This is a genomic window from Flavobacterium ovatum (assembly GCF_040703125.1).
Lineage (GTDB): Bacteria > Bacteroidota > Bacteroidia > Flavobacteriales > Flavobacteriaceae > Flavobacterium > Flavobacterium ovatum.
On record NZ_CP160035.1, the window covers coordinates 2,942,400 to 3,000,070 of the forward strand.

The window sequence follows — 57,671 nt, forward strand, 5'->3', positions numbered from 1 at the left end:
AATCGAACCGCCATTATGGCTCTTTCATATTGAACATAGTCTCTTATTTTTTCTAAGGAAAGTATTTTGGCACCTTTCTTTTTAAAAATAGTTAGCTTGGGTTGTACTACTTGATAATCTCTGGAGTCAATCGCATAAAAAGGGTCGTCTAGGCCTTCAAATAAAGGATCTATTTTACCTTCGGGAGTTTTATGGATAGTCATTACGCCAAAAGAAGTGCCTTTTCTTTTGGTGATTTCAGCCAAACCAAAATGTTTACAAGCCATCTGAAACGAATGGCATATAAATAGCATATGTTTTTTTACTGAACTCTCTTGATTCCATTTCGTGAGTTCATCAATAAATTTATAATATTTAATTTCCCAATTTCCATCTCCTTCTAATGGGTTTCCAGGGCCCCCAGTAGAGATGTAAATGTCATATTTTTCAATTTCGGGCAATTCACATTTAGAACGTACATCAAAAATGTCAAACCTAACCAAAGGTGAAAATCGATTAACTATTTCAATAATGCATCGCATTCCTTGATTGGGTTGGCCATCATACATATCTAAAATGGCCATCCTGATTGATTTCTTATTATTCATTTTGTGGTATTTAAAATAAAACACAAATATAAGGTATTATTTTTAGAGACCTTTTGTGAACTGATTGGTGATAAAATCAACAACTTTCTTTAAGTCTTTAGTTTCTTCGTAAACAGCTAATTGCTGCGCTGCACCTGTACCGTTTTTTAAAATTTCATGGACATAATTGATATGTTCTCGACTACCTAATTCGTCAACTACATCATCAATAAAGTCAAGTAATTCATGTATTAAAATTCTAGTTTCAACTTCTTTTTGAAGTCCAAAATCAATCATATGCCCTTCGATTCCGTAGCGTGCTGCTCTAAATTTATTTTCTTTTATAAGTGCCAGTCTATAAATATTGAAACTCATATTACCTTGATTCATTCGGTATAATTTGGCTACAACAGCTTGAATTACAGATACAATACACATGGTTTCTTCTACTGTTAAACTCATGTCACAAATACGAAACTCAATGGTGTCATAAAATGGGTGTAAACGTAAGTCCCACCAGATTTTTTTAGGATTGTCGATACATTTGGTTTTAACTAAAGTATCCAGAAAATTATCATAAGCAGCTAAACATTCAAAATATTCAGGCAATCCCGTTCTTGGGAATTTATCAAATACTTTGGTTCTGTATGATTTATAACCTGTTTGTCTTCCTTCCCAAAAAGGGGAATTAGTGGAGAGCGCAAAGATATGAGGTAAAAAATAACAAGCTTGATTCATTAATTGTAGCCCTATTTCTCTATTTTCAATACCCACATGACAGTGCATTCCAAATATCAAATTGGATCGTGCTGCATCTTGTAATTCATTGACAATATTGTGATATCTAGGGTCGTCTGTAATGAGTTGGTCTTGCCATTTGGCAAAAGGATGTGTGCCAGCTCCACCTACAATTAATTCTTGATTGGCAGCCAATTCCACTATTTTAGAGCGTAAAAATTTAATTTCACTTTCAGCTTCTTGTACGTTATTGCAAATATTAGTTCCTACTTCGACAACAGATTGGTGCATTTCCGCCTTTACTTGTTCTTTTAGTAAGGTTTTTGCTCCATCCACAATTTTGGACAAATGCGAACGTAGATCTCTAGTTTCAGGATCAATAATTTGATATTCCTCTTCAACACCAAGTGTGAAAACTGGTAATTTTTTCATTTTTGGAAAAATAAATATAAATTTATAATTGGTTCGCTTTTTGGGTTGATAGTTATTATTTCTGTAGGATAGCTTCTTTAATAAAGTTACCCCAAGTTAGGTTAATTTTTCCGAATTTCTGTTTTTTTGCGGCTGTAATTGCCATTTTCGCAGCTTCTTCAACTACCCATTCAAAATTTCCAGCACCAACAGAGGTTATTTCTGCATCTGGTGCTGGATTTCCAAAATCAATTGCATAAGGAATTCCGTCACGTACAGCAAATTCTACGGTATTAAAATCATATCCTAAGCCTTTGCATAAACGTATGGTGTAGTCTTTTATAGTCGCTAATAATTTTTTATCGGTAGGAGGCCCGTCGTGAACGTACCTTAAATGGTGTGGGTTTCTAGGTTCGTATTGCATAATTCTAACTGCTTTACACCCCAAACAATACACTCTAAAATATTCTGTGAATACAATTTCTTCTTGAAGCATCATAACTAGTTGTCCTGTTTCTTGATGCTTTTCCCAAAATTCTTCTTTGTTTTCAAGTCGATATACGTTTTTCCATCCACCTCCAGAGTATGGTTTCATATAGGCTGGAAATTGTATATAGTCAAATATTCCTTCCCAATCCATAGGATATTTTAAGTTTCTAAAGGAAGTAGTACTCGTGTCATCGGGATGTTGTGCAGATGGTAAAATGACAGTTTTAGGTAAAGGAACACCTAGAGTATCAGCTAGTGCATTGTTGAAAAATTTATCATCAGCACTCCACCAAAAGGGGTTGTTAATTACATTAGTACCTGTCAAAGCAGCATTTTTCAAAGCAGCTCTATAAAAAGGGACATCATGTGAAATACGATCTATAATAACGACATATTCTCCTCCTTTGTTTTGAATAACTTTGTCAATTGAGACCGCTTCTGCTATAATCCCTTTTTCATTTTTCGAATTTACTCTGTCGATAAATGCTTGTGGGAAACTGTTTTCCATTCCAAATAAAATACCTATTTTTTTCATAGTTATGTTGTTGTTATTTACTTGGGTTAATATTGAAATCGGATTCGGGATAAATAATGAGGAAACATCTCCTTCCAGACAGGCCAGTCATGTTCACGGTCTTGTCGAATGTCTAACCAATGTGATATATTTTTATTATTTAAAATTTTACTTAGTTTGAGATTAGCGTCGTAACAAATATCCCAGTTAGATGTTCCTAAGGCTACGTCCATATTCCATAATTCATTGTCTTCAATTCCGTGTAAATAATCTTCAGGATTGTTGTAATATACATCATCATTATAAAAGCCATCCATAAAGCTTTTGATATTAAAAGCTCCGCTCATAGAAAAAAGATGGCTAACATATCCTGGATGTTTGAAGGCAAAATTGGCTGCGTGATAACCACCAAAACTACATCCAGCAACTACAACTTTACCAGAAACAGTGTTGTTTTTTACTTTTTCAACAATTTCATGACAAATCATTTTATGATACAAAATATGATTAGTGATGCGATGAATCGGATAAATACTGGTATTATAAAAACTGTCTTTGTCAATACTATCAGGGCAATATATTTGAATCAGTCCTTGCTCAATATACCATCGGGCAGATTCAATCAATCCCATATCTTTATTTTCATGAAAACTACCCATTGAGGTTGGAAACAATATAACGGGTTGTCCAGAATGGCCAAAAACCAACATTTCAATCTCTCGACTTAAGTTAGGTGAATACCATTTGAAATATGCTTCTTTCATGCTTTTTGTTTCAACAAGTATAGTGAAAAAAGTATAGCAAAAAACCTTTTTATGTTTAACTTATAATCACCTTTTCGATAAAAATAAATAAGTTTATAAAAGTTTATAAAAGTGCGATTTGGGTTAAAACAGATCTGTAAAATTAAAGGCTGTCAAACGGAAGAATTTTCAAATAGTTGTACTTGACTTTTCAATCGTTCAATGAGTAAATTCATCATTCGCTTGTTTAGGCTTGATGAATTTTTAATATAGGTAACGTATTCCTCAACAGTAAACAATGCAATCACCATTCCTTTTAGTGCATTCCTGAATTTAATGTCTTTTTGAATCGCATTTTCAATAGTAAATAATTTTTTTTCTATTGATTGCGAATAAAAATCAATTTTATTCTTAGAAATGTAATTATGAAAAGATGCCACAAATAAATCATTTTGTAATTTTAAAACGGGGCGTAGCACTTGATTTTGAAAAATTTCATCTGAGGAAGATTCTGTGCTGATTGTTCCAATTGATTCCCCTCTAAACTCTTTTAAAAATAGATCTCTTTGGTTCATTTTTTATTTAAAATTAACGAAAAAAACTTAAGCAAGTTGTATTTTAGCATTATAAAATAAATTTAATGAGATTTCATACAAGAAAGTGGGTAAAGCCCCAAGACTTAAATCCAAACGGAACATTATTTGGAGGACAATTATTAGCATGGATAGATGAAGAGTTGGCATTATATTCTATTATTCAATTAGAAAATTCGAGAGTAGTTACCAAATCAATGTCAGAAATTAATTTTCGGAGTTCTGCTAAGCAGGGAGATGTTATAGAGATTGGTATTGCAGTGGTGAAATTTGGACACACATCACTCACCTTGAAATGCGAGGTACGTAATATGATGACTCGTGAAACCATTATTACCATTGATGCTACAACTATGGTTAATTTAGGGACTGACGGGAAACCAAAAGCACATGGGAAAACAAAAATTGAGTTTGTTAAAGATCGATTGGAATAAAATAAAAAAGTTCTAATTTGTATCTTTGTGAATACAAATTAGAACTTCATTTTTTTGTAAATAAAAATATTAAGCAGTTGCTAAATATTTTTTATCAATATAAAACGTTCCAAAAGGAATTAATGATGCGGCTAGAATGATACCAAATGTTTTCCAATCCCAGTTTTGAGCATTTTTTAATAAAATAGCTAAACCAATATATCCAATAAATAAAATACCATGACTCATTCCAATTGGATATAATAAAGTGTGGTACAATTCTTTATGAGTAGGTTTGATAAAAAGCATATTTGAAAATAAAACCAAATATGAAATTCCTTCTAGTATAGCTGTAATTTTAAAAATTTTGAACATGATGATTTTTTTAATTCGGTGCAAAAATAAGTAATATCGTTGGGTTGAATACCATAAGTTGAACTAATTTAACGTTGTTTTTGTAATTTTTAATTATGAGTAAGAGAGATTTAAAAAAATATTTGTCGGAATTGAATAAAGTACAACTCGAAGAACAAATTTTGGAGTTGTATGAAAAATTCCCTCCAGTTAAGGTGTACTATAATTTTGTATTCAATCCCAAAGAAGATTCCTTATTACAGGAAAGTAAGCTGAAGATTTCAAATGAATACTTTCCTGTAAAATCATCGGGAAGGAAGAGTAAACCAAAAATGCGCCGTTCAGTTGCTCAAAAATATATTAAGCAATTTATACTTTTGGGAGTAGATCCGTTTGTAATAGCAGATTTAATGCTCTATAATATTGAAATAGCACAAACATTTTCAGCAGAAAACACCATCAAGCAGGAGCTTTTTTATAAAAGCATCCTCAATTCATTTGAACAAGTGGTACAATTTGTCATTGCAAATGGCATTTTTACAGAATTTAAAGGAAGAATAATCACTATTTATAATGAAACTTTGATGCAAAAATGGAGAAATCAAGCGCAATTTAGTGCGATTATTGAGTCATTTGATTACTAAATCAATTATAATTCCTATTTATTAGAAGATTCTGCATCTTTTTGTTTAAATATGACGGTTTACCTGTTTTTTAGCCGTATTTTTGCAAAAAATCAATATTAGATAATGGTTGAAAACATTTTAGAAGTAGAAAAAGAAGATAGAAAAGAACTTTATGCATATCAGAAGGGCGATATCGATGCCATTTTTGATCGTATAGATAATGGACCTAAGCAACATCACTTACTTTATCAACTTCCAACAGGTGGTGGAAAGACGGTGATTTTTTCTGAAATTGTTCGTAGATACATTTCAAAACATGATAAGAAAGTTGTCGTGTTAACGCACAGAATCGAGTTGTGTAAGCAAACATCCAAAATGCTAAAGGGGTTTGGTGTGAAAAACAAAATAATCAATAGTAAGGTAAAAGATCTTCCTGACCAAAATGAATTTTCTTGTTTTGTTGCTATGGTTGAAACTTTGAAAAACCGTATTAACGATGAAAAACTACATTTAGATAATATAGGTTTAGTAATCATTGATGAAGCGCATTACAATTCCTTTAGAAAACTATTAAGTTCTTTTAAAAACGCCTTCATATTAGGAGTTACAGCAACACCGCTGAGTTCTAATATTAAGTTACCAATGCATCAAAGTTATGATGAATTGATTGTAGGGGATACTATTGCGTCCTTAATCGATCAAGGCTTTTTGGCAAAAGCAGTAACGTATAGTTATGATGTAGGATTAACCTCTTTGAAAGTTGGTATAAACGGAGATTATACCGTTAAATCATCGGATGATTTATATACCAATACTCTCATGCAAGAGAAATTACTGCATGCTTATACTGAAAGGTCTATGGGGAAAAAGACTTTGATTTTTAATAACGGAATTAACACGTCACTATATGTTTACGAAACATTTAGAGAAGCAGGATATCCCATTCGTCATTTAGATAATACGAGTAGCACCGAAGAAAGAAAAGAAATTTTACATTGGTTCAAACATGCACCCGATGCAATTTTGACCTCTGTTGGAATTCTTACTACGGGTTTTGATGAACCTACAGTTGAAACAATTATCCTTAATAGAGCAACTAAGTCATTGACTTTATACTATCAAATGATTGGTCGTGGTTCTCGTAAATTACCTAAAAAGGATGAGTTTTCAGTAATCGATTTAGGAAATAATGCAGCTCGATTTGGACTTTGGAGTGAACCTGTCAACTGGCAACATATTTTTAAATCACCTGAATTTTACCTTGAAAATTTACGTGAGGATTCGGAAATCGAATTACATTTTAAATACACGATGCCACCAGAATTGCGTGCAAAATTCAGCAAAACGGCAGATGTGGGTTTTGATGTGGATGAAGAACACAAACTAGCTATTGCTCAAAATTCACGTTCTAAGGTAGTTCTTGAAAAATCTTTGGATCAGCATGCGGGAATGTGTGTGGATAATACTGAGGAATTGAGGGATGCTAGAATGTTATCCAAAGAGCTTGCTGCCGATATAGAATGTCGTATCAAACGTTATTCTAAATGTTTGAGTCAGTGTAGTAAAAACTACCGTGAATGGTTAGTTGAAGATTACACCTTGAAATTAACCTTATTAATAGGTAAAAAATACAGAGAGAAAATATTACGTGAAATAGAAGAAGAGGAAGAAGAAGAAAATGAAAATGAAGATTAATCTCCATTCTAAAAAATAATTCACACTAAAACAATAACATTCAAATGCCAAAACAATTCTTAGATTTAGGAATTTCAGCACCAATTCTAAAAGCAATTACCGAATTGAACATTGTTGAACCTACAGAAATTCAACAAAAAACAATTCCGTTACTTTTAAGCAACACTACTGATGTAGTGGGAATTGCTAAAACAGGAACTGGTAAAACTGCCGCGTTTGGATTACCATTGTTGCAACTTATTGATACAAATAATTCAGCCGTTCAAGCTGTAATTTTAGCACCAACTAGAGAATTAGGTCACCAAATTTTCAAGAACTTAGAGTTATTTGTTAAATATTCGCCTGAAATTTCAATTGCAGCTACTTGCGGTGGAATTCCTATCAAACCACAAATGGAACGATTACAATCCACGACTCATATTGTGGTTGCTACTCCGGGACGTTTAATTGATTTGCTAGAACGTAAAGCAATTGATTTATCAGCAACTTCATTTTTAGTCCTTGATGAGGCTGATGAGATGGTAACTATTTTAAAAGAAAGTTTAGATATAATAGTTGCTGCTTTGCCCAAGGTACACAAAACCATTCTATTCTCAGCAACTATGCCTGGAACAATTAAACAATTGATTCAGAATTACTTGAATAAGAATGTGGTGCAAGTAAGTGCTAATATGGAAACAATAGGGAATCAAGGAATTGATCACCAATATATTGTAGTAGATCCCATTGAAAAACTAGATGTTTTGATGCATTTTTTAAATAGCAAAGAAGGAGAAAGAGGAATTATCTTTTGTAAAACCAAAGCTGCGGTTAATAAATTAGCTAAAAATTTAGCAATTAATCGTTTTTCATCAGGTGCTATTCATGGAAGTTTGAGCCAAGGAATTCGTGATAGAATCATGGAACAATTTCGTGAAGGACATATCAATATATTAGTTGCAACAGATTTAGCAGCTAGAGGAATTGATGTCAAAGAAGTATCTTATGTGGTTAATTATCATTTGCCAGATGTGTATGAAGCCTATGTACACCGAAGTGGTCGTACAGCTAGAGCAGGAGCAAAGGGACTTTCGTTAACGGTATTACAACAAGAAGAAGTAAAAGAAATAGCTGATTTTGAAAAAGAATTGGGAATTAAATTCAATCTTTTTCAGAAACCATCAGAAACTAGTATTGAAAATAATAACACCTTATTATGGGCAAAACAAATTTTTAAAACTAAACCGAATCACGATGTTGATTCTGAATTAAAATCGAAAATTAAAACCATTTTTCATCATTTAACCAAAGATGAATTGGTAGAAAAAATTTTAGCTAATTATTTGCTGCAAAATAAAAACACACCCACAGAGAAACCTGTAAAAAAATTAAAAAAGAACTAAAAACCCAAAATTATACTAAAAAAGAACATATGGAAATCGTAATTATCGGAGGTGGTTTTGCAGGAATGAATGTTGCAAAAGAGCTATTAAATCAAGATGGAGTTCATGTAACTTTAGTTGATAAAAATAACTACAATTTTTTTCCACCCCTTATATATCAAGTTGCAACAGCTTATTTAGAGCCTTCAAGTATTAGTTATCCTTTTCGTAAATTTTTTGCAGGTAAGAAGAATTTACAATTTCGTTTAGGTGAATTTCAAGAAGTTATTCCAGCCGAAAATAAAGTTATTTTAAGTAATGGTGAATTGTTTTACGATCAATTGATTTTTGCTACGGGCGCTGAAACCAGTTATTTTGGAATGGAGAACGTTAAAAAGAACGCCATCCCAATGAAAACATTGAATGATGCTATTGTCATGCGTAATACTTTGTTGAAAAATTTAGAAAAAGCTGCAATTACCAAGGATATTCGAAAAAGACGTAAATTATTAACAGTTGTTGTAGCGGGTGGTGGTCCTACTGGAGTTGAAATATCAGGAATGTTTGCTGAAATGCGTAAGAATATTTTTTTGAAAGAGTATCCAGAATTAGGAACAACAGCTAGTAATATTTATTTAGTTGACGGTGCTTCAGCTTTGTTAACCCCGATGAGTAAAAAATCTCAAGAAGATACATATAAAGCGATTACAGAACTTGGAGTTATAGTAAAATTAAATAATAATGTAGTGGATTATGTAGATGACACTGTATATTTTGCTAATGGAGAAACAATTCAAACTAAAAATTTAATTTGGGCTGCAGGTGTTACCGCTAGAGAATTTAAAGGAATATCTACAGATTGTTATGGTCGCGGAAAACGTTTAAAAACAGACCCTTATAATAAAATCGAGGGTACTGAAAACATTTATGCTATTGGAGATACTTGTATTCAGTTTAATGATCCAAGTTTTGCTCAAGGACATCCACAAGTTGCACAAGTAGCAATTCAACAAGGAATTAATTTAGCTAAAAATTTCAAGCTAAAATTAAATAACAAAGTGTTAGTACCTTTTATCTATAATGATAAAGGAGCCATGGCAATTATTGGGAAAAATAAAGCAGTTGTTGATTTACCCAAACCTGAAATGCATTTCAAAGGGTTCTTTGCCTGGATAATTTGGTTATTTATTCACTTAATTTCATTGATAACGTATAGAAATAAAGTGAAAACATTCTATAACTGGATGGTAGCTTATTTTTCAAAAGACAATTCATTACGAATGATTATTAGACCCGATAAAAAAGCACCAAAAACTGTGACGGAAATATAACAATTTGTTTTTGTTAAAATATAAAAAAACCAATTAAGGACTCATAAAAGTATTTAATTGGTTTTTTAGTTATTATACGTAGCCTCAATAATTTTTATAGGACTACTTCTTGATTTTAATAGTTTTTTTTCCAATTTGGAGTATCATTAATGCAGTAATTGTGGTAGTTGACATGATCATAACCATAGGAACTATAGAGTCAGTTACAAATGCACTTACAGCAAAAGAAGCAATTGCTCCTAAACCTAATTGTATGGCTCCCATCAATGCAGATGCACTTCCTGTATTTTTGGTAAAAGGGGCCAAGGTAAGCCCTGTAGTATTTGGGTTTGAAATACCTAAACATCCTAAAAATAAAAATAATAAAGCAATAGTTTCATACAATCCTAATAAGTTATTGAGAGCTGTAATTAAAAAAACAATACTAATAAGGGATTGAGTTGCTAAAGCAGTAAAGACCATTTGTTCACTTGAGAATTTCCTTAATAAAAGTGAATTAAGTTGGCTGGCTCCAATAAAACTGACAGACATAAAAGCAAAAATCCATCCATAAGTTTTAGCATCAACCTCATAGATATCCATAAAAAGAATAGGAGAGGCTGCTACGTATGTAAATAAACCCGAAAAGGAAATTGCACCAGTAAAAGCATAAGTGTAAAACTGAGGTTCTCTAAGGACCTTTAGAAAATTATGGATTATAGGTTTTGGCTTTAACGAAATGGACTCATCTGGAATGTAAGTGTTTGGTAATCCTAATTGTGCCGCAGCCAAGATTATTAAACCAAGAAGCATTAAAATAAAAAATACGGCTTGCCAACCAAATCCTGCCGTTACATAACCTCCTACAGTAGGAGCTAGCATTGGAGATAGTCCTACAACGAGCATTAACATTGAAAATACTTTTGGTATCTCTTTAACAGGAAACAAATCTCTGACCATTGTAATTGATGTTACAGTAGCTGCGCAACTTCCAACTGCTTGAATAAACCGTAATCCTATAAAAGTATCTATATCTGTTACAAAAATACATCCCAAAGAAGCGAATATATAAACTAATAAGCCAACAAATAGTGGGGTTTTTCTACCATAACGATCTAATAGAGGTCCATACAGTAATTGTCCCGCTGAAATTCCAATAAAATAACTAGATAAAGTCATGGCAACGTTAGCTACACTGGTATCCAGGTCTTTTGCAATTCCTGAAAAACCAGGTAAATACATGTCTATAGAGAATGGACCAAGAGCGGTAAGTGACCCTAAAATTAAAATTGTTTTGAATTTATTAGACTTTATCATTAAATAGTTTTTTATTTGCGACAAGAAACACTTTTACAAATCATTAAATTTTTTTTTATTGAAATGGGATTGTAAAAAAGTTTTTTTAATTTTTATATAACTGAAAACAAAATGTTAATGATGTGTTAAAATAAAGGAATGAATTAAACCAAATGATGTTTACGTATTCTAACTTCTAAATGTTTTAAAAATAATTTTAATAGTTTAAAATCCAATATTTAAAAGTTGTAGTCGTATACAGTTTATTTTAATTTTTTAAATAACATTTTAGAAGAGTAATATTCATTGGTTGGTTTGACGGTTCACCTTATTTATTTAGGGTGAATCGTTTTTTTTTATTTTAAATCTTCCATTTTTTAGTAAAAAAAAAGCTGTCTAAAATAAGACAGCTTTTTTACTATAATTTCTCAGATATTTACTTAATCTTGATTGATTGTTTTTCTGTAAGGAAAAGCATTGAAAATATGTCTTTTAGCAAAACGACCTGGAGATTCAGCATTAACCATTTTTACATAGGTTGCTTTTGGTACACTGATATATTCATATACACTACCATTAGAAAAATTAACGATTAATCTACCTTCTACAAATTTATAATCTGTAATGGTTGCAGTAGTAGTAGTTTCAGTATATTCAGGTAAATTAGCTTTGATAGTTTCAGGATTGATACTCACTAAAAAATGGTAAGCTTCAATAATTTTTTTACTATTTTCTTCTGCTTCTTTAAGACCCGCATCATCACCTTGAAACTTATCAGGATGTGCATCTTTCATCGAATTACGATAAATGGTTTTTAGATCTTTTAATTGTACTGTTTTATCTACATTAAGTAGTTTGCGGTATTCAACTATTTTTTTCATAAATTATGGTAACTGCTTGTCTATTAGTATGAAATTATTATTTTTTAAATTTCAAAATCAACAATTTTTTGCAAAGGTACAATTTTTTTTAGGTTTTAGGTGGTGTTCTAAAAAATAATAAAAAAGAGTTTTTTTATCGTAGTAATTTTATATCTGTTTAAGATTGTTCAGGTTTGTTATTCGCTTTGTCAAATCTTTTTGATTTTTTAGGATATTTTTTAAAGCTAATGTCGCTAGGATTTTCAATGATTGATTTTATAGTAATCATGTCACCTACAACATGTTTAGCCATAACCATTTTGTAATCTAAAAGATATTCTCCACAAAAGAAATTGTTGTTTTCATCTTTTTCAATTACACCTGTATAAATTCCTTTTTGTAACATTTGTTTCTTTTTTTAAGTTTTGTCTATTTCTATTATTGTCGCAAAGTTAATCATTTGAAAGGACTAATTTTCTGTTTCGTTCCTTCTTGTTATATTTGCCTATGGAAAAAAAATTCAGACCTAGTCCAAATTCGTTTAAGAATACTTTTTGTGTCTTTAAAGAGGTTTTAATTGATGAAATTAAAGGACTCCAGTCACAATTTCAAAGTAAAGCAGGAAGTTCGTATTATTATACTTCCAAAGGGATGTATAGATTGTCAAACCATTGGGGGAGATTAGCCAATAGTAAATGGAGATTAACTGCATTAGAAACTGCTTCGGAATCTAAAAATAAATTAGGTTTTGCTTTATGGGAAGAATTTTATCCTGACAATGCAGAGGAGGAATTATATTTTATTGAGGTAGATTATTTAAAAAACACAGTGAATTACCAACATAAGAATAGTATTAGTTATGACGATAAGGCTATTTTACGCACAAGTTTTGAAACTACTAAAAAAATAAAACAAATTAGAAATTTACAACAACTTTCTTCATGGGCAAAATATTTTGAATATGAAGATATTGATGTACTGCGTAAAAGAATAATTGAAGTTTTAGTCTATACTAATCGAAATTTAGATGAAATCAAAGGGGAGATATTAAAAGAGCAGACCTAATTATTATTAGCTATTAAAACTAAATCTTCAAGTTTTATTGGTTTTGACATATAGCCCAGGATTAATTTATTATTTTTTGCTTTTTCTTTGTCATCCGCTGCAATAGAAGAACTGGAAATGTAAATGGGTATATTACGCATTAATTGAGGGTTGATTTTTGCAATTTCATCCATGAAGCCCCAGCCGTCCATTATTGGCATTTCAATGTCTAATAATATAATGTCAGGTATATTACAGTTGTTTTCTAACGATTTATTAAGAGCAGTAAAAGCTTCTTTACCATCAGAAAAAGTAGATATTGAAGAAAATAATTCTGATTTATTAATTATTTTTTTCATAATAATTTTGTAAATGGGATCATCATCAACTACCCAAATTGTTTTCTTTATCATGAGATGTAAATTTTAAATGTAGTTCCAATATTGACTTGACTCTCGATCATTATTTTTCCGCCCATTGCATCTATTTGATTTTTAGTAATAAATAACCCAATCCCTCTTGATTCAGGATTATTACTAAACGTTTTAAACATACCAAATATTTTAGATCCATTTTTTTCTAAATCAATTCCTATTCCATTGTCTGAAATTTGAAGTGTTTTTTTGTTATTTTCAGTTGACATCGAAATTGAAACCTCAGGTTTTCGGTTTGGATGCCTGTAACGAATAGCATTTGAAATTAAATTATACAAAATACTTTCTAAGTAAGCCGGATTATATATTACTTCTACATCTTCGTTTATAGTAGAAACGACACTAACTTCTTGAGATTTTATTTTATTGGAAAGAATTCTTAAAGTATTGTCAATATATTGCTTTAAGTTTATGTTTTCAGTAACTAACCCGATGTTAGATTGTATATTAACTACTTCGTTCAGGTTTTCTAATGTTTCATTTAAAGCATTAGATACCCTTTTTAATAATTGAACATATTCTTTGGTTTCTTCTTCAGATTCTGAAGTTTCCAATAAGTCCATTAAAGACGAAATATTACTTGTATGGGATCTTAAATTATGCGAAATAATATAGGAGAAATTTAATAAACGCTTATTTTGTTCTGTTACTAATTTGAATGAATTATTTAAGTCGTTCTGAATTTCCTTAGTTTTAGTAATATCAATCATAATTCCACGTAGTAATACTGTTTTACCATTTTCAGTGATTACATTCACAATATCTCTAAGCCATATTGTATTACCGTTTTTGGCTATAATTCGATATTCAAAATCATGATCTGAATTTTTAGCCGTTTTTTCACAACAATAATTTAAAACGGAGTATTTGTCATCAGGATGAATATGATTTTCCCAAAAATTAGGAGTAGATAACCATTCTTCAGAAGTGTATCCCAAAATATCTTTTACTTTTTTACTGACAAAAGTAAAATTGAAGGTATCAGCACTACATTCCCAAACGATTCCGTCAATAGTATTTATTAAAGATTCGATTCTTTTTTGGTATTCATTAGATTTTTGCTCAGCAATCTTACGTTTGGATATATTCTCAATGATAGAGATATAGCTGGATTCTTCATCGTTGGTTTTTAATAAATGTGATACAGTAAGTTTAACCCAAATAATAGCTCCATTTTTCTTAAAATATCTTTTTTCTAAAGAATATTTATTAATCAAACCATTTTTGAGTTTTTCTAAATACTCTAAATCTTTTTCTAAATCCTCTGGATGTGTAATGTCTTTGAAACTTTTGCTTTTTAATTCCTCTTGAGTGTATCCAAGCAGTTCACAAAATTTAGTATTCATTTCGATAAATATTCCAGAATCTTTCTTAACATTTGCCATACCAACAGCAGCTTGTTCAAAAAAAGCTTTAAATTTTAGTTCACTATTAAGGAGGTTGTCAGCCTGTTCAGCAACTAATAATCGTAATTTTGCAGGTTTTTCTAATACTGAAGCAGTAAAAAAACCAAAAAGAATAGATGTTATGAAACCAAATATAGAAATAACTATTAATTGAGAATCAAAATAGGAGTAAGAGTGCTTGTCTATTAAATATAATTTCCAATCTCCATCTGTTACAGTACTAGATACATAGTTTGATTTTAAAAAGTTTTTAGAGCCTTTTAAGTAAAATATTTCCTTTAGTGTGTTTGGGTCTTTTTTTGAAAGTTGAAGGTAGTATTTTGAGCTATCTGTGGGGTTAAGCTCAAAAAAATTCAATAATTTTTCTAAACGAATAACTACTGCAGAAAACCCCCAAAATTTATTGTTCTTATAAACAGGTAATCGGCCTACTATTCCTTTACCTCCTTGCAATAAATCAAATGGCCCAGCAAAGTACATTTTTTGATTTGCGATTGATTTTATAGCTTCTTTTTGGTGTTTTTTGGAATTTAATATATCTAATCCAATTGCGGCTTTATTCTCTTCGTAAGGATAAACATACTTAATAACTCCATGTGGAACCAGTTGAACAGAATTAATATTTTGATTTGACGCTAAAAGTTTTTTAGAAATTGTATCAAAATTAACAGGGACTCCATTATCATTGATAGTCAAAGCAAGTGTTAATGTAGTAGTGTAACTATTTTTTAAAGATTTCTCAACATCTAGTTGAATAACTTTAAGGTAGTTATTCATCTCGTTTTGTTTTTCCTCTTTAACAATAGAATATTGCTGAAAAACAATGTAAGTTATTACTAAACTAAGACATAAGAAAATTATGAACCCAATTGTTTTTGGCTTGTTTAAAATATTTTTAGAAAGTACTGCTGTCAAAATTGAATTCATGCTTTGATTAAAGTCTGTTTAATCTGCCATATCATTCGGCTGACTTTTAATTTGAAGTATTTATGATAACAAATATACATATTAATGTATACACTAAGAAAGGAAGTCAAGATTTACTTTACTTTTTTAACATTCACTTATCAATAAAAGAAGTGCATCGTATTGTTGTTTATTATTTAGGATTTCAATTTTTAGTATTATTTAAAACGATGTGTGATTTGATTTGTGTATGTCTTAATTTACATTGAAATAAAATAAGAATTAATATATTTGCTACCGAACCACTTATCAAAAAACTAAAACCTTTGCATCTTAGTGCCTTTGAGGTAAAAATAAATATATGAAAATAATAGCAGTTATTCCCGCACGTTACGCTTCCACACGTTTTCACGCCAAACTCATGCAAGATTTGGGAGGAAAAACAGTGATTTTAAGAACTTATGAAGCTGCTTTAAACACGCAATTGTTTGACGATGTTTTTGTGGTAACGGATTCTAATTTAATTTTTGATGAAATTATAACTCATGGTGGAAAAGCCATAATGAGTATTAAAGAACACGAATCAGGGAGTGATCGTATTGCAGAAGCTATTGAAAGCATTGATGTAGATGTTGTTATCAATGTACAAGGAGATGAGCCTTTTATAAACTCCGAACCATTAAAGGAATTGATTGAGGTTTTTAAAAATGATACAGCTAAAAAAGTAGACTTGGCTTCACTGATGTTTGAGATTAAAGAGGAAGAAGAAATCAATAATCCTAATAATGTAAAAGTTGTTGTGAATCAAAATAACTTCGCCTTATACTTTTCTCGTTCGGTAATTCCGTATCCGAGAGATCAAAATGTTGGAGTACGTTATATGAAACATATTGGGGTGTATGCCTTTAGAAGGCAGGCCTTGATAGATTTTTATCATTTACCCATGAAATCATTAGAAGCATCTGAAAAATTAGAGCAATTACGTTATTTGGAATTTGGAAAGCAAATCAAGATGATTGAAACTTCTCACGCAGGTATTGGTATTGATACCAAAGAAGATTTAGAAAAAGCTCGGAAAATGATTTAAATACACTTTTAAAACATTTTTTCAATTACAATTAACTCATTATGCTTTTCCACTCTGGGAAGCGATTTAATACTAAAATTCTCCTTGTTGAAGCTAGAGATATAGGCCTCATTAAGGAGATTTTGTTTTTCGTCCAAAATCATAGTATTAAACAAGATGATTCCTTTGCTTTTAAGGATCAAGCAAATACGGTCTCTGAAATAAGATTCGTAAACAAAATTCGGCATTCTAATATCTTGAAAGATATCTACTATGACTAAATCATATTTTTCTTTGGTTTTTAAAACAAATTCAAAAGCATCTTCAATAACAATATCTAATTGAGGTATTCTGTTAATGTTAAAGTATTTATTGGCTAATTCAATGATTTTAGGATCTATCTCTACGCCAGTTATTTTTCCATCATATTTTATTTCGTCTGTCAAAGTTTTAACAACACTTGCACCGGCGACACCAAGTACTAAAACATGGTCCATTGTTCTTATTTTTTCAAAACCAATATCTTTTAATCCTAGTTTTAGGAAATGTTGTAAGTGACCATAAGAATAATTAGTGTTTTCAGAATCAATTACCAATTCACCATTGTCCCAGTTAATATCAATTGATTTACTTACTTCTGATTTTTCAGAGTGAATGGTTACAGGGATAAAATAGCTTAGTAATTTTTTAAACATCAGTGATAGATTTTCTCAAAAATAAGTTTTAATTCTATATTTCTTGCAAAAAATTAACATAAAATACGAGTATTCGTGTTGTTATTGTTCAGGCAAGTAGGTTTTAAATGTTCCGTTTTTATAAAAAACAACCATTTTCTCTATTGCAGGTTCCGTTGTGTTTTGTGAATCAGGAATATGTATAGTCTTGTTTTTCTCCTGTGTTGGAGCAGTAGTTTTTATTTTTTCAGAACTAAATAAATCATTTATTTTTTCAGTTTCTGGAACTTGAAGATTACTCTTGTTATCCGTAATTAAAGGTTCTTCATTTCTTTTTGGAAACTGTCCCTTTCCGTTTAAGATCCAATACAAATCTACTTCAGGGAACTCTTCTAGAATCTTTAGAATAAAGTCTAAACTGGGTTTATTTCTACCTGAAAGAAGGTGAGATAAACTAGAGCGTTGCACACCTATTTTATCTGCAAATGCAGAAGCGTTTAAACTGTAGTAATCCAGTATAACCTCTAATCTTTTTATAAAATCATCTGTGTTTACCATTGTGAAATACTTTTGTTAATTCGGTTGTTACAAATGTAATCAATTCAGTTGTAACAAGCAAAATTACAATTGCAAAACGATTTAAAACACATTTTACATATAAAGTTAAGCTTATTGTCGCGAACACTATAACATTGATTTACAATTATTTAGTTACGATTAAATGAATTAGTAACATTTGTTAATTAGTGCATGGGAATAAGAAGGGGTTTCAGCTAATAATATGTTTACAAAATTAATTTTGACGCTCAAATCATTGTTTACAATTGTAAAAATAAAGATGTTTACTTTTGTAAATTAAATATTTGTATTATGAATTTAGAACAATTGTTCACTGAAAATAAAGAACAATCTATAAATGGAAGGTATTTGACTTTAGATGAAGTTGAGCCACTTTTGAAGCAATTAAGTGAGATTGGTGAGTTGTCAATAATAGGTAAATCTGTTTTAGAAGAGTCTATTTATAAGTTTCAAATTGGGACTGGAAAAATCAAAATTTTTCTTTGGTCACAGATGCATGGTAATGAAAGTACAACGACTAAAGGTCTTTTTGATTTTTTTAATTTGTTGAAAAGCGATTCGGATTTAGCAAAGCAATTATTAGCTAATTTCACTTTTTGTGTACTACCAATGCTTAATCCTGATGGCGCAAGATTGTACACTCGTGAGAATGCCAATAAAGTTGATTTGAATAGAGATTCTCAGGATTTGACTCAGCCTGAAAGTCAATTATTGCGTGAAACGTTTGAATTGTTTAAACCAGATTATTGTTATAATTTACATGATCAACGTACTATTTTTGGTGTAGATATGACCGGAGTCCCTGCAACTATGTCATTTTTAGCTCCTTCCTATAATGAAGAGCGGGAAGTAAATTATTCTAGGCTAAAAGCTATTGAGCTTATAGCTGGGATTAATGCCGTCTTACAGGAGTTTATCCCTGGTCAAGTAGGGCGTTTTGATGACTCCTTTAATATTAACTGCATTGGGGATACATTTCAACATCTAGGAGTGTCTACATTATTATTTGAAGCAGGACATTTTCAAGGTGATTATCAGCGTGAAATTACACGAAAATTTGTTTTCATGTCTTTATTGGCGAGTTTTAAGATACTTAGCGAAAACGATGTAGATCTTAAAGGAATTGAAGATTATTTAATTATTCCTCAAAATAAGCAGTCTTTTTATGATTTTATATACAAAAACATAAAAATAAATTATGATGGTATTGAAAAAATAACGAATTTTGCTGCACAATACAAAGAGGAATTAGTTAATGGTGTAATTGTTTTCAATGCCTATATTGTTGAGATTGGAGAATTAGAAAACCGCTTTGGTCATTTTGTTTATGATGCTAAAGGAGCAAAATATAGTGACGAAGAGGTGAATTTTCCACAATTAAACAAAAAAGCAAGTTTCTGTTTAGAAAATAATATTAAATTTGTTAATGGATTGATAAAAAAGTAATATTTTGCATCTGTTTTTCATTTTTATGTATATTTTTATACTTTGTAAGTGCTGATAATAAATTAATTAAAGAAATATGAGTAAGTTCCGTTTAGATGAAGTTGATCATCAAATTTTAGACATGTTAATTGATAACACTAGAGTACCTTTCACAGATATTGCGAAAAAGTTATTAATTTCTGCTGGTACAGTACATGTTAGGGTAAAGAAGATGGAAGATGCTGGTATTATTATGGGCTCTTCTTTGGTTTTAGATTACGATAAACTAGGTTATTCATTTATTGCTTACGTAGGAGTTTTTCTAAATAATACTTCTCAGACTAAATTTGTTTTAGAACGTATTAATGAAATCCCTTTTGTTACTGTTGCCTCAGTTACTACAGGAAAATTTAATATATTTTGTAAAATTAGAGCAAAAGATACCAAGCATGCTAAAGATGTAATCTTTATGATTGATGATATTGACGGTGTATATAGAACTGAAACTATGATTTCTCTAGAAGAGAGCATTAACGACAAGAAGCGTTTGATGCATACTATCTTCAAAAACATGTAATTGACTTAAATGCTATATTTTAAATATAACCTTAAGTTAATTCTTGAGGTTATTTTTTTATAAACCCATCAAAAAAATAAAATAATATATGTACATACACCCTAAAATTGAGCGATTTAACCAAAATGTTCTTTCGAAATACAATATATATAATAGTGTTTTTATAACCTTACCATTTGACTCAATCGATAATACTGGAGTAATGCTTCCTTTGTTTACTGATGTATGTGAAACTGGATTTAAAAAACAAGAAACTCCAAAAGAAATTATGGAGTTCTTTTCTAATAAATATTTACACAGCAATAACGAAAAAGATAAAATTGATTTGATGTTTCGTTTTATTCAATATATTGAACGTCAAATTGTTTTGTTTGATGCAGTTGAAGATGCTTCTTTTTCTGTAGTGAATAATATGGAAGGAAGAGGTTCTTTGAGAGATATTAAAGAAAAGGCAGATGCTAAAGGAAAACAAGAAGAATTAATTGAATTCTTTAAGAATTTCAATGTTAGAACTGTTTTAACGGCACATCCTACTCAGTTTTATCCCGGGGCTGTTCTGGGTATTATCAATGATTTAACTGAAGCAATAAAAGAAAATGATTTATTAGGAATCAAACAACTTTTAGCTCAATTAGGAAAAACACCTTTCATTAAAAATGAAAAACCAAATCCTTTTGATGAAGCTGTTAGTTTGATTTGGTATCTTGAAAATGTTTTTTATCCTACTTCTAGTGATATGATCCATTATCTTCAAAAAAATGTTTTTCCTGGACAAACAGTTGAGAACCCAATTGTGAAATTAGGTTTCTGGCCTGGTGGTGATCGTGATGGAAATCCGTTTGTAACTACTGAAATTACTTTGAAAGTTGCAGAGCGTTTGAGGTTGTCTATTTTGAAATGTTACTACATTGAAGTTAGACGTCTGAAAAGAAAGCTTACGTTTTTCAATGTGGATACATTAGTAGCCGAATTAGAAAGTAAATTATACCGTTCTGTTTTTTATTCTCAAGGTGAGATTTTTATCACTTTGGATGAGTTGAAAGCACAATTAAATAAAATCAGAAGTATTGTTATTGAACAACATCAATCTTTGTATTTAGATGAATTAGAATCGTTGATTATTAATGTTAATCTTTTTGGATTCTATTTTGCTACTTTAGACATTCGTCAAAATAGTAGAATTCACGATTCGGTTTTTAGAGATATTTTTGATTTTTACCAAAAAACAAATCCTTCTGTTTTTCCTGCTAACTATTATGACTTAACAGAGGCTGAAAAATTTGAAGTTTTAGCTAATGTAAAAGGGAACTTGGATTCAAAAGATTTTGATAACGAGATGACTCGTGCTACTATTGAGTCTGTACAAGCAATTAAAGTAATTCAAGCTAAGAATGGTGAAGAAGGGGCAAATCGTTATATTATTAGTAATAACGAAAGTGCTTTGAATGTAATGGAAACATTGGCGTTGATTCATTTGCAGGACTGGGAAAAACCAACGGTAGATGTGATTCCTCTTTTCGAGTCAGTAGATGACTTGTTGGACGCTCATAATATTATGGAAAAGTTATATACTAATCCAATGTATGCTGGTCATTTGAAAAGCAGAGGTAATATTCAAACTATTATGTTAGGTTTTTCTGACGGCACAAAAGATGGTGGTTATTTAATGGCTAACTGGAGTATTTATCAAGCAAAAGAATCTTTGACAGCAATTTCTAGAAAATACAATGTTGAAGTAATATTCTTTGATGGTCGTGGTGGACCACCTGCTCGTGGAGGAGGAAAAACACATAAATTCTATGCATCTCTAGGTCCAAAGATTGAAAATAAAGAAATTCAAATTACGGTTCAAGGACAAACTATTAGTTCTAACTTTGGTACTCTAGATTCTTGTCGTCATAACTTAGAAAACTTATTGAGTGCAGGTGTTACTAATCAAGTATTTAATAAAAATAAAAATATTTTTGCTCCAGAAGACAAAGTGGTGATGGATAAGCTATCCCGTTTAGGATATGAGAAATATTTGAATTTCAAAAATCATCCAAAGTTCATTCCTTATTTAGAACAAATGAGTACTTTGAAATATTATGCTAAAACCAATATTGGAAGTCGTCCGTCTAAAAGGAGTAAATCAGCACAATTAGATTTCAAAGATTTAAGAGCGATTCCGTTTGTAGGTTCTTGGAGTCAATTAAAACAAAACGTTCCTGGTTTTTACGGAGTTGGTGCTGCATTAAAGCATTATGAAGAAGCCGGAGAATGGGATAAGGTACAAGCGTTGTATGATAATTCTATGTTCTTTAGAACCTTGTTAGAAAATAGTATGATGTCATTGGCAAAATCATTTTTCCCATTAACAGCATACATGAAAAACGATCCTGAATTTGGTGAATTTTGGCAAATGATTTACGATGAATTCTTGGATAGCAAGCGTTTATTATTGAAAATCGCAGGTCATAAAGAGTTAATGGAGAACTATCCTGATGGTAAAGCTTCAATTGACATAAGAGAACGTATTGTGCTGCCTTTGTTAACTATACAACAATATGCATTGCTAAGAATTAACGAATTAAACAAAGAGAGTGTTCCAGACGAAGCTTTAATTAAAGTATATGAAAAAATCGTTATGCGTTCCCTTTTTGGAAATACAAACGCAAGTAGAAATTCAGCGTAATTAATATAAGATGAAGATAAGCGAATTAAATACTACGGAATATTCGAATTATTTTTTGACTTATATCAATGCACTAGAAAATGAGGATTTGATTGAAGACTTAGAAATAAGTCTTCATCAATTCATCAAATTTGTGCAAAATATTCCAATGGAAAAATTTGATTTTCGATATGCCGAAGGGAAATGGACGATCAAAGATATTATTCAGCATTTGATTGATGTTGAAAGAATATTTTCTTATCGCGCCATGAGAATTTCAAGAAATGACCAGACCGCTTTGCCTGGTTTTGATGAAAATAATTATATTATCAATACCAATGCAAATGCTAGAGGAATTCAGGATCTGTTAGCTGAACTGTCTGCTGTTCGATTTTCTACTTTATTTTTGTTTAAAAGTTTATCTCAAGAACAATTAATTATAAAGGGAACTGCATCAGGTTCGACTGTTTCTGTTAGAGCATTAGGGTTCTTGATCATTGGACATCAAAAACACCATCAAAACGTTTTTCAAGAACGCTATTTATAATTTAAATTATTAAAAAATACAAGCCACGAATTTTTCTAGATTCGTGGCTTTTTTTATGCGGTATTTTCTTTTAAAATTATAGATAAGCTCAATCGGATTTTGTCATAAGAAATCTGTCCTTCAAAATGATCGAAATAAGGTTTTAAAGCTGTTGGACTTTCAAGCAGAATTTTTGCTTTTGCAATTTTATCAACTTCTTCTTTGGTTACAAATTGGTATAAATCTATAGAAACTCCGTCTTCATATAATTTAGCAATATGTGACATGATTGTACTTAATCCAAGATTGCGTTTTTCGGCAATTTCTATAACGGTTAATCCACTTTGAAACATAGATAAGGTTTCTTTGTAAGTTGTTGATGCCTTTTTTTGTTGTATCACTTTGGTTTTATGAAAATCAATAACAGCATTGATAAAAATGGTACCGTATTTTTCTAATTTGGCTTTTCCAACTCCGTCAATGGCGATTAGTTCATCCTCACTCATTGGGCGATGCGTTTCGATTTCACGCAAAACAGCATCACTAAAGATGACGTAGGCAGGAACCTTGTCTTTTTTTGAAATGTCATAACGAATGATACGCAATATTTCAAATAAAGAATCTTTCTTTGGCTTGGTAGTTTTGGTTTCCTTGACTTTTCCTTTTTCTGTAATTTCTTTTTGTACGGTAGTTAATTGAACTTTTTCACCATTAAACAAAACCTCATGGGCTAGAGTCGTAAGTTTTATTTGGTTTTTTAGATGAAAAGCAATTTCGCAATACCCTTGATTAATTAATTGAATAATGTATTGGTTCCAATCGAACCAAGACACGTCAGTTCCAATGCCGTAGGTTTTGAGATTTTGATATTCTTTTTCAATAATATATGCATTTTTAGAACCTCTTAAAAAATCAACAATTATAGGAAGTGGTTCTGATTCTTTTAATCGTATGATAGCGGATAGTGCTTTTTGTGCCAGAATTGTTCCGTCAAAAAAAGCGGGTGGATTTTTACAGACATCACAATTACCACAATTTTCGGTTACAATTTCACCAAAATAGGAAAGTAATATTTTTCGACGGCAACTTACGGCGTCTGCATATTGCTTCATGCGCTCCAATTTGGACAACTGCACTTCGGAATTCAAACCTTGTGAAGCAAATTTTTGTAACTGAATCACATCGCCATAACTTTCGAACAAAACTGTTTCAGAAGGTAGTCCATCTCGTCCAGCACGACCAATTTCTTGGTAATAGCCTTCAATGTTTTTAGGAAGGTTATAATGGATTACCCAGCGCACATTAGATTTGTCAATTCCCATTCCAAAGGCAATTGTTGCACAAACTACTTGGCAATCATCATTAATAAATTCGTCCTGAGTTTTGGCTCTAGTATTATTACCTAGTCCTGCATGATATGCTTTGGCATTGATGCCTGTTTTTTGCAACTTCTCAGCAAGTTCTTCAGTGGTTTTACGACTTAAACAATAAATTATTCCACACTCATTTGGTTTTTGAGTGATAAAATCTATAATTTGCTTGACTCTGTCTAAAGCAGGACGAACTTCCAAACTTAAATTTTTCCTATCGAAAGAAGAAATCGAAACTACGGGGTCAGTTAGATTCAGTTGCTGACTAATGTCTTCGCGTGTTGCTTTGTCGGCTGTGGCGGTTAAGGCTAGAATTGGAGTAGAAGGGAAGCGCTTTTTAAGATATCCTAAATTAGTATAGGCTGGTCTAAAGTCGTGTCCCCAAGACGAAATACAATGTGCTTCGTCAATAGCTATTAAACTTACGGTGATTTGCTTGAAGGTGTTTTCTAGATAAGACAAACTTTCTGGAGCTACATAAACTAGTTTTATTTTTTGACTAATAATGTTCTCAATATGTGCCTGCTGTTCTACACTAGATTGACTACTGTTGATGTAACAAGCTTCAATTCCGTTGGCTTTTAAGCTGTCTACCTGGTCTTTCATCAAAGCGATTAATGGCGAAATCACAATGGTTATCCCAGGAAATAGTAATGCTGGCAATTGAAAACAAATTGATTTTCCTCCACCAGTTGGCATAATTGCTAAAGCATCCTTTCCTGTTAAGATAGAATTAATAATTTTTTCTTGATTTGGTCTGAATTTTTCAAAACCAAAATTATCTTTAAGCGTATCGTGAAGCAGGGCGGAAGTTATCATTCAGTAAAGTAAAAAAAGTATAATACAATATAAAAAAAAAGGAACTCAATGTGGAGTTCCTTTTGTATTTAAGAGAAGAAATTAATCTTCGTCATCGTCATCGTCGTCATCTGAACTATTTCTGTCGTCTGAATCTTCGTCATCGTCATCCAAATCTGGTTTATCATGATTATCATCTTCGTCATCGTCATCATCTACGTCATCGTCCATATCCACACCTTTAATCGGAGTGATTGGTTCGATTTCATCATCTATTTCATCATCTTCATCATAATTTTCGATTCTGTCTGCTAATTTGGTACTCACTTTTACTAAATAAATAGTGTCTTCAGTGCGTACTTCCACAGCTTCAATCAATTCGTTTTTAGCATTTCTAAAACGAATGATATCTGAATCATCGTAGCCATCAGGGAAACGTTCCACTAATAGGTTTAAAATTTCGTTTGTAAGTTTTACGTAATCAACAATTACTCTTTTCATAATGATATTCTATAAATCTAATAAATAAGCAAAAATTAATGGAGCTACAATCGTAGCATCTGATTCAATAATAAACTTAGGCGTTTTAATATCTAACTTACCCCAAGTTATTTTTTCGTTTGGAACTGCTCCTGAATAGGATCCGTAACTCGTTGTAGAGTCAGAAATTTGACAGAAATAACTCCAAAATGGAATATCATGCATTTCCATGTCTTGGTACAACATTGGAACTACACAAATTGGGAAATCACCTGCAATTCCACCACCAATTTGGAAAAAACCAATTCCGTTAGCACTATTTTTCGGATACCAATCTGAAAGGTAAACCATGTATTCAATACCGGATTTCATGGTAGAAGCTTTTAATTCTCCTTTGATTACATATGAAGCAAAAATATTACCCATCGTACTATCTTCCCATCCTGGAACAATAATAGGCAGGTTTTTCTCTGCTGCAGCATACATCCAGCTATCCTTTAAATCAATTTCATAATATTCTTCCAGTACACCTGATAGCAACATTTTGTACATGAACTCATGAGGAAAGTAACGTTCCCCTTTGTCGTCAGCGTCTTTCCAAATTTTAAAAATATGTTTTTGTAAACGTCTGAACGCTTCGTGCTCAGGGATACAAGTATCAGTAACTCTATTTAATCCTCTTTCTAATAAATCCCATTCGTCTTGAGGAGTTAAATCTCTATAGTTAGGTACTCTTTCATAGTGAGAATGTGCTACTAAGTTCATAATGTCTTCTTCAAGATTAGCTCCTGTACAAGAAATGATTTGAACTTTGTCTTGACGAATAATTTCAGCAAATATTTTACCAATTTCTGCAGTACTCATGGCACCAGCCATACTAACCATCATTTTAGCACCATTGGCTAATTGTTGTTCGTATGCTTTTGCTGCATCTACTAAAGAGGCTGAATTGAAATGCAAATAATGCTTTTCTATAAATTGGCTAATAGGTCCCTTGCTCATTATTATTTTTTTTAAAGATATTAAAATAGAACATTTGAAAAGGATTCTATTTTCAAATGTAAAGATTTTTTAATTTAACTATGTACTAAATTGAATTATTATTTGTTGTAACCTAAAATTTTTAGAACATCATCTGAGGTTTGTTGCTCAGAAAAAATTTCAGTCCCAATAATACCGTTTTCATCTCTGTCAATCAAGATATGTTTGGGTTGAGGAATCAAACAGTGGTGTAATCCTCCATAACCACCAATAGTCTCTTGGTATGCACCGGTATTGAAAAAACCAATATACAGTGGTTTTTCTTTGTTATATTTAGGTAAATAGATGGCGTTCATGTTTTGCTCTGAGTTGTAATAATCATCACTATCACAGGTCATACCTCCTAATAAAACTCTTTCATAAGTATCATTCCAGCGGTTTATAGCTAGCATGATAAAACGTTTGTTAATTGCCCAAGTGTCTGGCAAAGTGGTGATGAAAGAAGAATCGATCATGTTCCATTTTTCTCTATCGTTTTGTTGTTTTTGATACAAAACTTGATAAATAGCGCCACCGCTTTCACCTACTGTAAACGAACCAAACTCTGTAAATATATTGGGAACATCAACTTCGGCCTCGTCACAAGCTATTTTAATTTGATTGATAATTTCATCAATCATGTATTGATAATCATATTCAAAAGTCAATGAATTTTTGATAGGGAAACCACCTCCAATATTCAATCCATCAAGTCCTGGACATTCTTTCTTAAGTGCAATGTAGACTTTGATACATTTGACTAATTCGTTCCAGTAATACGCATTGTCATTTATTCCAGTATTAATGAAAAAGTGCAACATTTTCAGTTCTAATTTTGGATTATCCTGAATTTGTTTTTTATAAAAAGTGACAATATTTTTATATCCAATACCTAATCTAGAAGTGTAGAATTCAAACTTAGGCTCTTCCTCTGCAGCAATACGAATTCCTATTTTGAATTTCCCTTTAATTTCTGCTTGAAGTAAGTCTAATTCTTCATAATTATCAATAATTGGAATAGTATTTTTATGTCCATGATTGATCAGTCTTGCAATATTTTCTATATATTGATCTCTTTTAAAACCATTACAGATTACATATGTACTTTTGTTGATTTTACCGTTTTGTAATAATTTTTCAACAATATTAATATCAAAAGCGGATGAAGTTTCAATATGAATGTTATTTTTGAATGCTTCATTCATAACGTATTCAAAGTGAGAGCTTTTGGTGCAGTAGCAATAGTAATATTTAGCCTCGTACTTGTTTTTTTCCATCGATTTACGAAACCAATTTTTCGCTTTATTGATGTTATTTGAAATTTGAGGTAAATAAGTAAATTTTAATGGAGTGCCGTATTGTTCCACTAATTTCATTAAATCAATGTTATGAAATTGAAGATTGTCCTTGTTTAAAGTAAATTCTTCTTGTGGGAAATAGTAGGTTTGATTGATTAAGTCTGAATATTTTGTATTCATTTTTAGTTTATTTTTTTTTAAAGAATGATTTAATTATGTTGTAAATTATTCTAAAATTCAAACTCTAATATTGGCATAAATAATCTGAAGTTTTTTATTCTCCATTTTTAAATACTGAAAAATATCAAAAATAAAGTTACCACTAATAGAGTAGAAACACTTCAATAAACTCAAAAAGGATCTATTGTTTTGACGGTCACTAGTGTTTTTTTTTCTCTGTTCTTGATTTGTTTTCATTGCGGCAAATGTAAAAAATATTATATACGTAATGCAATCCTTTTTGGTAAAAAATAATTAAGATTGATAATCGTTGAATGCATTAAGAATCAATTCATTTTCAACTGTTTGATTGATGATAATCTTTCCAATACCGTCAATCAAGGCAAACTGAATTGTTCCATATTCATTTTTTTTGTCATGAATCAATAATTCTAGGATTGGATCGATGTCTTTTTCTTCAAAACTGATATCTTCATAGATTGATTTTAATGTAGTTTTTATCTGATTGAACTCGTCCTCATTGATTAAGTTTTTGTTCAAAGAAATATAACTTTCCAAAATCATTCCCACAGCGATTGCTTCACCGTGTAGCAAAGTAGTTTTATTTTCGTTTTCCAAAAAGTAACTTTCGATTGCGTGACCTAAAGTATGACCAAAATTCAAAGCTTTCCTAAGGTTTTTTTCAGTTGGGTCTTGGGTTACAATTTCATTTTTGATTTCAACAGAACGGAAAATTAATTCGTCTAATTGTGAAAAATCAATTGTTTTTATGTCTAAAAACTGTTCCCAGTATTTTTTGTCGTAAATCAATCCATGTTTTAGCATTTCGGCTAAACCCGAACGCATTTCGTTTTGCGGGACAGTTTCAAGATATTCAGTATCTACAATAACCATTTTAGGCAAGTTGAAAACTCCAATTTGATTTTTCAAGTTTCCTAAATCAACTCCATTTTTACCACCTACTGAAGCATCCACCATAGATAATAGAGTAGTAGGAATGTTAATGAAATCAACACCACGCTTGAAAGTAGAAGCTACAAAGCCTCCCAGATCAGTTACTACACCACCACCAAGATTTATGACAAGTGTTTTTCTGTCCCCACCTAGCTCTGTTAATACATTCCAAATTTGGACGCAAGTATCAATATTTTTATTGATCTCGCCTGCTTCAAATTCGATTATTTCAATAGTTAAATCTGTCTCTACAAGCGGAAGGAACTTAGGCAAACAATATTCATTGGTATTGCTATCAACTATGATAAATAAATTAGAATATTTATTTTCTTTTAAATGTAAATTTAAAGCTTCATATCCCTTTTCGTTAAAGTGGATAGGATGGTCAACGGCTTGTATTGTGTTGGTTTGTAATGACATAACTATTATATAATTAGCAATTTCGAATAAAAATTAAATTCTTAGTAAACATTGTCTTAATCAAAAGATATGTTGGCTTTATTTCTTCTTTTATGATTAAAAAGAACCAAGTGCTTGTCCTAAAAAAGTTTTGCAAATCTAAGGTTTTTTTGATTTTATATGGACGAAACTGAAAAAATAAGCACTTTTATTTATACTTGAATTTTATTTAATATAAAAAGAAAGATTGTACTGAAATATTCCAACAAATGGTTATTTTTAGTTAAAATTTCAATGAAATGGATGATTTTTTTAAAAATACAGAAGTTGCATTTGCATTAAAAACAGATACAGAACTCGAAAGAGCTTATTTTCTTTTTAAAATGATTGCTAATGAGCCTTTAGTTAGAATTGGAACTGCAGTTACTAATTTTGCTCTCAAAGCCCATTTACCAGTTGAAGGCTTGATTCGTGCCACAGTTTTTGATCACTTTTGTGGTGGAATTAATGAAGTAGATTGTCTGGAAGTGGTCGATAAAATGTTTACTAAAGGAGTTTCTTCCGTCTTAGATTTTTCAGTGGAAGGAAAAGAAGAGGAGGCACAGTTTGAATCTGCAACCCAAATGATTTTAAAGACGATAGCTTTTGGCAAAGAAAAGTTAGCAATTCCCTTTGCTGTGTTTAAACCTACTGGAGTTGGTAGATTGATTTTGTTCGAAAAAGTATCCTCCAATACAATGCTATCTAATCAAGAACAAGAGGAATGGAAAAGGGTAGAGGCACGTTTTGATTTAATTTGTAAAACAGCTTTTGAGTCTGGAGTTTCCTTGTTAATAGATGCTGAAGAGAGTTGGATGCAAAATGCTGCTGATGATTTGATTCTGGAAATGATGCGAAAATACAACAAAGAACAAGCCATCATCTTTAATACGATGCAAATGTACCGTTGGGATCGACTGGATTATTTGAAAAAATTAAGAGATTATTCGGAGGAAGAAGGATTTTATATTGGTGTTAAATTAGTCCGTGGAGCGTATCTTGAAAAAGAAAGAGATAGAGCCGAGGAATTAAAATATCCTTCACCCATTTGTGTTACAAAAGAAATCACGGACCATAATTACAATAACGCCCTAGTTTTTTTGATTGAAAACTCATCAAAAATGTCATTATTCCTAGGTACTCACAACGAACAAAGTTGCTACCTCTTAATAGAATTGATGAAACAAAAAGGAATTGAGTCTAATCATTTTAAAATTTGGTTTGGACAATTATATGGCATGAGTGATCATATTAGTTACAATTTAGCAGAACAAGGTTATAATGTTGCTAAATATTTACCTTTTGGCCCTGTAAAAGATGTTATGCCGTACTTAATTCGGCGTGCAGAAGAAAATACTTCTGTATTGGGGCAAACTAACAGGGAGTTAAGATTATTAAAAACGGAACGGGAACGTAGGAAAAAAAAATAGTATAAAAAAAGCTCTAATAATTTTACATATTAGAGCTGTTATATTTTAAATATTAAAATTTAAGAATGACTAAACTGTAAGTTACTTAAATTTTTATAAATTCCATTTTCAAGATTTATTAATTCTTGATGTGTTCCTTGTTCAGAAATTCTTCCGTTGTCCAATACTAATATTTGATCTGCAGAACGAATAGTAGAGAGTCGGTGTGCAATTATGATACTGGTTCTTCCTTGCATCAAAATTTCTAAAGCTTCCTGCACTAGTTTTTCGCTTTCACTGTCCAATGACGAAGTAGCTTCGTCTAGGATTAAAATACTAGGGTTTTTAAGCAAAGCACGAGCAATGGCAATACGTTGTCTTTGACCACCAGAAAGTTTAATTCCGCGTTCTCCTACGATTGTTTCAAATTTCTCTGGAAAACCTTCAACAAAGTCAAATGCATTCGCTTGTTTGGCAGCAATCAAAATTTCATCATTGGTAGCATTTGGCTTTCCATAAGCAATATTTTCTCTGATAGTTCCCCCAAAAAGAATCACATCCTGAGGGACGATACTCATATTACCACGTAATTCTTCAAGGTCATAGTCATAGATATTCTTGCCATCAATAATAATGGCGCCACTTTCAATATCATAAAAACGTAATAGCAAGGATGCAATAGTTGATTTACCAGCACCAGAAGGACCTACAACGGCAATTTTTTGTCCAAAACTAGCAGTAAAATTAACATTTTTTAAAACCTGAATTTCTTTACGAGAAGGATAGCTAAAAGCAACGTTCTTAAAACTAACCGTTCCTTTTATTTTTTCAACTGGATTAGGATTCGGTTTTGTGTTGATATTTTCAGGTGTTTCGTCTAATAATTCAAAAACACGTTCAGTAGCTCCAACTGCTTTTTGAATTTGTGCATACATTTCGGCAATTCCACCAAAAGAAGCACCGATAAAAGTAGTATATAAAATAAATGAAATTAAATCACCCACACCTTCAACTTCCCCTTTAATAGTCAAAGTGATACCGTACCAAACTACAGCAACCACACAACCAAAGAGGCAAAGAATAATAAAAGAAGCAAAATAACCTCTGTATTGACCACCTTTTATGGCAATGGCAACAATTTCTTTGATTTTGTTTTTATAACGTTCCAATTCATACCATTCATTAGCGAAAGATTTTACATTCGTAATCCCTTGTAAGGTTTCTTCAACAATTACTTGGCTTTCGGCTACTTTATCTTGAGTCATTTTGCCATACTTGCGAATGAATCTACCGAAAATAACCGCAGCAACTGCCACTACAGGAACAATGCAAAGCATCATAATTGTTAGGTTAGGGCTAATGCTTCCTAAAATAATGAATCCACCAATAATCAAAATGAATTGGCGTAAAAATTCAGCTATAGTTGTGGTAAGTGTATCTTGTAATTGTGAAATATCTGCACTGATGCGGCTGTTCAATTCGCCCACACGTTTTTGAGAGAAAAACGACATGGGGAGTTTTATTAGGTTTTCATACAATGCAAAACGGATATTCGATAAAGTGTTTTCAGTAAAGTTGACAAATAACGAAATTCTGAAAAACGAAAAAACAGCTTGAAGAACTAAAATCCCCATTAAAGCCAATGCTATTTCGTTAGCTTTATTTAAATCTTTATTAGAGACACAGTCTACAAGCATTCCCATTAGTTTAGGAAAGGCTAGGGCAGTAGCGCTGGTTAATAATAAAAAGACCAAACCAACAAAAAATTTCCATTTTTGATTTTTGGAGTATTTAAAAATTCGTAATGCTTTGTGGAGAGAACTTGAATTTAATTTCGCTTTGGGTAAATCATTTTCTTTAAAACGAGCCATTGAGTTATTTTTTTGTTACAAATGTACTATAATATAGTTAGTACAAAAAAAACTATTCTCTTATGATTTTCTTAATTTGTTGTTATTGAGCAACAAAGGAAAAAAGGTTGTTTTTTTATTCATTTATTTTTAAAAAACAGTTGCAAATACAAAATCTAGTGTTATATTTGCACACGCAATCACACAATGATAGCGACCTAGTAAAACAGGGCGATTAGCTCAGCTGGTTCAGAGCACCTCGTTTACACCGAGGGGGTCGGGGGTTCGAACCCCTCATCGCCCACAAAAACTTCAACAGAAATGTTGGAGTTTTTTTTTGCGCTAATTTGTTATTCCTTAAAATCAATCGATAACGAGTTTACGCAAAAGCGTTCACCAGTTGGAGTAGGGCCATCATTAAAAACGTGACCTAGATGTCCACCACAATTGGTACACACGATTTCAGTCCGAATCATACCGTGTGTTTTGTCAAGCACATTTTTTACTTTTCCTGGTATAGCTTCATCAAATGATGGCCAACCGCAATGCGCATCAAATTTTGAGTCACTTTCGAATAATTGCTCTCCACAAGCGCCACAACAATAGATACCCTTTTCGTAATGGGAGTTATAAGCTCCTGTGTGAGCGTATTCCGTACCTTTTTGTCGTAAAATTCGATATCTTTCTTCGCCTAATTGTTCTTTCCATTCGGCTTCTGTTTTTTCAATTGGATATTTCATTGTATTCAAATTTAATGGTGAAAAATAAATTAAACGGTTTTTATTGGTAGCTTAAAATAAAAATTAGAACCCTCATTTAAAGTGCTTTTTAAACCAATTGAACCTTTGTGTAAATCTACAATTTGTTTTGCAATCGCTAAGCCAAGACCTGTACTGCTTTCGCCTTGCGTTGGCTGGGTACTTGATTTTTGAAAATAATAAAATAATTTTTCCTGTTCATTTTGAGGTATTCCTTTGCCTTGATCGATAATTTCGGTTACTATAAAGCCTTCTTTTTGAGATACTTTTACAATGATTTTACCTCCAGAATAAGAAAACTTAATAGCATTAGAAAGCAAATTACTAGTTACTTCACTCAAATAATGATCATCAAACAGCAATATAGCTAATTGTGAATCAGTCTCAAGATGAATATTGATACTTTTGTTTTTAGCTATTATTTGGTTGTAAATTATCTGTTTTTTTATAAAATCAATATAATTGTGTGTTTCAATTTTTAAATCTATTTTCCCTGATTCAATTACAGAAACATTTAATAAATTCTTTAAAACTCCCAGAGTATTTGAGCTTAAATCTTTAATGATTTGTAAGCCTTCGTTAATGTCTTCTTCAGTATTTTCTAGTTTGTTTTCGATTAATAAATCAGAAAAGGCGTAAATTGAAGCAATTGGATTAGCTAAATCATGAGCGGCAATACCAATGAATTTATTTTTCTCAAGGTTCAATTCATTTAGTTTTTTATTGACTAACCGAATTTTTCTTTCTTTTTCTTTAAATCTAAAAAATAATAAACCTATGGTAAGATAAATGGCAAAACGAACAAATGAATTCCAAATTGGAAAAAAAACATGAGATAATATAACATTTGAATACTCAGAATATGACCAAGAAATAGCCGCAATTGTTGCACATAGGAATATTTCTTGAATTTGAACTTTGTTATGTAATGACAGTAGTACAATTGGCCCTATATAAAACAACGAGAATGCCATTTCTGTACCAGTATTATAATCTATAACTCCAATTGTTAAAATAAAAATTACAGCAAGTACTGTGTTTATAGTCCGATTGTTTTTAATAAATTTTAAAATTACCATAAATCATTAAGTTTGATATTCTGTATAAAAACGATACTAATTATTATTTGTTATGCTTTTATATTAATTTTTTAGACAAAAGTACGTTATACAAATAGGTCTTCCAAGATAATTTGGATAACATTAAAACCATTTAACAGATAAGTTTCCAGGTTACTTAAATCTCCTTTTCAACCTATTTAATTTTATTATTTAAAGATTAAAGTCCGTTTCTTGAATATTTTTCAAAAACATTCTTTGTTTTAAGAGAATGTGAGAACGGTAAACATCTTCTATTTTGTCTATAATTATAATAAAATGTAGATTATTTTGATATAAATAGGTGTGATTCGTACAATTTTCAAATGATTACGACTGTTTTTTGATTATTTATTAAAATTATTATTTAGTTTTTGTTTTCTTAATTTTTCACTAAATTTAAAAAAAGATAATAGTGGTAATTTTATTAACCATTTGAGATATTAACATTTGCATACTGAGATCTTTTAATTTTTTATTATTGATATGAATTGTATTAAACTGTTGAAATGGAAATAATTCATATAAGTGCGGAATGTTATCCTGTCGCGAAAGTAGGAGGCTTAGCGGATGTAGTAGGTGTTTTATCAAATTACCAATATAAGAGAGGGCATTCAGTAAAAGTGGTCATTCCTTGTTATGAAACGGAATTTATCCAAAAAAATGAATTTGAAACTGTCTTTTGGTCACAAGTACAATTAGGGCAATTCCATTTCCCTTTTAGTGTACTTAAAGGAATTAATAATGATTTAGGTTTTGACTTATACCTTATAGCTATTCCCGAACTTTTTGACAGGGCTGATATTTATGGGTATAAAGATGATATAGAACGATTTTTAGCTTTTCAAAAAGCCTTTTTAGATTGGTTAGCTACTCGTAAGGAACTCCCTGAAGTTATTAATTGTCATGACCATCATACATCGCTTATTCCGTTTATGATGACTTATGGTAGGCAATATGAAAAGCTTAAAGAAATTCCAACATTATTGATTGTACATAATGCCTTGTATCAAGGACAATTTGGTTTTGATAAACTCAACTATTTTCCAGATTATGATTTGTATAAAACTCATATTTTAGAATGGGGTGGTTGTATTAACTCACTTGCTGTAGGATTAAAATGTGCTAGAGCTATTACTACAGTTTCGCCCAATTATTTGAATGAAATAAATGATTCAGGAAATGGATTAGAAATTTTATTCAATCAAGTTCGCTACAAATCCAAAGGAATATTGAACGGAATTGACAATGAAACTTGGAATCCTGAAAATGATAGTAAGATAGAATTTAATTATTCGATTAAAAATCATCACATTGGGAAGCAAAAAAATAAAGAAAAATTATGTGATTTATTTGATTTAGATCCAAATAAACCACTTTTTAGTTTTGTAGGAAGGCTATTTGAAGAAAAAGGAATAGACTTGTTGTGTGAATTTTTAAAAAAAACAACAAAGGAAAACGCTAGAAAAATTAATATTCTTATATTGGGCTCAGGAAATAAAGAAATTGAAGATCAATTAAGCAAGTTATTAACTGAATTTAAAGGAAATTACAATGTTTACATTGGCTTTAATGAAGATTTAGCACATTTGATTTATGCTGGTTCGGACTTCCTACTAATACCTTCTCGTATGGAATCATGTGGGTTAAATCAAATGTATGCTTATCGTTATGGTGCAATTCCTGTAGTAAGAAGTACTGGAGGCTTAAAAGATACTGTTGTAGATATTAGTGAAGATGGTTGTGGAATATGTTTTGATCAAGCAACTGTAACTGATATTGAAATAGCTATTGGTAGAGCTGTAATATTGTATAAAGACCAAGAAAAAGTAAATTCAATTATAAAATCAGGAATGATGCTCGATTATTCCTGGGAAAATGCATATCAAGAATATTTAAAAATGTATAATTTAATAATAAAATAAAAGATGAAAGCGAAAAAGAAAAATGTGATTGCAATTATTCTAGGTGGTGGTCAAGGTTCAAGGTTGTATCCTTTAACTGAAACGAGGTCGAAGCCTGCTGTGCCGATAGGAGGTAAATATAGATTAGTTGACATTCCAATTTCTAATTGTATGAATTCAGACATTTATAGAATGTTTGTATTGACACAATTTAATTCGGCTTCGTTGAATAAACATATCAAAAACACCTATGTTTTTAGTGCTTTTAGTCAAGCTTTCGTAGATATTCTTGCTGCAGAACAAACTGTAGACAACCCAAATTGGTTTCAAGGTACTGCAGATGCTGTACGTCAATGTATGCCTCATTTTTTAAATCATGATTTTGATTATGCTCTAATTCTTTCTGGAGATCAATTATATCAAATGGATTTGAATGAAATGATTGAAGAACATATCAAAAAAGACGCTGATATCTCCATAGCTACTTTACCTGTAAATGATAAAGATGCACCAGAATTTGGTATATTAAAAACTAATAGTGATAGTTTTATTGAATCTTTTATCGAAAAACCAGCTAAAGAATTATTGCCAGACTGGACATCTGATGTAAGTGATCAAATGAAGTCTGAAGGCAAACATTATTTGGCTTCTATGGGGATTTATATTTTCAACAGACAGCTGTTGGTAGATTTGATGGCTAATCAAGAAACCAAAGATTTTGGAAAAGAAATTATCCCTCAAGCAGTACTAACAAATAAAGTACTGAGTTACCAATACGAAGGGTATTGGACAGATATTGGTAATATTGATTCTTTCTTTGAAGCAAATATTGGTTTGACAGATGATGTTCCTCAATTTAATTTATTTGACAATGATAATAAAATTTACACAAGACCAAGGATGTTGCCTCCTTCAAAATTTCAAAATACAAAACTTGATCGTTCGTTGATTTCTGAAGGTTGTATTTTGAATGCTAAAGAAATTACAAAATCGGTTATCGGAATTCGTTCTAGAATCGGTAAAGATACTGTGATACAAAATTGTTATGTTATGGGTAGCGATATTTATCAAAGTATAGAGGAAATGGAAAATGATAAAAACAATAATACTACGCTAGTCGGTATTGGTGAAAGATGTTTTATCAAAAATGCTTTGATTGATAAAAATAGTCGCATAGGAAATGATGTTTACATCAGTGGTGGTGATCACTTGGAGAATACTACAAATGAATTGTATTGTATTAAACAAGGAATTGTAGTAATTAAAAAAGGAGTTACAATACCAGATAATTTTATTATTAAGTAATATTCCTTTATCTCCAAAAATAAATTATAAAATTAGACTAGATATAAATTTATAAAATGCAGAATCAAACCAGAATAGTAATAGAAAATGTTTCACCTCAATTAGACGGTGGAGCATTCGCAATAAAGAGAATTGTTGGTCAAACAGTACGCGTAACTGCGGCTGTTTTTGCAGATGGCCATGACGTTATTGAGGCTTGTGTGAAATACAAACACGAGAATGAAGATAATTGGCAAGAAGTACGAATGATTCCTACTCATAATGATGAATGGTACGCGGATTTTAAAGTCGAAAAACAAGGAAACTATAGTTATTTTGTTCAAAGTTGGGTAGATTATGCTCTAAACTGGCAACATGGTACAGATCGAAAAATCCAAGACAATCAATATGTAAAGTCAGAATTGCTAGAAGGAGCAGAATATGTAAATGCGATTCTTGAGATGGCAACACATGATGAAAGAGGATATTTGGGACATCTTGAATATTTATTAAAAACAGAATCTGAGTATAATCAGGCGATTCCTGAAGTTACTTCCGAGAGATTAACACAAATTTTCAAAAAATACCCAAGTCGTTTATTAGCTAATCAATCACAAGAACTGAAAGTATATGTAGATCGTAAAAAAGCATTATTTAGTACTTGGTATGAGTTTTTTCCACGTTCCGCTTCAGAAGAAGATGGTAAGCATGGAACATTCAAAGACTGTGAAAGATTACTACCCAGAGTAGCTCAGATGGGATTTGATACTTTGTATTTCCCACCGATTCATCCTATAGGAGAAGTGAATAGAAAAGGTAAAAACAATGCTACTAATGCAGAAGATGGTGATGTGGGTTCCCCTTGGGGAATTGGATCTGCTAAAGGCGGCCATAAATCTACGCACCCTGAATTGGGGTCTATAGATGATTTCAAACAATTAGTCAAAAAAGCACAAGATTGGGGAATTGAGGTAGCTATGGATTATGCTTTGCAAGCAGCTCCAGATCATCCATATGTGAAAGATTTTCCACAATGGTTCAAATGGAGACCTGATGGAACGGTACAATATGCTGAAAATCCACCAAAAAAATACCAAGATATTCAACCTATTTATTTTGAAAGTTCCGACTGGAAAAATTTATGGAAAGAATTATTGGACGTGGCTTTATTTTGGATTGAAGATTGTAATATAAAAATATTTAGAGTTGATAATCCGCATACTAAACCCTTTTACTTCTGGGGATGGTTGATAGGTGAAATCAAGAAAAAACATCCAGATGTTCTCTTTTTAGCCGAAGCTTTTACGCGTCCTAAAATTATGAATGAGTTGGCTAAACAAGGCTTTAGTCAATCTTATACTTATTTTACTTGGAGAAATTCAAAAGCGGAGCTAACAGAATATGTTACAGAGTTAACACAATCAGAACAAAAAGAGTTTTATCGTCCTAACTTTTGGCCAAATACTCCTGACATCAATCCTTTTGCATTGCAAAGCGGAAGTGAGTCAATGCATTTACAAAAGTATTTCCTTGCTGCAACCTTAAGTTCTAGTGTTGGGATATATGGGCCTGTATTTGAATACAGAGTTTCTGAACCAATGGCTCATGGGAAAGAAGAATATCTAAATTCTGAGAAATATGAGGTTTACAAATGGGATTGGACGATACAGAATAAGATAACTCGATTGATTACCAAAATCAACCAAATTCGTAAAGAACAAGCTTCATTACAGCAAACCAATAACATTATTTTTTGTGATACTAATAATGAGAATATTATGGCTTATTACAAGTATGATGATGATTTACAAAATAAAACGTTGATGGTTGTCAATTTAGATTCTTCAAATTCACAACAAGGGTCGGTGAGACTTCCTATTGATAAATTAGGAATTAATCCTGTACACATCGTTGATTTGATTACAGGGAATAGTTATCTTTGGGATAAGGAGTGGAATTATGTAGATATAAGCCCAGATTTACCTTTTCATTTGTTCAAAATTCAACAATAGTCAAGCTATTAATAACGATGACATTACTTCTAAAAAGTAGTAACGTTTAAGAAAAATAAACCAAAAAAAATGAATAAAGTACAAACACATTCTCTTTTTACCGATTTTGATATAGATTTATTTAAAGCTGGAAAGCATTTCAGATTATATGAAAAATTAGGTGCACATCTTATTGAAGTGGACGGAGTAAAAGGAGTTTATTTCGCTGTTTGGGCACCTACCGCTCGCTCAGTTTCAGTTGTTGGTGATTTTAATTACTGGATTCAAGGAGAACACCAATTACAAGTACGCTGGGATTCCTCTGGAATTTGGGAAGGATTTATTCCCAATATTGGAAAAGGAACAACCTATAAATATAAAATACAATCTGATAACGGCGGAATTATTACCGAAAAAGCAGATCCTTTTGCTTTTTATTGTGAAAAACCACCACATACGGCTTCTGTAGTTTGGGATTTAGACTACAAATGGGATGATTCCAAATGGATGAAAACCAGAAAAGACCACAATGGTCTAGATAAGCCTTACTCAGTTTATGAAGTTCATTTAGGATCTTGGAAACGTCATGGCAAAGAGAATCGTTTTTTAACTTATTTAGAATTTGCTGAGGATTTAGTGGATTACGTTAAAGAAACAGGTTTTACACACATAGAATTTATGCCAGTAATGGAATATCCTTATGATCCATCATGGGGTTACCAATTGGTTGGTTATTTTGCGCCAACTTCTCGTTTTGGGAATCCACAAGAATTCATGGTTTTGGTTGATAAATTACACCAGGCTGGAATTGGAGTTATTATGGATTGGGTTCCTTCTCATTTTCCTGATGATGCTCACGGTTTAGGATTTTTTGACGGATCAAATCTATACGAACATCCCGATCGTAGAAAAGGATATCATCCTGATTGGAAAAGTTTGGTATTTAACTATGGACGTAACGAAGTTCGCTCGTTCTTAATTAGTAATGCTATCTTTTGGTTGCAACATTACCATGTTGATTCCCTACGTGTAGACGCAGTTGCATCTATGTTGTATTTAGATTATTCTAGAGAAGAAGGAGAGTGGGAGCCAAATGAATTTGGTGGTAGAGAGAATCTAGACACCATCAGTTTCTTAAAAGAGTTTAATGAAGCCGTTTATTCTAATTTTGAAGGAGTTCAAACAATTGCAGAAGAAAGCACTTCGTTTCCAATGGTTTCTAGGCCTACATTTGTAGGTGGATTAGGTTTTGGAATGAAATGGATGATGGGTTGGATGCATGATACTTTAGACTATTTCCAAAAAGAGACGGTTTATAGAAAATACCACCAGAATGACTTGACTTTTTCTATGACCTATGCTTTTACTGAAAATTTCATGTTGCCTCTTTCACATGATGAAGTGGTGTATGGTAAACATTCAATTGCTGGAAGAATGCCCGGTGATGAATGGCAGAAATTTGCCAACCTGAGATTACTTTATGGCTATATGTTTACACACCCTGGTACAAAATTATTGTTCATGGGGTCTGAATTTGGTCAAAGCGCGGAATGGAATTTTGAGGAAAGTTTAGATTGGCATTTATTACAATATCCGTTCCATGAGGGGATTAAAAAAGTTGTTACTGATTTGAATGGTTTATATAGATCGGAACCTGCATTGCATGAAAAGCAATTTAGTCCAGAAGGATTTGAATGGATCAATTATTCAGACCATCAAAATGCGGTGATGTCTTATATCCGAAATGGAAATAATCCAAAAGATAGTGTCATAGTAGTTTGTAATTTCACACAAGTGGTTAGAGAAAATTATAGAATTGGTTTACCTAGAAAAGGAAAATTGACTGAAATTTTCAATAGTGATGATGTGATTTACGGTGGTAGTGGTATGGTTAATCCAAATAAAATTACGATTGAATCTTCTCCTTACGACGGTAGAGATTTTTCAGCAGCAGTAACATTACCACCATTAGCAGTAATTGCTTATAAAATTTCAAAATAAACAAACTTGATTCGTTTGATTATTTGAACTCAGTTTAATTATAACATCTTTATCGTATCACTACTTATTTTAATTAATAAATGGTGATATGATATTTTTGTTTTACATCATTAATTAATGATACTATTTTTACCAATAAAGCCTTTAATTAAAGTGAGGTAACTGAGAATATTTGTAAATTTGAACCTTACAATAAGAGTCTTAAAATAATTAGTATATGATTACAAATACAGAACTAGAATATAAGGGGGATTTATATCCATCAAAAATAATTTCCCATGAACACGAAGTAGATTCTGTTTATTTTTACACCAATAATAGTGTTATTCTAAAAGTTACAATATTAAGAGATAGCATGTTACGTTTTAGGTATACCACCAAAGGATATTTTAGTAATGATTTTTCATATGCAATAGATGAAAATCATTCCCATGGGTATAATTTTCTTGAAGTTGATGAAAAAGCAACTTACTTTCAGATTAAAACAAGTAAAGTTATTTGTAAAATCCAAAAAGATGATCTTCGAATTTCTATTTTAGATATTGAAGGAAAAGTTATTTTAGAGGATGAGTTGGGTTTTCACTGGGAAGAAAGTTACGAGTTTGGTGGAAACATAGTTAAGATGAGTAAAGCTTCCAGGGATGGAGAATCTTTCTACGGACTTGGGGATAAAGCGACTCAAATGAATCTAAAAGGAAAGAGATTAGAAAACTTTGCCACAGATCAATATGCATATCAAAAAGACCAAGAGCCGCTTTACAAAGTAGTTCCATTTTATATTGGATTACACAATAAACAATCATACGGGATATTCTTTGACAATACTTTTAGAACAAATTTTGACTTTTGTCATGATCGAAGAAATGTGACTAGTTTTTGGGCTGAAGGAGGGGAAATGAACTACTATTTTATTTATGGGCCTAAAATGCAAGACGTTGTGGTTTCCTATACTGATTTAACAGGGAAACCAGAATTACCGCCTTTGTGGACTTTAGGCTTTCACCAATGTAAATGGAGCTATTATCCAGAGAGTAATGTCAAAGAAGTAACAGCAAAATTTAGAGAACTTAAAATTCCATGTGATGCTATCTATTTGGATATTGATTACATGGACGGTTTTAGGTGTTTTACTTGGAACAAAGAATATTTTCCAGATCCAAAACGAATGGTTTCAGAATTAGCCGCTGACGGTTTTAAAACAGTAGTTATCATTGACCCTGGTATAAAAATAGACAAGGAATATTCAGTTTATCAAGAAGCGCTGGCTAAAGATTATTTTTGTAAAAGAGCCGATGGTCCTTATATGAAAGGAAAAGTGTGGCCCGGAGAATGTAATTTTCCAGACTATACAAATCCTGAGGTTAGAGAGTGGTGGGCAGGATTATTTAAAGAATTAGTTGCAGATATAGGAGTAAAAGGAGTTTGGAATGATATGAATGAACCTGCCGTTATGGAAGTCCCTAATAAAACATTCCCAATGGATGTTCGGCATGATTATGATGGTAATCCATGTAGTCACAGGAAAGCGCATAATATTTATGGTACGCAAATGGCAAGAGCAACTTATCATGGTATGAAGAAATTTGCTTACCCAAAACGACCTTTTGTGATTACGCGTTCAGCCTATTCTGGAGCACAACGTTATACTTCGTCATGGACAGGTGATAATGTCGCCACTTGGGAGCATTTATGGTTAGCTAACATTCAAGTTCAACGTCTAAATATTTCAGGAATGGGATTCACAGGTTCTGATATAGGAGGATTTGCAGAACAACCTACGGGTGAATTATACGCTCGTTGGATTCAATTGGGAGTATTTCATCCATTTTGTAGAACGCATTCTTCCGGTGATCACGGAAACCAAGAACCTTGGGCATTTGACGAAGAAGTAGTCGATATTACACGAAAATTTATAAATCTCCGTTACCAATTACTCCCATATCTATATACTATGTTCTGGCAATATATTGAAGATGGAATTCCGATGTTGAAACCTTTGGTTTATTTTGATCAAGAAGATATACAAACACATTATCGTAATGACGAATTTATTTTTGGTAATCAGATTTTGGTTTGTCCAATTTTAGAACCTAATTCTTTAGGTAGGAGAATGTATGTCCCTAGAGGTCAGTGGTATAATTATTGGACTAATTCTTTGTTAAAAGGAGGGAAAGAAAAGTGGGTAGATTCAAAATTTGATGAAATCCCTATTTTTGTAAAAGCAGGTGCCATTATTCCAAAATATCCTGTGCAACAATATGTGGGTGAATTAGATTTTGACGAATTAACTCTAGACTTATATTATAAAGAAGGAGTTGAAAAATCTGTAGTTTATGAAGATGCTCAAGATGGGTATGATTACAAAAAAGGACGATTCAGTTTCTTGTCTTTTCAGGTTACAGGTAAGGAGAACGAATTAATAATTCAGTTGCATAAAGACGGGAAATACGAAACAAATTATTCTAAATATAAAATTAACTTAATTGGTTTGCCTTTTAAAGTGAAAAATATTGAAATTAACAATGAAAAGATAGTTTTTGAAAAAAAAACATTAGTAAAAGAAAATTATCTGATTGTGCCTAAGGAGTTTAATGTATTGCATATTATTGGGGAATAAGAAAAATAACAATATTGAAACATTTGAGTTTAATTTTGCAAATAGAATATCCATTATTGTCGTATTTTTGTTAAAATAAAAATAAATATCATGAAAAAACATTCACTATTAATAGGAATTTGCTCATTAGGATTATTATTCTCGTGTGCAACTAATCCACTCACAGGAAAGAAAACGTTAAATTTTGTTTCGAATAGTGAGCTTTTTCCTTCAGCTTTTCAACAATACGGTGAATTCTTAAAAGAAAACAAAGTCATTTCGGGTACAACAGATGCAAGAAGAGTAGAAAATGTAGGTGTTAGAATAAAAGGAGCAGCCGAAAGGTATTTAGCTTCTTTGGGACAGACTGAATACTTAAAAGATTATCGTTGGGAATATAAATTAGTCGAAAGCAAAGATATTAATGCTTGGTGTATGCCAGGAGGTAAAATAGTTGTCTATTCAGGGATTATGCCTATTGCTAAAAATGATGCAGGACTAGCAACTGTTATGGGTCACGAAGTTTCTCATGCTTTGGCTAATCATGGAGCACAACGTATGAGTGCTTCACAAATTCAATCACTTGGCGCAGTTGGTGTTGCAGTTGCTACAGGAGGTCAAAGTGCCGAAAAACAGCAAATGTGGCAACAATATTACGGTATTGGATCTCAAGTAGGAGGTATGTTGCCGTTTAGTCGTAGTCATGAAACAGAAGCTGATAAAATTGGATTAGTATTAATGGCTATTGCGGGTTATAATCCAGAAGAATCCATTGATTTTTGGACTAGAATGTCAGCTAATTCAGGAGGTCAAGCTCCAGCAGAAATGCTAAGCACGCACCCTTCTGATGCTACTAGGATTGCAAACCTTAAAGCTATGGTACCAGAAGCAAAAGCAATTGCTGCTAAATTTGGAGTTAATTTTAAATAAAAAAAAATTAAAAGTTATAGAGCCAATTCGAAAGAATTGGCTTTTTTTGTACAACAATAGTAAATATAAGAATTATCTAAATAAAAGAAGCAATATGTCAATTTTACAAAAAGGAGATAAGAAATTACTAAATGCTTGGGCATTTTACGATTGGGCAAATTCCGTTTACACACTTACTATTGCATCGGCTATTTTTCCTATTTTTTATGATGCGCTGTTTACAGAAGGTAATCATTATATTGATGTTTTTGGACTACATTTAAAAAACTCTGCTTTAATTAGTTTTGTTACGGCCATAGCATTTTTGGTGGTTTCGTTTATTTCTCCGTTGTTATCTGGTATAGCGGATTATGTGGGTAATAAAAAGACATTTATGAAGTTTTTTTGTTATTTGGGAGCTTTTTCATGTATGGGATTATATTGGTTTGAATTAGAAAACATATACTCCAGCTTAGTATTTTATTTTTTAGGATTAATTGGCTATTGGGGGAGTTTGGTATTTTATAACTCCTATCTTCCAGATATTGCTTTTCCAGAACAACAAGACAAGATAAGTGCCAAAGGATATTCATTAGGATACATTGGTAGTGTTTTGTTATTGGTAATCAATCTAGCAATGATTATGAAGCCAAAGTTTTTTGGAATATCAGGAACAGAGGGAGAAGCTGCAATGAAAGCAATGCGGTATTCATTTGTAATGGTTGGTGTTTGGTGGATAATATTTAGTCAATATTCCTATTATTATTTACCGAAGGGAAATAAAGAATCACAAAAAAAAATCACCAAAGCAATTTTCTTTAATGGCTTTAAAGAGCTTAAAAAAGTTTGGCATTTACTTTCGGATAATATTCGATTGAAAATGTATTTAAAAAGCTTTTTTGTTTATAGTATGGCGGTACAAACCGTAATGTTGGTCGCAACTTACTTTGGTGCTCAAGAAATTCAATGGTCATCAAAAGAAGAAAGTACCATTGGATTGATAATCTGTATTTTGTTGATACAATTGGTAGCGGTTTTAGGCGCAATTTTGACTTCGAAAGCTTCAGGAAGATGGGGGAATATTCCAACCTTAATTGTTATAAATATCGCTTGGGTACTATTTTGTATGCTCGCTTATTTTATAACTTTGCCTATGCATTTTTATATCATGGCAATTTATGCAGGACTCGTTATGGGTGGAGTTCAATCTTTGTCGCGCTCAACTTATTCAAAATTATTACCAGAAACAGAGGATACTGCATCCTTTTTTAGTTTTTATGACGTTGCTGAGAAAATTGGAATTGTTATAGGGATGCTAGTGTATGGGTTAATTGACCAAATCACAGGAAGTCCTAGATTTGCAATTGTATTTTTAGCTGTATTTTTCATAACTGGAGTCTTATTATTATATAAGATTCCTAAAAAATCAGAATTAATAGTTTAAATTTAAAACGCAGTAGGCAATCGTTATGGTATTATGGCATAATGATTGTTTTTTATATTAAAAATATTAATATAATAATACGTTAGTATTTGATTTCCAGTTAAATAAATTACACTATATATTAACTTTGTCATTAAACGACGTTTTGTTTGGTGACAAAATGACTTAAATACAATTATGTCAAATCATAAAATAAGTACTATTGACAATCTGTCACTTCAGGAAATTGATTCACAAGCGGAATTAATCCCATTATTGACTCCCGAGGACGAGGAGGAAATGATGAATGAAGTTTTACCTGAAACAATACCAATTCTTCCGTTACGAAATATGGTTTTGTTTCCGGGTGTTGTTATCCCAATAACTGCTGGCCGTGATAAATCAATCAAATTGATTGATGATGCCAATGCAGTTGGAAAAATTATTGGAGTTGTAGCTCAAATCGACGAAGAGGTAGAAGAGCCTAATAAAAATGATATCCATAAGATAGGTACCGTTGCCCGAATTTTACGTGTTTTAAAAATGCCTGATGGAAACACTACAGTAATTTTGCAAGGGAAAAAGCGATTCGAAATAACAGAAGTTATTTCTGAAGAGCCTTATATGACTGCTACTATCAAGGACATTATTGAAAAAAAACCGAAGGGTAAAAACACAGAATTCTTAGCAATTTTGGATACGGTTAAAGATGTGGCAATTGAAATTATAAAAGAAAGCCCTAATATTCCAAGCGAAGCAACTTTTGCGATTAAGAATATTGAAAGTCAGTCTTTCTTAATCAATTTTGTAACTTCAAATCTGAATCTATCAGTTAAAGAAAAACAAGAATTGTTAGCTATTAATAATTTAAAAGACAGAGCTTTAGAAACTTTAAAATACATGAATCTTGAGCTACAAAAATTAGAACTCAAGAATGATATTCAATCTAAAGTACGTTTTGATTTAGATCAACAACAAAGAGAATATTTTCTTCATCAACAAATGAAAACCATTCAAGAAGAATTGGGTGGTGTTTCACAAGAAGAAGAAATGGATGAGATGTTGGTGAAGTCAAAAACTAAAAAATGGGATGAAAAATGCCAACAACATTTTGAAAAAGAATTATCTAAAATGAGACGTATGAACCCTCAGGCTCCTGATTTTGGAATTCAAAGAAATTATCTAGAGTTATTATTGGAATTGCCTTGGAATGAGTATTCAAAAGATAATTTTGACTTAAAACGTGCGCAAAAAATTTTAGATAGAGATCATTTTGGCTTGGAAGATGTTAAGAAAAGAATGATAGAGCATTTGGCAGTTTTAAAATTGCGAAATGATATGAAATCGCCTATCATCTGCTTGACAGGACCTCCAGGTGTAGGTAAAACCTCAATAGGTCGTTCCGTTGCAGAGGCTTTAGGAAGAGAGTATGTACGTATTTCTCTAGGGGGGCTGCGTGATGAAGCTGAGATTCGTGGTCATAGAAAAACCTATATTGGAGCTATGCCAGGTCGTATTATTCAAAGTTTAAAAAAAGCAGGAACTTCAAATCCAGTTTTTGTTTTGGATGAAATAGATAAATTATCTAATAGTAATCAAGGAGATCCTTCCTCTGCTTTATTGGAGGTTTTAGATCCGGAACAGAACAATTCATTTTATGATAATTTTGTGGAGTTAGGATATGATTTATCAAAGGTCATGTTTATTGCTACTTCCAACAATATGGCGGCAATTCAACCAGCTTTGAAAGACCGTATGGAAGTCATTAAAATGTCGGGATATACTATTGAAGAAAAAGTTGAAATAGCGAAGCAACATTTGTTTCCGAGACAGTTAAAAGAACACGGACTTACTTCCAAAGATTTGACTATTGGAAAAAAACAATTGGAAAAAATCGTAGAAGGTTATACACGTGAATCAGGAGTTCGTGGTTTGGAAGCTAAAATCGCCCAAGTGATACGTAATGCTGCCAAGTCAGTAGCGATGGAGGAAGAGTACAATAAAAAAGTCACAGATGCTGATATTATTCAGGTTTTAGGCGTGGCGCGATTAGAAAGAGATAAATACGAGACAAATGATGTTGCAGGTGTTGTAACTGGTCTAGCTTGGACGAGTGTAGGCGGTGATATTTTATTTATTGAATCTTTAATTTCTCCAGGAAAAGGGGGGATGACAATTACAGGGAACTTAGGCACTGTAATGAAAGAATCGGCTACGATTGCATTAGAGTATATTAAAGCAAATACCGAATTACTAGGATTAAATCCTGAGATTCTAACAAAATATAACATCCATATTCACGTGCCTGAAGGAGCGACTCCTAAGGATGGACCAAGTGCTGGAATAGCAATGTTGACTTCAATAGTTTCTTTGTTTACTCAAAAAAGAGTGAAGAAAAATATTGCTATGACCGGTGAGATTACACTGAGAGGAAAAGTGCTTCCAGTAGGAGGAATCAAAGAAAAGATTTTGGCTGCCAAAAGAGCAAATATTAAAGAAATTATCCTTTGTCATGAAAATAAAAGTGACATTGATGAAATTAAACCAGAATATATTGAGGGTTTGACCTTTCACTATGTTAAAGAAATGTACGAAGTGTTGGAGATTGCAATTACCAATCAAAAAGTAAAAAACGCTAAAACCCTTTAAAATAGAAAAGTTTTATAGTTTGTGTTTGAAACCAAAATTAGGGCTTTTAGTTAAGTTTCTAATTTTGGTTTTATTTTATTATTTGATTTTCAATAAAAAAGCAAGTAATTATAGTATAATAATTTTATCTTCGCAACCGCGTTTTACTTAAACCATTAGAGAAATTCAAAGCATGTTTAAAAGGCATTTAATTTATTTGTTTTTATTTGTTTATTCTTTGTCTTATTCGCAAATAGGGGGTAAGAGTGTGTATCAATTTTTGAACTTGGTGACTTCGCCAAGACAAGCAGCACTTGGTGGTAAAACAGTCACTTTATATGATGAAGATGTAAATCAAGGAATTTTTAATCCTGCCTCGATCAATCCTGAGATGCATAATCATTTAGCAATAAACTACGGAAATTATTACGGAGAAGTGACTTATGGAACGGCTTCTTATGCATATACTTATGACCGTCATTTACAGACTTTTCATGCTGGAGTTAACTATGTTAATTACGGTAATTTTGAAGGTTATGATGAAAATGGTCAACAAACGGCTTCTTTTACTGGAAGTGAAATAGCATTGTCAGGAGGATATTCATATAATGTCCCGTATTCAAATTTGCATATAGGAGCAAATGCTAAATTGATATCTTCAAGCTTAGAGACCTATTCATCATTAGGTGGAGCTTTAGATTTAGGGGTGATTTATATTGATGAACAAAACGATGTGAACTGGGGATTCGTAATTCGTAATATAGGAACACAATTCACTACCTACTCAGGCATTAAAGAGCAATTGCCTTTAGAGATTATATTTGGAGTTTCGCAAGAATTAGAGCATGTCCCTATTCGTTGGCATTTAAATTTAGAAAACTTACAGCAATGGAATATATCATTTTCTAATCCTGTTAGAGCTGAATCTTCTTTTGATGGAACTACAAAGGAGGAAAAAATTTCGTTTTTAGGAAACACTTTTCGACATGTGATATTGGGTGCTGAATTGTTTCCTCAAAAAGCTTTCAACTTGCGAGTGAGTTATAATTTCAGAAGAGCTCAAGAATTAAAAATAGTAGAACAGCGTAATTTTTCTGGTTTTTCACTAGGTTTAGGATTAAAGATGAATAAATTAAAATTCAATTATTCTTATTCTAGATATACCTTGGCAGGAAATACAAGTTTATTTGGGTTAACCATTAATTTTCAATAATATATTTTGACTTCAAAAATAACTATAGCAATAGATGGATTCTCCTCTACAGGTAAAAGTACTTTGGCTAAACAATTAGCTAAAGAATTAGGATATGCATATGTAGACACTGGAGCTATGTATCGAGCGATTACACTTTTTGCAATGCAAAATGGGTATATCAACAATGATTTTTTTGATAAAGAATCATTAATACATAGTTTATCCTTCATTCGCTTGCGGTTTAAATTTAGACCCGAATTAGGATTTGCAGTTATGATTCTTAATGATATAGATGTTGAGAGTGAAATTCGCACTATTGAGGTTTCTGGATTTGTGAGCAAAATTGCTGAAATTGATGAAGTTCGAGCGAAACTTGTCGAACAGCAACAAGAAATGGGGAAGGGCAAAGGAATTGTAATGGACGGTAGAGATATAGGTACTGTAGTTTTTCCAGAAGCCGAATTGAAATTGTATATGAATGCCAATGCACAAACTAGAGCGCAACGTCGTTTTGATGAGTTGGTTTCTAAAGGTGATACCGTTACTTTTGAAGAAGTATATAACAACGTAGTAGAGAGAGATTATATTGATACCCACAGAGCCAATTCTCCGTTGGTAAAAGCAGTTGATGCCATTGAAATTGATAACTCGGCTATGACTAGAGGAGAACAATTTTCTTTTGTTTTGGATTTGGTAAAGAAAATAATCTAGTTTTTTTATCTAATACACTGAAGGAAAACGTAATTATAAAAATAATTAGTTATGAATTAGCCCTGATTGAGCTGGTATCCTCGTAGCGTAGCGGAGAGATAAAGGCGAAAGCAGGAGGTGGAGTTGTACTAAAAACGAGAGTGTTCTGCTCCTAAATATTCAAATAGTTGTTTTAAAATGCAATCTTAAGCAGTGATTATAAGTAGTTTGTTTTGTAGTTAGGAAAAAAAGTTTTAATTTTGCACACCTTTTGGTGAATAAGAGTTTCCACTAGGTATCAATTAATTATACAAACAACTTCTGTTGTTTTCTATCATTCAAGAAACTCAAGAGAGCGCAGAATACAAATTTTTAATCAGCATGTCTGAACAAATCCAATCACAAGAAGAGTTTTTAGCAAATTTCAACTGGCACAATTTCGAAGAAGGAATTGATATCGTTGATGAAAAACACTTACAAGAATTCGAAGAATTAGTATCAAAAACTTTTATCGCTACTGACCAAGAAGAAGTAGTAGATGGTACTGTTGTTAGAATTACAGATAGAGACGTTATCGTTGATATCAATGCAAAATCGGAAGGTGTTATTTCGTTGAACGAATTCCGTTACAACCCAAATTTAAAAGTTGGTGATACTGTTGAAGTATTAATCGATATCCGTGAAGACAAAACTGGACAACTAGTTTTATCTCACAGAAAAGCACGTACTATCAAATCATGGGATAGAGTTATCGCTGCAAACGAAACAGGTGAAATCGTTAATGGTTTTGTAAAATGCAGAACTAAAGGTGGTATGATCGTTGACGTTTTCGGAATTGAAGCGTTCTTACCAGGATCTCAAATTGATGTTAAACCAATTAGAGATTACGATGTTTACGTAAACAAAACAATGGAATTCAAAGTTGTGAAAATCAACCACGAATTTAAAAACGTTGTTGTATCTCACAAAGCGCTTATTGAAGCGGATATTGAAGTACAGAAAAAAGAAATCATTGGTCAATTACAAAAAGGACAAGTATTAGAAGGTGTTGTTAAAAACATTACTTCTTATGGTGTCTTTATTGACTTAGGTGGAGTTGATGGATTGATTCACATTACTGACCTTTCTTGGTCTAGAATCAACCACCCATCTGAAGTTCTTGAATTAGATCAAAAATTAAATGTTGTAATCCTTGATTTCGATGATGAGAAAACAAGAATTCAATTAGGATTGAAACAATTAAACGCTCACCCTTGGGATGCTCTAGATGCTAAATTAGCAATTGGAGACAAAGTAAAAGGTAAAGTAGTTGTAATCGCTGATTACGGTGCTTTCATCGAAGTTGCTGAAGGTGTTGAAGGTTTGATCCACGTTTCTGAAATGTCATGGTCTACTCATTTACGTTCTGCTCAAGATTTCGTAAAAGTAGGTGATGTTATCGAAGCTCAGATCTTAACTTTAGATAGAGACGATCGTAAAATGTCATTAGGTATCAAACAATTATCTCAAGATCCTTGGACTGATATCACTTCTAAATATCCAGTAGGTTCTAAACATTCTGGTATCGTTAGAAACTTTACAAACTTTGGTATCTTCGTAGAACTTGAAGAAGGAATTGATGGATTAATTTACATCTCTGACTTATCTTGGACTAAGAAAATCAAACACCCATCTGAATTTGTAAATGTTGGTGAAAAACTTGATGTAGTAGTATTAGAATTAGATGTTGATGGACGTAAATTATCTTTAGGTCACAAACAAACTACTGCTAATCCTTGGGATCAGTATGAAGCTTCATTCGCTGTTGGAACTATCCACAACGGAGAAATTTCTGAAATTGTTGACAAAGGAGCTACTGTAGAATTTGGTGAAGACATCGTTGCTTTCATTCCAACTCGTCACCTTGAAAAAGAAGACGGTAAGAAATTGAAAAAAGGTGAAACTGCTGATTTCAAAGTAATTGAGTTCAACAAAGAATTCAAAAGAGTTGTTGCTTCTCATACTGCTATCTTCCGTGAAGAAGAAGAGAAAAATGTAAAAGCTGCAACTGAAAATACTTCATCTCCATCTGCTAACGCATCTGCGTCTACTTTAGGTGATAGTAATGATGTATTGGCTGCATTGAAAGCTAAAATGGAAAAATCAGAGAAAAAATAATTCTCAGAATTTCTTAAATATTAAAAACCTCACAATTTGTGAGGTTTTTTTTTGTTTAAAAATGTAACAATTGAAATATAAATCCTAAATTTCAGCCATAAATATAAATACAGAATCATGGAAGAAAATAGTACTGAAATCGGACTAAAAAAGAATTTTGAATTATCAGATGAAGCACAAGGATTCTTGAAGGAAACTGCCAAATGGGGATACTTTTTATCTATTTTGGGTTTTGTGTTCTTAGGACTTATGGGGGTTTTAGCTTTATCTATTGGAACCATTTTTGCTAAGTTTAACAGTTTTGGTGGTGGAATGAATCCAATGATGGGAAGAGGAACAGGTTTCTTTTCGGCAATATATATTGTGATTGCTTTACTGTATTTTTTTCCAATCTATTATTTGTTTCAATTTTCTTCTAAAATAAAGAATGCCTTCAAGTTTAATGACAACGAGCAATTAAATGCTTCTTTTGAATACTTGAAATCACATTATAAATTCATGGGAATATTAGCTTTGGTTTTTGTATCCTTTTATGGAGTTGTCTTTTTTATGACTTTTATAGTTGGAATAATTTCTGCTATGTAAAATTTAAATCATTTTTTTTTCTAACCTCCAATCCTATCTTTAGGATTGGAGATTTTTTTTAAAATTATTTTACATATAAGTCATTGACTCATAGCGTAAAATAAAATAACTACTGTTTTTTCTGCTTTTTTTAAATCCAAATCGAGAGTTGTAGCGTAAATGACTGTATAACTTAATAATTAAAATTATGAAAACGAGAAAATTTTTATCAGTAGCATTTTTAGCATTAGTATTCGGAGCAACATCTTTCGCTCAAAAAACAAAAATGGTAGGTGGAGCCGAAATGTTTCCAACTAAAAACATTGTAGAGAACGCGGTAAACTCGAAAGATCACACCACACTAGTAGCAGCTGTGAAAGCAGCAGGATTAGTAGAGACCTTACAAAGTAAAGGACCATTCACCGTTTTTGCCCCAACTAATGCCGCTTTTGAAAAATTACCAATGGGAACTGTAGAGACTTTGCTTAAACCTGAAAACAAAAAAATGTTACAAACTATTTTAACGTACCATGTAGTTGCTGGAAAAATGAGTTCCAAAGACATTATGAAAGCAATCAAAATGGGTAACGGAAAAGCAACCTTAAAAACGGTAAGTGGTGGGACATTAACGGCTTGGATGAAAGGAAAAAAATTATACATCACCGACGAAAAAGGTGGAATGTCAATGATTACAATTGCTAATGTGAATCAATCTAACGGGGTTATTCATGTTGTGGATACCGTTGTTTTACCAAAAGCATAATACAAAATTTTATCCATCAAAAAAGCCAATTCTCTTCAGAATTGGCTTTTTTGTATTTATAGGAGTCAGTAAATTATCTCAAACTTGCTCCTAATTCAGTTTCGAAATTAACTTGTAATTTACTCATGATTTTATCAATCTGTACATCAGTTAATGTTTTTGTACTGTCTTGAATAGTAAAACTCAAAGCGTATGATTTTTTACCTTCTGGTAATTTTTCACCTTCATAAACATCAAATAAATTGATGTTTTTCAATAATATTTTTTCAGTTTTCTTCGCCACTGTATAAATTGAGTCATAGCTTACTGCTTGATCAATTAATAAAGCTAAATCTCGTCGTACCTCTGGATATTTAGGAATATCAGTATATTTTATTTTTAATGAAATTGCTTTCAAAATGGCATCCCAATTAAAGTCTGCATAAAACACTTCTTGTTTGATCCCAAAGTGTTTCAAAATTGATTTTTTAACCACACCAAATTCAACTAAAGCATTGTGACCAGTACCAATTGCAATTCCTTCTGAAAACACATCTGAAGTCACTGGTGAGTTCAATGTTTTTGTAATTCCTAGTCGAGCTAATACCGCCTCAACATATCCTTTGAATAGAAAAAAGTTCGATGGTGACTGATTATTTGTCCAACTTTCGCTGTTGCGATTTCCAGTTTGAAACAAAGTCAAGTGTTTTTGTTCTTCAAAACCCGACAAAAATTTATGATAGGTTTTTCCGTATTCAAACAATTTCAAATCGTTATTTCTACGGTTGATGTTATAGGAAACAGCCTCTAAACCTGAAAATAATAAGGACTGACGCATCGTTGCTAAATCATTACTCAATGGGTTTAACATCGTTACATTATGTTCTTCTTTCAAATTCTCTGAAAGTTTTACATAATCTGCTGTTGTCAATGAGTTGGCCATCATTTCATGAAAGCCTTGTGAGTTTAATTGTGAAGCTACAATGTTTTGAAGTTTATAATCTTCATTTCTTGGTGCATTGCAAACCGTAGCGTTCAATTTTCCCGAAAAACCAATATTGTTGTACCCATAGACTCTCAAAATCTCTTCGATAACATCAATTTCTCTTTGTACATCTACACGGTATGCCGGAATCGTTAATCCTAAACCAGCTTCAGAAACGCTATTTATTTTGATGTCCAAAGAAGCTAATATTTGCTTAATCGTATCTTTTGGTATTTCTTGACCAATGATTTTCTTAACATTACCAAAGCTTACAAAAACCGTAAAATCCTCAATTTTCTTTTGGTAAATATCACTTACATCTGATGTAATCTCACCACCAGCCACTTCTTGAATCAAGATTGCTGCACGTTTCAAGGCATAAGCGGTAATTGTAGGGTCAATTCCTCTTTCAAAACGGAAAGAAGCATCTGTACTTAACTGATGTCTTTTAGCCGTTTTACGAATGCTTACTGGATTAAAATAGGCACTTTCTAAAAATATGTTTTTGGTATGTTCTGTAACTCCTGAATTTTTACCTCCAAAAACTCCTGCAATACACAAAGGTCCTTTTTCGTCACAAATCATCAAGTCTTCTTCATGAAGCGTGCGTTCAATATCGTCAAGGGTTGTAAATTTAGTTCCTGAAGGAAGTGTTTTTACAATGATTTTGCCATTGATTTTTGAAGCATCAAAAGCATGAAGTGGTTGCCCTAAATCATGTAAAACATAATTGGTCACATCGACAATATTGTTTTTTGGAGTAATTCCAATCGCTTTCAAACGGTCTTGCAACCAAGAGGGCGAAGGTTTTACTGTAATTCCAGATATAGTAACACCACAGTAACGAGGCGCAAGCGTAATATCTTCAATTTTAGTATCAATTTTCAACGTACGCATATCCACTCTAAAATTAGAGATAGAAGGCGTAATCAATTCCGTATTGATTCCTTTTTGCATCAATCCCGCTCTCAAATCACGAGCAGTACCCATGTGACTCATGGCGTCAGCACGGTTTGGCGTCAATCCAATTTCGAAAACTTCATCATTTTCGACTTTAAAAACTTTGGCAACAGCAATTCCAGGAACTAAAGTATCGTCGAGAACCATAATTCCGTCGTGACTCTGTCCAAGACCTAATTCATCTTCAGCGCAAATCATTCCGAAGCTTTCTTGACCACGAATTTTTCCTTTTTTAATGGTAAAAGGATTTCCTTCGGCATCATATAATATAGTTCCAATAGTCGCAACAGGTACTTTTTGTCCCGCAGCTACATTGGCAGCGCCACAAACCACTTGTATTGGCGCCTCAGCACCAATATCAACAGTCGTCACTTTCAAACGGTCAGCGTCTGGATGTTGCTCACAAGTCAAAACATGTCCTACAACAATTCCTTCTAGTCCACCTTTTATGGATTGGTATTTATCTACACCTTCTACTTCAAGACCCAAATCTGTAAGTAAGTGTGATACTTCCTCTGATTTCCAGTCGGTTTTAATGAATTGTTTAAGCCAATTATAAGATATCTTCATTTTGTGTTTTTTTCAAGATTGCAAATATAAACATTGTCAACCGAGGTTCAAAGTTATTAAACCCACTTTTTCTGATTATTCCCAATCATTTTTAGGAGTACAGCAATTGGTTTATTTAGGAAAGTAGGCACCTGCCATTTGCTACAAGCTTTACGGTTTTA

General features: G+C 31.9%; 47 protein-coding genes and 1 tRNA gene (1 of these 48 only partly in view). 26 read left to right on the forward strand and 22 right to left on the reverse strand.

The window, feature by feature from the left end; genetic code table 11:
* From ABZP37_RS12410 to ABZP37_RS12430, 5 genes are all read right to left on the reverse strand, one after another.
* A protein-coding gene (locus tag ABZP37_RS12410) for a GMP synthase (RefSeq protein ID WP_366183442.1) crosses the window boundary here: on the reverse strand, positions 1 to 587 show its 5' portion. It extends 247 nt beyond the left edge of the window; the window shows 587 of its 834 coding nt (coding positions 1-587); its start codon is at positions 585 to 587; its stop codon lies beyond the left edge, outside the window.
* 42 nt (positions 588 to 629) lie between these two features.
* Positions 630 to 1,736 (reverse strand): carboxylate-amine ligase, encoded by a 1,107-nt coding sequence (locus ABZP37_RS12415; protein ID WP_366183443.1) that lies wholly within the window; start codon positions 1,734 to 1,736, stop codon positions 630 to 632.
* Positions 1,737 to 1,791: 55 nt separating this feature from the next.
* Positions 1,792 to 2,739, reverse strand: coding sequence for a hypothetical protein (locus ABZP37_RS12420; RefSeq protein ID WP_366183444.1), 948 nt, complete (start codon positions 2,737 to 2,739; stop codon positions 1,792 to 1,794).
* A 26-nt stretch (positions 2,740 to 2,765) separates the two neighbouring features.
* A complete protein-coding gene (locus tag ABZP37_RS12425; RefSeq protein ID WP_366183445.1) occupies positions 2,766 to 3,482 on the reverse strand; it encodes an esterase in 717 nt (238 codons plus the stop codon).
* 152 nt (positions 3,483 to 3,634) lie between these two features.
* Positions 3,635 to 4,036 (reverse strand): glyoxalase, encoded by a 402-nt coding sequence (locus ABZP37_RS12430; RefSeq protein WP_366183446.1) that lies wholly within the window; start codon positions 4,034 to 4,036, stop codon positions 3,635 to 3,637.
* 65 nt (positions 4,037 to 4,101) lie between these two features.
* Between ABZP37_RS12430 and ABZP37_RS12435 the strand changes: the two genes are divergently transcribed.
* Positions 4,102 to 4,488: a hotdog domain-containing protein gene (locus tag ABZP37_RS12435; RefSeq protein WP_366183447.1), complete on the forward strand. Its 387-nt coding sequence runs from the start codon at positions 4,102 to 4,104 to the stop codon at positions 4,486 to 4,488.
* Positions 4,489 to 4,557: 69 nt separating this feature from the next.
* Here ABZP37_RS12435 and ABZP37_RS12440 read toward each other — a convergent pair whose 3' ends face one another.
* Entirely contained in the window at positions 4,558 to 4,842 is a 285-nt protein-coding gene (locus ABZP37_RS12440; RefSeq protein ID WP_366183448.1) for a DUF3817 domain-containing protein, read from the reverse strand.
* Between the two features lie 95 nt (positions 4,843 to 4,937).
* Here ABZP37_RS12440 and ABZP37_RS12445 point away from each other — a divergent pair, with 95 nt between their 5' ends.
* The 4 genes from ABZP37_RS12445 to ABZP37_RS12460 all read left to right on the forward strand — a co-directional run bounded on the left by ABZP37_RS12445 (position 4,938) and on the right by ABZP37_RS12460 (position 9,834).
* Positions 4,938 to 5,465: a DUF6155 family protein gene (locus tag ABZP37_RS12445; RefSeq protein WP_366183449.1), complete on the forward strand. Its 528-nt coding sequence runs from the start codon at positions 4,938 to 4,940 to the stop codon at positions 5,463 to 5,465.
* Between the two features lie 105 nt (positions 5,466 to 5,570).
* Entirely contained in the window at positions 5,571 to 7,142 is a 1,572-nt protein-coding gene (locus ABZP37_RS12450; RefSeq protein WP_366183450.1) for a DEAD/DEAH box helicase, read from the forward strand.
* Positions 7,143 to 7,186: 44 nt separating this feature from the next.
* Entirely contained in the window at positions 7,187 to 8,524 is a 1,338-nt protein-coding gene (locus tag ABZP37_RS12455) for a DEAD/DEAH box helicase (protein ID WP_366183451.1), read from the forward strand.
* A 29-nt stretch (positions 8,525 to 8,553) separates the two neighbouring features.
* Positions 8,554 to 9,834: an NAD(P)/FAD-dependent oxidoreductase gene (locus ABZP37_RS12460; protein WP_366183452.1), complete on the forward strand. Its 1,281-nt coding sequence runs from the start codon at positions 8,554 to 8,556 to the stop codon at positions 9,832 to 9,834.
* Between the two features lie 102 nt (positions 9,835 to 9,936).
* Here ABZP37_RS12460 and ABZP37_RS12465 read toward each other — a convergent pair whose 3' ends face one another.
* From ABZP37_RS12465 to ABZP37_RS12475, 3 genes are all read right to left on the reverse strand, one after another.
* Entirely contained in the window at positions 9,937 to 11,130 is a 1,194-nt protein-coding gene (locus ABZP37_RS12465; protein ID WP_366183453.1) for a multidrug effflux MFS transporter, read from the reverse strand.
* A gap of 419 nt (positions 11,131 to 11,549) precedes the next feature.
* On the reverse strand, positions 11,550 to 11,990 hold the full coding sequence (locus tag ABZP37_RS12470) for a KTSC domain-containing protein (RefSeq protein WP_366183454.1): 441 nt from the start codon (positions 11,988 to 11,990) through the stop codon (positions 11,550 to 11,552).
* A gap of 157 nt (positions 11,991 to 12,147) precedes the next feature.
* The gene (locus ABZP37_RS12475) at positions 12,148 to 12,375 is read right to left on the reverse strand and encodes a hypothetical protein (protein WP_366183455.1); all 228 of its coding nucleotides are present in this window, start codon (positions 12,373 to 12,375) and stop codon (positions 12,148 to 12,150) included.
* 101 nt (positions 12,376 to 12,476) lie between these two features.
* Between ABZP37_RS12475 and ABZP37_RS12480 the strand changes: the two genes are divergently transcribed.
* Positions 12,477 to 13,034: a hypothetical protein gene (locus ABZP37_RS12480; protein WP_366183456.1), complete on the forward strand. Its 558-nt coding sequence runs from the start codon at positions 12,477 to 12,479 to the stop codon at positions 13,032 to 13,034.
* Here the strand turns inward: ABZP37_RS12480 and ABZP37_RS12485 are convergent.
* Positions 13,031 to 13,426, reverse strand: a complete 396-nt coding sequence (locus ABZP37_RS12485; protein ID WP_366183457.1) for a response regulator — start codon at positions 13,424 to 13,426, stop codon at positions 13,031 to 13,033. The genes ABZP37_RS12480 and ABZP37_RS12485 overlap by 4 nt on opposite strands.
* Positions 13,423 to 15,630, reverse strand: coding sequence for a PAS domain S-box protein (locus ABZP37_RS12490; protein WP_366183458.1), 2,208 nt, complete (start codon positions 15,628 to 15,630; stop codon positions 13,423 to 13,425). The genes ABZP37_RS12485 and ABZP37_RS12490 overlap by 4 nt, the downstream gene beginning before the upstream one ends.
* Before the next feature lie 490 nt (positions 15,631 to 16,120).
* Between ABZP37_RS12490 and kdsB the strand changes: the two genes are divergently transcribed.
* Positions 16,121 to 16,846: a 3-deoxy-manno-octulosonate cytidylyltransferase gene (gene kdsB / locus ABZP37_RS12495; protein WP_366183459.1), complete on the forward strand. Its 726-nt coding sequence runs from the start codon at positions 16,121 to 16,123 to the stop codon at positions 16,844 to 16,846.
* 8 nt (positions 16,847 to 16,854) lie between these two features.
* Here kdsB and ABZP37_RS12500 read toward each other — a convergent pair whose 3' ends face one another.
* Both ABZP37_RS12500 and ABZP37_RS12505 read right to left on the reverse strand, forming a co-directional pair.
* Positions 16,855 to 17,520, reverse strand: a complete 666-nt coding sequence (locus ABZP37_RS12500) for a fused MFS/spermidine synthase (RefSeq protein WP_366183460.1) — start codon at positions 17,518 to 17,520, stop codon at positions 16,855 to 16,857.
* Between the two features lie 81 nt (positions 17,521 to 17,601).
* Positions 17,602 to 18,057, reverse strand: a complete 456-nt coding sequence (locus ABZP37_RS12505; RefSeq protein WP_366183461.1) for a helix-turn-helix transcriptional regulator — start codon at positions 18,055 to 18,057, stop codon at positions 17,602 to 17,604.
* 312 nt (positions 18,058 to 18,369) lie between these two features.
* Here ABZP37_RS12505 and ABZP37_RS12510 point away from each other — a divergent pair, with 312 nt between their 5' ends.
* From ABZP37_RS12510 to ABZP37_RS12525, 4 genes are all read left to right on the forward strand, one after another.
* Positions 18,370 to 19,524, forward strand: a complete 1,155-nt coding sequence (locus tag ABZP37_RS12510; protein ID WP_366183462.1) for a M14 metallopeptidase family protein — start codon at positions 18,370 to 18,372, stop codon at positions 19,522 to 19,524.
* 76 nt (positions 19,525 to 19,600) lie between these two features.
* Positions 19,601 to 20,080 (forward strand): winged helix-turn-helix transcriptional regulator, encoded by a 480-nt coding sequence (locus tag ABZP37_RS12515; RefSeq protein ID WP_072943262.1) that lies wholly within the window; start codon positions 19,601 to 19,603, stop codon positions 20,078 to 20,080.
* 88 nt (positions 20,081 to 20,168) lie between these two features.
* Positions 20,169 to 22,754 carry a phosphoenolpyruvate carboxylase gene (locus ABZP37_RS12520; protein WP_366183463.1) on the forward strand — a complete coding sequence of 862 codons (2,586 nt, stop codon included), beginning with the start codon at positions 20,169 to 20,171 and terminating at the stop codon, positions 22,752 to 22,754.
* Between the two features lie 10 nt (positions 22,755 to 22,764).
* Complete coding sequence (locus ABZP37_RS12525) at positions 22,765 to 23,280, forward strand: DinB family protein (RefSeq protein WP_366183464.1); 516 nt, start codon at positions 22,765 to 22,767, stop codon at positions 23,278 to 23,280.
* Positions 23,281 to 23,333: 53 nt separating this feature from the next.
* Here ABZP37_RS12525 and recQ read toward each other — a convergent pair whose 3' ends face one another.
* The 5 genes from recQ to aroB all read right to left on the reverse strand — a co-directional run bounded on the left by recQ (position 23,334) and on the right by aroB (position 29,779).
* Positions 23,334 to 25,448: a DNA helicase RecQ gene (recQ, locus tag ABZP37_RS12530; RefSeq protein WP_366183465.1), complete on the reverse strand. Its 2,115-nt coding sequence runs from the start codon at positions 25,446 to 25,448 to the stop codon at positions 23,334 to 23,336.
* Between the two features lie 81 nt (positions 25,449 to 25,529).
* Positions 25,530 to 25,928, reverse strand: a complete 399-nt coding sequence (locus tag ABZP37_RS12535; protein ID WP_366183466.1) for a DNA primase — start codon at positions 25,926 to 25,928, stop codon at positions 25,530 to 25,532.
* 9 nt (positions 25,929 to 25,937) lie between these two features.
* The gene (locus tag ABZP37_RS12540; RefSeq protein ID WP_108741494.1) at positions 25,938 to 26,909 is read right to left on the reverse strand and encodes a deoxyhypusine synthase family protein; all 972 of its coding nucleotides are present in this window, start codon (positions 26,907 to 26,909) and stop codon (positions 25,938 to 25,940) included.
* 98 nt (positions 26,910 to 27,007) lie between these two features.
* A complete protein-coding gene (locus tag ABZP37_RS12545; protein ID WP_366183467.1) occupies positions 27,008 to 28,405 on the reverse strand; it encodes an arginine decarboxylase in 1,398 nt (465 codons plus the stop codon).
* A 294-nt stretch (positions 28,406 to 28,699) separates the two neighbouring features.
* Positions 28,700 to 29,779, reverse strand: coding sequence for a 3-dehydroquinate synthase (gene aroB, locus ABZP37_RS12550; RefSeq protein ID WP_366183468.1), 1,080 nt, complete (start codon positions 29,777 to 29,779; stop codon positions 28,700 to 28,702).
* Positions 29,780 to 30,057: 278 nt separating this feature from the next.
* On the opposite strand from aroB, the gene ABZP37_RS12555 reads away from it, so the two are divergent.
* Complete coding sequence (locus tag ABZP37_RS12555; protein WP_366183469.1) at positions 30,058 to 31,227, forward strand: proline dehydrogenase family protein; 1,170 nt, start codon at positions 30,058 to 30,060, stop codon at positions 31,225 to 31,227.
* Positions 31,228 to 31,286: 59 nt separating this feature from the next.
* Here the strand turns inward: ABZP37_RS12555 and ABZP37_RS12560 are convergent, their stop codons facing one another.
* On the reverse strand, positions 31,287 to 33,077 hold the full coding sequence (locus tag ABZP37_RS12560; protein WP_366183470.1) for an ABC transporter transmembrane domain-containing protein: 1,791 nt from the start codon (positions 33,075 to 33,077) through the stop codon (positions 31,287 to 31,289).
* 208 nt (positions 33,078 to 33,285) lie between these two features.
* On the opposite strand from ABZP37_RS12560, the gene ABZP37_RS12565 reads away from it, so the two are divergent.
* Positions 33,286 to 33,360, forward strand: a tRNA-Val gene (locus ABZP37_RS12565).
* 46 nt (positions 33,361 to 33,406) lie between these two features.
* Here the strand turns inward: ABZP37_RS12565 and msrB are convergent.
* Together msrB and ABZP37_RS12575 are read right to left on the reverse strand one after the other, a co-directional pair.
* Positions 33,407 to 33,796 (reverse strand): peptide-methionine (R)-S-oxide reductase MsrB, encoded by a 390-nt coding sequence (msrB, locus tag ABZP37_RS12570; protein ID WP_366183471.1) that lies wholly within the window; start codon positions 33,794 to 33,796, stop codon positions 33,407 to 33,409.
* Between the two features lie 29 nt (positions 33,797 to 33,825).
* Complete coding sequence (locus ABZP37_RS12575) at positions 33,826 to 34,893, reverse strand: HAMP domain-containing sensor histidine kinase (RefSeq protein WP_366183472.1); 1,068 nt, start codon at positions 34,891 to 34,893, stop codon at positions 33,826 to 33,828.
* A 527-nt stretch (positions 34,894 to 35,420) separates the two neighbouring features.
* Between ABZP37_RS12575 and ABZP37_RS12580 the strand changes: the two genes are divergently transcribed.
* The 13 genes from ABZP37_RS12580 to ABZP37_RS12640 all read left to right on the forward strand — a co-directional run bounded on the left by ABZP37_RS12580 (position 35,421) and on the right by ABZP37_RS12640 (position 55,016).
* Positions 35,421 to 36,836: a glycogen/starch synthase gene (locus tag ABZP37_RS12580; RefSeq protein ID WP_366183473.1), complete on the forward strand. Its 1,416-nt coding sequence runs from the start codon at positions 35,421 to 35,423 to the stop codon at positions 36,834 to 36,836.
* Between the two features lie 3 nt (positions 36,837 to 36,839).
* The gene (locus ABZP37_RS12585) at positions 36,840 to 38,120 is read left to right on the forward strand and encodes a glucose-1-phosphate adenylyltransferase (RefSeq protein ID WP_366183474.1); all 1,281 of its coding nucleotides are present in this window, start codon (positions 36,840 to 36,842) and stop codon (positions 38,118 to 38,120) included.
* Between the two features lie 56 nt (positions 38,121 to 38,176).
* A complete protein-coding gene (locus ABZP37_RS12590; protein WP_366183475.1) occupies positions 38,177 to 40,111 on the forward strand; it encodes an alpha-1,4-glucan--maltose-1-phosphate maltosyltransferase in 1,935 nt (644 codons plus the stop codon).
* A gap of 69 nt (positions 40,112 to 40,180) precedes the next feature.
* Complete coding sequence (gene glgB, locus ABZP37_RS12595) at positions 40,181 to 42,091, forward strand: 1,4-alpha-glucan branching protein GlgB (RefSeq protein ID WP_366183476.1); 1,911 nt, start codon at positions 40,181 to 40,183, stop codon at positions 42,089 to 42,091.
* 217 nt (positions 42,092 to 42,308) lie between these two features.
* Positions 42,309 to 44,708 (forward strand): glycoside hydrolase family 31 protein, encoded by a 2,400-nt coding sequence (locus ABZP37_RS12600; RefSeq protein ID WP_366183477.1) that lies wholly within the window; start codon positions 42,309 to 42,311, stop codon positions 44,706 to 44,708.
* Between the two features lie 90 nt (positions 44,709 to 44,798).
* A complete protein-coding gene (locus ABZP37_RS12605; RefSeq protein ID WP_366183478.1) occupies positions 44,799 to 45,617 on the forward strand; it encodes a M48 family metallopeptidase in 819 nt (272 codons plus the stop codon).
* A 94-nt stretch (positions 45,618 to 45,711) separates the two neighbouring features.
* Complete coding sequence (locus tag ABZP37_RS12610; RefSeq protein ID WP_366183479.1) at positions 45,712 to 47,040, forward strand: MFS transporter; 1,329 nt, start codon at positions 45,712 to 45,714, stop codon at positions 47,038 to 47,040.
* Between the two features lie 177 nt (positions 47,041 to 47,217).
* Positions 47,218 to 49,668 carry an endopeptidase La gene (gene lon, locus ABZP37_RS12615; RefSeq protein ID WP_366183480.1) on the forward strand — a complete coding sequence of 817 codons (2,451 nt, stop codon included), beginning with the start codon at positions 47,218 to 47,220 and terminating at the stop codon, positions 49,666 to 49,668.
* 172 nt (positions 49,669 to 49,840) lie between these two features.
* Entirely contained in the window at positions 49,841 to 50,860 is a 1,020-nt protein-coding gene (gene porQ, locus ABZP37_RS12620) for a type IX secretion system protein PorQ (RefSeq protein ID WP_366183481.1), read from the forward strand.
* 6 nt (positions 50,861 to 50,866) lie between these two features.
* Entirely contained in the window at positions 50,867 to 51,553 is a 687-nt protein-coding gene (gene cmk / locus ABZP37_RS12625) for a (d)CMP kinase (RefSeq protein ID WP_366183482.1), read from the forward strand.
* A 360-nt stretch (positions 51,554 to 51,913) separates the two neighbouring features.
* A complete protein-coding gene (rpsA, locus tag ABZP37_RS12630) occupies positions 51,914 to 53,689 on the forward strand; it encodes a 30S ribosomal protein S1 (RefSeq protein WP_366183483.1) in 1,776 nt (591 codons plus the stop codon).
* 117 nt (positions 53,690 to 53,806) lie between these two features.
* Positions 53,807 to 54,274 (forward strand): DUF5362 family protein, encoded by a 468-nt coding sequence (locus ABZP37_RS12635; protein WP_366183484.1) that lies wholly within the window; start codon positions 53,807 to 53,809, stop codon positions 54,272 to 54,274.
* A 187-nt stretch (positions 54,275 to 54,461) separates the two neighbouring features.
* Positions 54,462 to 55,016 carry a fasciclin domain-containing protein gene (locus ABZP37_RS12640; protein WP_366183485.1) on the forward strand — a complete coding sequence of 185 codons (555 nt, stop codon included), beginning with the start codon at positions 54,462 to 54,464 and terminating at the stop codon, positions 55,014 to 55,016.
* Positions 55,017 to 55,089: 73 nt separating this feature from the next.
* On the opposite strand, the gene pheT is transcribed toward ABZP37_RS12640, so the two are convergent.
* Positions 55,090 to 57,510, reverse strand: coding sequence for a phenylalanine--tRNA ligase subunit beta (gene pheT / locus ABZP37_RS12645; protein WP_366183486.1), 2,421 nt, complete (start codon positions 57,508 to 57,510; stop codon positions 55,090 to 55,092).
* Positions 57,511 to 57,671 lie beyond the last annotated feature (161 nt).

Bases quoted from the DNA above. Each gene is read 5' to 3' on its own strand.
- ABZP37_RS12415 (WP_366183443.1), bottom strand. From the start codon at position 1,736: ATGAAAAAATTACCAGTTTTCACACTTGGTGTTGAAGAGGAATATCAA.
- ABZP37_RS12420 (WP_366183444.1), bottom strand. From the start codon at position 2,739: ATGAAAAAAATAGGTATTTTATTTGGAATGGAAAACAGTTTCCCACAA.
- ABZP37_RS12425 (WP_366183445.1), bottom strand. From the start codon at position 3,482: ATGAAAGAAGCATATTTCAAATGGTATTCACCTAACTTAAGTCGAGAG.
- ABZP37_RS12430 (WP_366183446.1), bottom strand. From the start codon at position 4,036: ATGAACCAAAGAGATCTATTTTTAAAAGAGTTTAGAGGGGAATCAATT.
- ABZP37_RS12435 (WP_366183447.1), top strand. From the start codon at position 4,102: ATGAGATTTCATACAAGAAAGTGGGTAAAGCCCCAAGACTTAAATCCA.
- ABZP37_RS12440 (WP_366183448.1), bottom strand. From the start codon at position 4,842: ATGTTCAAAATTTTTAAAATTACAGCTATACTAGAAGGAATTTCATAT.
- ABZP37_RS12445 (WP_366183449.1), top strand. From the start codon at position 4,938: ATGAGTAAGAGAGATTTAAAAAAATATTTGTCGGAATTGAATAAAGTA.
- ABZP37_RS12450 (WP_366183450.1), top strand. From the start codon at position 5,571: ATGGTTGAAAACATTTTAGAAGTAGAAAAAGAAGATAGAAAAGAACTT.
- ABZP37_RS12455 (WP_366183451.1), top strand. From the start codon at position 7,187: ATGCCAAAACAATTCTTAGATTTAGGAATTTCAGCACCAATTCTAAAA.
- ABZP37_RS12460 (WP_366183452.1), top strand. From the start codon at position 8,554: ATGGAAATCGTAATTATCGGAGGTGGTTTTGCAGGAATGAATGTTGCA.
- ABZP37_RS12465 (WP_366183453.1), bottom strand. From the start codon at position 11,130: ATGATAAAGTCTAATAAATTCAAAACAATTTTAATTTTAGGGTCACTT.
- ABZP37_RS12470 (WP_366183454.1), bottom strand. From the start codon at position 11,990: ATGAAAAAAATAGTTGAATACCGCAAACTACTTAATGTAGATAAAACA.
- ABZP37_RS12475 (WP_366183455.1), bottom strand. From the start codon at position 12,375: ATGTTACAAAAAGGAATTTATACAGGTGTAATTGAAAAAGATGAAAAC.
- ABZP37_RS12480 (WP_366183456.1), top strand. From the start codon at position 12,477: ATGGAAAAAAAATTCAGACCTAGTCCAAATTCGTTTAAGAATACTTTT.
- ABZP37_RS12485 (WP_366183457.1), bottom strand. From the start codon at position 13,426: ATGATAAAGAAAACAATTTGGGTAGTTGATGATGATCCCATTTACAAA.
- ABZP37_RS12490 (WP_366183458.1), bottom strand. From the start codon at position 15,630: ATGAATAACTACCTTAAAGTTATTCAACTAGATGTTGAGAAATCTTTA.
- kdsB (WP_366183459.1), top strand. From the start codon at position 16,121: ATGAAAATAATAGCAGTTATTCCCGCACGTTACGCTTCCACACGTTTT.
- ABZP37_RS12500 (WP_366183460.1), bottom strand. From the start codon at position 17,520: ATGTTTAAAAAATTACTAAGCTATTTTATCCCTGTAACCATTCACTCT.
- ABZP37_RS12505 (WP_366183461.1), bottom strand. From the start codon at position 18,057: ATGGTAAACACAGATGATTTTATAAAAAGATTAGAGGTTATACTGGAT.
- ABZP37_RS12510 (WP_366183462.1), top strand. From the start codon at position 18,370: ATGAATTTAGAACAATTGTTCACTGAAAATAAAGAACAATCTATAAAT.
- ABZP37_RS12515 (WP_072943262.1), top strand. From the start codon at position 19,601: ATGAGTAAGTTCCGTTTAGATGAAGTTGATCATCAAATTTTAGACATG.
- ABZP37_RS12520 (WP_366183463.1), top strand. From the start codon at position 20,169: ATGTACATACACCCTAAAATTGAGCGATTTAACCAAAATGTTCTTTCG.
- ABZP37_RS12525 (WP_366183464.1), top strand. From the start codon at position 22,765: ATGAAGATAAGCGAATTAAATACTACGGAATATTCGAATTATTTTTTG.
- recQ (WP_366183465.1), bottom strand. From the start codon at position 25,448: ATGATAACTTCCGCCCTGCTTCACGATACGCTTAAAGATAATTTTGGT.
- ABZP37_RS12535 (WP_366183466.1), bottom strand. From the start codon at position 25,928: ATGAAAAGAGTAATTGTTGATTACGTAAAACTTACAAACGAAATTTTA.
- ABZP37_RS12540 (WP_108741494.1), bottom strand. From the start codon at position 26,909: ATGAGCAAGGGACCTATTAGCCAATTTATAGAAAAGCATTATTTGCAT.
- ABZP37_RS12545 (WP_366183467.1), bottom strand. From the start codon at position 28,405: ATGAATACAAAATATTCAGACTTAATCAATCAAACCTACTATTTCCCA.
- aroB (WP_366183468.1), bottom strand. From the start codon at position 29,779: ATGTCATTACAAACCAACACAATACAAGCCGTTGACCATCCTATCCAC.
- ABZP37_RS12555 (WP_366183469.1), top strand. From the start codon at position 30,058: ATGGATGATTTTTTTAAAAATACAGAAGTTGCATTTGCATTAAAAACA.
- ABZP37_RS12560 (WP_366183470.1), bottom strand. From the start codon at position 33,077: ATGGCTCGTTTTAAAGAAAATGATTTACCCAAAGCGAAATTAAATTCA.
- msrB (WP_366183471.1), bottom strand. From the start codon at position 33,796: ATGAAATATCCAATTGAAAAAACAGAAGCCGAATGGAAAGAACAATTA.
- ABZP37_RS12575 (WP_366183472.1), bottom strand. From the start codon at position 34,893: ATGGTAATTTTAAAATTTATTAAAAACAATCGGACTATAAACACAGTA.
- ABZP37_RS12580 (WP_366183473.1), top strand. From the start codon at position 35,421: ATGGAAATAATTCATATAAGTGCGGAATGTTATCCTGTCGCGAAAGTA.
- ABZP37_RS12585 (WP_366183474.1), top strand. From the start codon at position 36,840: ATGAAAGCGAAAAAGAAAAATGTGATTGCAATTATTCTAGGTGGTGGT.
- ABZP37_RS12590 (WP_366183475.1), top strand. From the start codon at position 38,177: ATGCAGAATCAAACCAGAATAGTAATAGAAAATGTTTCACCTCAATTA.
- glgB (WP_366183476.1), top strand. From the start codon at position 40,181: ATGAATAAAGTACAAACACATTCTCTTTTTACCGATTTTGATATAGAT.
- ABZP37_RS12600 (WP_366183477.1), top strand. From the start codon at position 42,309: ATGATTACAAATACAGAACTAGAATATAAGGGGGATTTATATCCATCA.
- ABZP37_RS12605 (WP_366183478.1), top strand. From the start codon at position 44,799: ATGAAAAAACATTCACTATTAATAGGAATTTGCTCATTAGGATTATTA.
- ABZP37_RS12610 (WP_366183479.1), top strand. From the start codon at position 45,712: ATGTCAATTTTACAAAAAGGAGATAAGAAATTACTAAATGCTTGGGCA.
- lon (WP_366183480.1), top strand. From the start codon at position 47,218: ATGTCAAATCATAAAATAAGTACTATTGACAATCTGTCACTTCAGGAA.
- porQ (WP_366183481.1), top strand. From the start codon at position 49,841: ATGTTTAAAAGGCATTTAATTTATTTGTTTTTATTTGTTTATTCTTTG.
- rpsA (WP_366183483.1), top strand. From the start codon at position 51,914: ATGTCTGAACAAATCCAATCACAAGAAGAGTTTTTAGCAAATTTCAAC.
- ABZP37_RS12635 (WP_366183484.1), top strand. From the start codon at position 53,807: ATGGAAGAAAATAGTACTGAAATCGGACTAAAAAAGAATTTTGAATTA.
- ABZP37_RS12640 (WP_366183485.1), top strand. From the start codon at position 54,462: ATGAAAACGAGAAAATTTTTATCAGTAGCATTTTTAGCATTAGTATTC.
- pheT (WP_366183486.1), bottom strand. From the start codon at position 57,510: ATGAAGATATCTTATAATTGGCTTAAACAATTCATTAAAACCGACTGG.